This is a genomic window from Serratia sp. TSA_105.2, from assembly GCF_052692115.1.
This window is the reverse complement of record NZ_JBQZFT010000012.1, coordinates 1-55,338: the sequence shown is the minus strand read 5'-3', so window position 1 is coordinate 55,338 and position 55,338 is coordinate 1. Positions and strand designations below refer to the sequence as shown.

The following is a 55,338-nucleotide window of genomic DNA, read 5'->3' as shown; positions in this document are numbered from 1 at the left end:
TTGGCCGATCAGGTGAGCAAAGAGCTGCGTCGCCTGGCGCGTTTCACGCAAAACATCAAAATCCTGACGCTGTGCGGCGGCCAACCGATGGGGCCACAGCTCGATTCGCTGGTGCACGCGCCACATATCGTGGTGGGGACGCCGGGACGCATTCAGGAGCATCTGCGCAAGAAAACGCTGCTGCTGGACGAGCTGAAGGTGCTGGTGCTGGATGAGGCCGATCGCATGCTGGACATGGGCTTCGCCGACGACATCGACGATGTGATCAGCTACACGCCGCCGCAGCGTCAGACGCTGCTGTTTTCCGCCACCTACCCGGCGGGCATCGAACGCATCAGCGATCGCGTTCAGCGCCAGCCGCTGAGCGTCGAAGTGGACGATGACGAAGCGCAGACCGCCATCGAACAACGCTTCTATGAAACCACGCGCGATCAGCGCCCGGCGCTGCTGGTGTCGGCCATTCGTTATCATCAACCCGCGTCCTGCGTGGTGTTCTGCAATACCAAACGCGATTGTCAAACGGTGCTTGAGGCCCTGGAGGCCCGCGGCATCAGCGCACTGGCGCTGCATGGCGATCTGGAGCAGCGCGATCGCGACCAGGTGTTGGTGCGCTTCGCCAACCGCAGTTGCCGGGTGTTGGTGGCGACCGACGTCGCCGCTCGCGGGCTGGACATCAAAGAACTGGAGCTGGTGGTTAACTACGAACTGGCGTTCGATCCCGAAGTGCATGTGCACCGTATCGGTCGTACCGGGCGCGCCGGCATGAGCGGGCTGGCGATCAGCCTGTGCACGCCGCAGGAAATGGCGCGGGCGCATGCGATTGAAGACTACCTGCAGATGGCCGTAGATTGGGCGCCGGTGTCCGAGTTGAGCGGGGCCGCCAACGGCTCGCTGGAGGCGGAGATGGTAACGCTGTGCATCGACGGCGGCCGCAAGGCGAAGATCCGCCCCGGCGATATCCTTGGCGCGCTGACCGGCGATGCCGGGCTGACGGCGGCGGAAGTGGGCAAGATCGACATGTTCCCGGTGCACGCCTACGTCGCGATCCGTAAAGCCAGCGCGCGCAAGGCGCTGCAGCAGCTGCAGCAGGGCAAAATCAAAGGCAAGAGCTGCAAGGTGCGGCTGCTGAAATAAGCCGAAGGCGGGCGGCGGTTTGCCTTCCCGCCATTATCTATTTATACTGTATGTATTTACAGGTATTTGAGTATTTGAGGACGCACGCATGGCGGTTGAAGTTAAATATGTGGTGGTGAGAAACGGTGAGGAAAAAATGACTTTCGCGAGCAAGAAAGAAGCCGACGCCTACGACAAAATGCTGGATTTGGCGGATAACCTCGGAGAGTGGCTGCAACAGGCGCCGCTGAACCTGGACGATGAACAGCGCGAAGGGCTGAGCTTCTTCCTGGCAGAGAATAAGGATGCGCTGGGCCTGATTCTGCGCGGCGCATCGCCGGCGGAAACCGGCAAAAAACCGACGGAAGCGAAAGCGAAAAAAACGGTCTCTAACTCAAAAGAGGGATCTACGTCAGAAAAGCAAGCGGCATAATGACTTATGTTGCGGTGTTGTGATGAAAAAGGATCTAAAATGAGCCGTGAAATAACTTTCTTCAGCCGCTTTGAGCAAGACATTCTGGCCGGGCGCAAAACCATCACCATTCGGGATGCCAGTGAGTCGCACTTCGAACCGGGCGAGGTATTGCGCGTAAGCCGCAATGAAGACGGCGTGTTTTTCTGCTTTATCGAAGTGCTGTCGGTAACGCCGGTGCGCCTGGATGCGCTGACCGAGCGCCACGCACAGCAGGAGAACATGTCGCTGGGCGAGCTGAAGCAGGTGATCAAGGAAATCTATCCGGGCCTGGATGCGCTGTTTGTCATCGAGTTCGTCAAACGGTAACTCTTTGCCGAAACCCTGTTGTGAGCCAGGGATGGGCGCCCGGATAGCGCTAATCACAACGGGAGGACATATGAAAAAAACGGGTTTGGCTATCGCCTTGTTGGCCATGATGGGAGCATCGACTGCGGTGTGGGCGCAGGATCAAGAGCAACGCACCGCCAAGGTGGGGCAGTGTGCCGGTCTGCAGCCGGCGGATATCGCCGCCCAGGTCAAGCGTGATTTCTTGCAGAATCGCATTACGCGCTGGGAGGCGGACAAAAAACTGCTGGGCACCGCTACCCCGATCGCCTGGGTCAGCCCGGATGCCATCACCGGCAAGGAGCAGGTATGGCAGGTGCCGCTGACGGTGCGTGGCACCAAAGTGGATAAAACCTACAATGTGACGCTCAACTGCAACACCGGCGAGATCGCCTACAGCGCGCCGCAGTAATCGTTTTCCGCAATAAAAAGCCCGCCTGGCGGCGGGCTTGATGCATCAAGACGCGGTCAGTCGCTAAACGGTATCACCAACTCACCCGGTTTCACTTCCAATCCCTTCGCCAGTTTTTTCGCCAGCGCTTCGGTTTTGCTGTTGTCAGGATTCAGCACATAAGCCGGCTTTTGGTCGAAATAAGACTTCAGCGACTGGTTCAGATATGGCGTCAGCGCTTTCATCACCGTCTGCATTTTTTCCGGCTGCACGCTGTAATCGGTCAGTTCCATGTCTTTCAGATAAATGGCGCCCTGTGCACGGTCGTACACCGGCTGCGCTTTCAGCGTCAGTTTCAGATCCGCCGCCTGCGGGCCGAGAATCGACGTGATGTTGACCTTGGCGTCGCCGGAAAGGGTGACTTTACCCGGCTCGCTGCGGCCGATCTGGCTTTGCAGCTGCGTCAGCACGATGTTGGCGTCCACCAGGCCGGGCACGCCGATCTGCTTCTGATAGTCGTTGTGTTTTTGCAGGTAATCATTCACTTCCTGCTCGCTCAGAGTGTACTGGGTCAGTTGATTGCAACCGGCCAATACGCCGGCGAACAGCAGGGCGGCTGCGCCCATCAGGATCTTCTTCATTAATGCCTCATTGCGACTGCTGGCGAAAAGTGCTGCAGATAATTGATTAATCATTATAAACGTTCCACCTGCGCGTGAAAACGGCAGAAGGCGATGTGCAGAGGATAGTGCGCGCAAAAGCGGGCGACACCTATCGGATAACGCCGAAAGCGTCAGCGCCGCAATCGCAGCGCCAAGAGCACCACGCCGGCCAGGCAGGCTGCGCCCCCCAACAGCGGGAACAGCGGAATGCCCCACAGCCGCAGCGACGAATGCATCAGATAAGGCGCCAGCCCCAGGGCAAAAGCGGCGGTGACGATGGCGATAGCCAGGGTAACGGCGGCGCGTTCCAGCGCTTTGCTCAACTGGCCAAGATTACTGACGTTGATATCGGCATTGAGCCGCCCGCGTTTTAGGCGGCGAACCAATAGCCGCAGGGTTTGCGGCAGCTCCTCTCCGGCGTCGAGCGCTTCCCCGCCCAGGGCCAACAACCGCTGGCGCACGGCAGCGGGTGCATAGCGTTGCAGCACGGTTTGTTGCAGCATCGGTTTGAGCGTGGCCACGATGTCAAAGGCCGGATCCAATCGGTGCAGCACGCCGTCGGCGGTGATTAACGCCTTGAACAGCAGCACCAGATCGGGCGGCAGCGCCAGCTGGTGTTCACGCGCCATCACCAGCAGATCGGTCAGGGCCTTGCCCAAGGTCAGGGTGGCGGCGGCCTGTTTGTCGAGGAAGTTTTGCGCCGCCAGCTCCAGATCCATCAGATCCAGCGGTTCGCTGTCCGACCAGGCGATCAGCGTGTTGACGATGCCTTCGGACTGACGATCGGCGATGGCCTGCAGCAGCAGGAGCAACTGATTGCGTCGCCGCTCGGACAGCTGGCCCACCATGCCGAAGTCGATAAAGCCGACGCGGTCACCGCTCAGCGCCATGACGTTGCCGGGGTGGGGATCGGCGTGATACAGCCGATGCTCCAGTACCATGCTCATAAAGGCGCGGGCGCCGCGTTGCGCCAGCAGTGGGCCGTCAAAGCCCGCTGCCGCCAGCTGCTGAGGGTTTTCCGGCGCGGTGCCGGGCAAGTATTCCTGCACTAACAGGCGCGGGGAAGACCATTGCCAATAGATTTTCGGCACGACGACGTCAGGTTGACGCGCAAACATCCCGGCGACGCGGTCGCAGTTATGCCCTTCGTGGGTCAAATCCAGTTCATGATTGAGCGCCGTCGCCAGCGCTCTGACCATCTGCCGCGGCCGATAGCGCGCCAGCGCGGGGCTCTGCTGCTCCACGGTTTCCGCCAGCGAGGCCAGCAGCCGCAGATCGGCGTGGATGGTTTTCGCCAGGCCGGGCCGCAGCACTTTGACCACGACCTGTTCGCCGCTGTGCAGGCGTGCGCGGTAGATTTGCGCCATCGACGCCGCCGCCAGCGGCGTACGATCGAATTCTGCGAACAGCCGCTCGGGCTCGCCGCCCAGGTCGGCAACGATCTGCGGCGCCAGCGTTTCCCATGGCAACACCGCTGCCCGGCTGTGCAGACGATCCAGTTCGTCGGTCCAGGCCGGATCCAGCAGGTCGGAACGCGTGGCCAGGATCTGACCGAATTTGACGAAGGTAGGGCCCAGCGCCTCGAGCGCTTCGCGCAGCCGCTCAGGCAGGGTTTGTGCGTCCTGTTGGGCGGATTCAGCGCGGGCGCCGCGCAGCAAAGCCCCCAGGCCCAGCAGACGCAGAACGTCTTGCAGGCCATAACGAATCAGAACGGAGGTAATTTCCTTCAGCCGCGCCCGATCGCGAGCGGTGGCGAGCACCATTTTCAACATCAGTACGCCATATCCTTATTTGTCATTCTTGAACGTTATTGTTCCATATCCAGCAGCAACGGCACCTCGCTGCGCTGCGCCATGCGGTTGCGGTAGGCTTCCACGTTATCCGGCAGCGCAACGCCGGCGACGATCGACAATGAGCGCAGCAGCGGGAACAGGTGGATATCGTCCTCGGACAGTTCGCCGTTCACCGCGTCGGCGGAGGCGATCAGCGGCGACAGCGTTTGCAGGTCGGCTTCCAGTTCGGCGATCAGATCGGCACTGTTGGCGAGATGCTCGGCAAAATCGCCGATAGACGCCTGCTTTTTATCGATAAAGTAACGGCGGGCGCTGTCGGTGGCAAACTCTTCGAAATCGGCATGCGCAATACGCGGCAACAGCAATTTTGCGCTGTAACCGCCGACCCGCTGCAGCCACTCGGCAATGGCCGGGTTGGTGCGGCCGGTCAGCACCGGTTTGTCGTCAAGGTTGTCGACATAGCGCACGATATCCAGGCTTTCCGGCATCGCATCGCCGTTGTCTTTGACCAGGATAGGCACCATTTTTTGGCCGATCAGGTTGAACGGGGTCGTCTCATCGTCGTTGAGCAATGTGACCAGGCGAATCGGCAGACGTTTCAGGCCAAAAATCATGCGGGCTTTAACGCAGAATGGGCAATGATCGTAAATGAACAGTTTCATGCTTGCTCCGGGTTGTCAGGTTTTAACAGCAATAGTTACCACAGCTTATCGAGGCTGTCTTGACGTGCGTGTGTTGGATGGTGCGTTATTGCGATATTGCCCGCGCGCCGGCGCGGGCTAGGAGGCGTTATTTCTTGGCCGGTACTGAGTTGAGCACATCGATCAGGTGATTGCGAGCTTCTTCGAGGTCGATTCTGTCACGTTCGTTGGTGGCGGTGACGACCTGCAGCTGTTTGATAATATCGTTTTTCAGGCCGGCGTCGCTGGCGAGGATATGGGCCAGTGCCTTTTCCACCAAGGTGGAACGCGCATAAATCATGCGCAAGTTCAGTATCATATGTTCGAGTAGTTGCGGTAATTTTGCTTCTTCGCTCATGCCGACGGGCTCCTGTGGGTGTTTTTACTAACAGGATAGCAGCTGTTGCCGATTCGGCCGGATTTCTATGGCGTTAACCGCCGGGAAGCAGCATCGACGCACTGCGCCGCGGGCTGAACTGCCAGTACAGCGCCAGCAACGTAGCGAAGCCCACTGCCCCCAGCAGCAACCAGGGTAGCTCCGGCATGTTCATCGTCCGCCCGGTATCGTACATCCAACCGCCGCCGGTATAACCCAACGCGCCGCCCAGCGCCAGGCCCAGGCGGCTAAAGCCCATATAGCTGCCGCGCGCACGCGGATCGGCCAGCGAAGCGCTCAGCGTTTCGCGCGCCGGTTCGGCGATGATCGATCCCAGATAGAAGCAACAGATCAGCGTGAACACGCCCTGCAAACTGGTGGCGAGACCGATCGGCAGCAGGCTGAGCGTCATCAGCAACAGGCCCGCCATCAGGCGCTGCTCAAGCCGGAAGTGTTTTTCTCCCCAACGCGCCAGCGGATAGAGCAGCGATAGCGACAGCGCTGCTTCAATCGCATACATCCATTTCACCGCCGCCGGTGAACCGGCGATTTCGTTGACCACGATCGGCATCATCAGCATCACCTGTACCGCTAACATGTAATAACCGGTCAGCGTCAGGACATAGGTGAGGAAGCGGCGATCGCGCAGGACCCGCAGCATGCCTTCCTTCATCGGTATGCGCACGGTAGAGATGCGGTAAGCCGGCAGTAGCCAGGCGTTCCAGCCGGCGGCCAGCACGAAGATCGCCGCCCCAACCCAGCAGACAAAGTGGAAATCGTACTGCAGCAGCCAACTGCCGATCAGCGCGCCGACCACCGCTCCGGCGCTATCCTGCATCATCAGCAGCGAGAAAAAACGGCCGCGCTCGTGCGGACGGGTCAGTTTGATCACCAAAGCGGTGCGCGGCGGATCGAATAACGTGCCGCCGAGGGCGGACAGGGCACAAGAGAACCACAGGATCCAGGGTTCATCGGCCATCGCCATGGTGGCGAAACCGGCGGCGCGCAGCAACATGCCGGTGACGATCATCGGCTTGGCGCCGAAGCGATCGGCGATGGCGCCGCCAAAGATGCCGAGCCCTTGTTGCAACAGCTGGCGCAAACCCAGTGCGATGCCGACGATCAGCGCCGCCCATCCTAATTGATCGACAAAGCGGATCGAAATAAGCGGAAAAACGACAAAGAAGCCTAAAACCACCAGCAGATTATCGAGCAACAGAAAATATTTACCCAAGCTGCGCGCTTGCGACACCAGAGACATGCTTCACCATGAGCAATCAAGAAAGAAGGAGAGACAGCCGTTCCATTCTCTACCCAATTCCCGTACGGCGACAGGGGAGGCATAGATAATATTTTTTTATCGTCAAGGTGTTACCTGAGCAGCAAAATTGGCGGAAAAACGCCGTAAAACGCGTATTCGGCGATTTACTGAGCGGCCGGTATTTTACCTCGGGGGCGGGCTACGGTTATATTGAATGCAGGGAAGTGCAGTTCTGCGGTGCTATTGGCAAAATAAAACCATGGCAAAAGATCGGCACAGGATAATGATCCGCTCGGCTTCCTAATAAATACTTCTTATCGAACCGTTTTGACTGCGGGGGAAATGATGTTCGGCTATCGCTCTGCATCGCCAAAAGTACGTCTTACAACCGACCGGATGGTGGTCCGTTTAGTGCATGAACGGGATGCCTATCGCCTGGCGGATTATTATGCCGAGAACCGGACCTTTCTCAAACCCTGGGAGCCGGTGCGCGACGAAAGCCACTGTTATCCTTCCGGCTGGCAGGCGCGCCTGGGCATGATCACCGAAATGCAAAAGCAGGGCAGCGCCTACTATTTTATCCTGCTCGATCCGGAAGAACAGGAAGTGCGCGGCGTGGCGAACTTCAGCAACGTGCTGCGCGGTTCGTTTCATGCCTGTTTCCTCGGCTATTCGCTGGGGGAAAAATGGCAGGGGCAAGGGCTGATGTTCGAAGCCCTGCAGTCCGCCATGCGCTATATGCTGCGCCAACAGCGCATGCACCGCATCATGGCCAACTATATGCCACACAACCAGCGCAGCGGCGCGCTGCTGACGCGTCTGGGATTCGAACGCGAAGGTTACGCCAAGGATTACCTGCTGATCGACGGCCAGTGGCAAGACCACGTTTTGACGGCATACACCAATAAAGAGTGGCTACCCCCACGTTGAGGCCAAACGATGAAATATGAATTGAACGCCAGAGAGGCGCGGGTCATCGGCTGCCTGTTGGAAAAACAGGTCACGACCCCGGACCAATACCCACTTTCGCTTAACGCCATTACCCTGGCATGCAATCAAAAAACCAACCGCGAGCCGGTGATGGATCTGAGCGAAAGCGAGGTGCAGCAACTGCTCGATCTGTTGCTGCGCAAACATTTCCTGCGCACGCTCAGCGGGTTCGGCAACCGGGTGGTGAAGTACGAACAGCGGTTTTGCAACTCCGAGTTCGGCCAACTGAAACTCTCGCCCGCCGAACTGGCGGTGATCGCTACCTTATTGCTGCGCGGCGCGCAAACGCCGGGCGAGCTGCGCACCCGCACCAACCGGATGCACGAGTTCAACGATGTCAGCGAGGTCGAACAGGTGCTGCAGCAGTTGGCCACGCGCGAAGATGGTCCGTTCGTGGTGCGCCTGGCGCGTGAACCGGGCAAGCGTGAAAGCCGGTTCATGCATCTGTTCAGCGGCCAGATTGATGAAGCGCCGCCGGCGGCGTTCGAATCAGAGGACGACGGCGAACTGAGCGCCAGGGTTAGCGCATTGGAAAGCGAAGTGGCGGAGCTGAAACGGCAGTTGCAACACTTGTTGGGGAGGGATGCGAATGACTAAATTGCGTGTGGGCGTGGTGGGATTGGGCAGTATTGCGCAGAAGGCTTACCTGCCAATCCTCGGCCAGGCGGCGGATTGGACGCTGGTGGGCGGTTTTTCGCCCAATCAGCAAAAAGCGCAGCCGCTGTGCGACAGCTACCGCATGGCCTGTTTCTCCCGTCTGGACAGCCTGGCCGAACAGTGCGACGCGGTCTTTGTTCACAGCAGCACCGCCAGTCATTTCTCGGTAATCGGCGAGCTGCTGAACCGCGGCGTGCACGTTTACGTCGATAAACCGCTGGCGGAAACGCTGGAGCAGGGCGAGCAGTTGCTTGAGTTGGCCGAGCGGCGAGGCAAAACGCTGATGGTGGGGTTCAACCGCCGTTTCGCGCCGCTTTACCGGCAGCTCAAACAGCAAATGAATCAGCCGGCCTCCATTCGCATGGATAAACATCGGGCGGACAGCGTCGGCCCGCACGATCTGCGTTTTACCCTGTTGGATGATTACCTGCACGTGGTGGACACTGCGCTGTGGCTGGCGGGCGGAGACGAACAATTGCTGAGCGGCAGCTTGTGCGCCAACGCCGCAGGCGAAATGCTGTACGCCGAGCACCACTTTGCCTGCGGGGGCACGCAGGTGACGACCAGCATGCATCGCCGCGGCGGCAGCCAGCGTGAAAGCGTGCAGGCGGTGACCGACGGCGCACTGTATCAGTTGACCGATATGCGCCACTGGCTGCGTGAAGATGCGCAGGGCGTGTTGGAACAGCCGGTGCCGGGCTGGCAAAGCACGCTGGTGCAACGCGGCTTCGACGGGGCGGTACGACATTTCCTTAATGCCGTCGCCAACCAGAGCGCGCCGGAAACCGGCGGCGAACAGGCGCTGCTTGCCCAGCGGGTGGTCGAGCGTTTGCTGCGGGATAACTCTATGTAACATATGGCGGTAGCTATTCTTTTCCGGATGCGTAAACTGAGCCGATTGTTTCACTGACGCCTGCTGTTGCAGGCGTTGATATTTACGGTACCTATCAGACAACCACATGAACCTACTCAAATCCTTGGCTGCCGTCAGCTCGATGACGATGTTTTCGCGGGTGTTGGGCTTTGCCCGCGATGCGATCGTCGCGCGCGTGTTCGGGGCCGGCATGGCAACGGACGCCTTTTTCGTGGCGTTCAAACTTCCGAATCTGTTACGCCGTATCTTTGCCGAAGGGGCATTTTCGCAGGCCTTCGTGCCGATCCTGGCGGAATATAAGAGCCAGCAGGGTGAAGAGGCGACGCGCACTTTTATCGCCTATGTCTCCGGGCTGCTGACGCTGGTGCTGGCGGTGGTTACGGTGCTGGGGATGCTGGCCGCGCCCTGGGTTATCTATCTCACCGCACCGGGCTTTACCGATACGCCCGACAAGTTTGCCCTGACGTCGGCGCTGCTGCGCATCACATTCCCCTATATTCTGTTGATCTCGCTGGCTTCGCTGGTGGGGGCGATCCTCAATACCTGGAACCGCTTCTCGATCCCGGCCTTTGCGCCCACGTTGCTTAACGTCAGCATGATCGGCTTCGCGCTGTTCGCCGCCCCGTATTTCAATCCGCCGGTGCTGGCGTTGGCCTGGGCGGTGGTGGTGGGCGGCGTGCTGCAGTTGGGGTATCAGCTGCCGCACCTGCGCAAGATAGGCATGCTGGTATTGCCGCGTCTCAAGCTCGGTGATGCCGGGGTCTGGCGCGTGATGCGCCAGATGGGGCCGGCGATCCTCGGGGTGTCGGTCAGCCAAATCTCGCTGATCATCAACACCATTTTCGCTTCGTTCCTGGTGTCCGGCTCGGTGTCCTGGATGTACTACGCCGACCGCCTGATGGAGTTTCCTTCCGGCGTGCTGGGCGTGGCCTTGGGCACCATCCTGCTGCCGTCGCTGGCCAAAAGCTTCTCGAGCGGCAACCACGACGAGTATTCGCGCCTGATGGATTGGGGGCTGCGCCTGTGCTTCCTGCTCGCGTTGCCGAGCGCCATTGCGCTCGGCATTTTGGCCAAGCCGTTGACCGTTTCGCTGTTCCAGTACGGCAAGTTCAGCGCCTTTGACGCGGCGATGACGCAACGCGCGCTGGTAGCTTACTCGGTAGGGCTGATGGGGCTGATCGTGGTTAAAGTGCTGGCGCCGGGCTTCTATTCGCGGCAGGACATCAAAACGCCGGTCAAAATCGCCATCATCACGCTGATCATGACGCAGGTGATGAACCTGGCGTTTATTGGTCCGCTGAAGCATGCCGGCCTGGCGCTGTCGATCGGTTTGGCGGCCTGCCTGAACGCTGCGCTGCTCTATTGGCAGCTGCGCAAGCAGAAGATCTTCCAGCCACAGCCGGGTTGGGCGTTGTTCCTCACCAAGCTGGTGATCGCCGTGCTGGTGATGTCGGCCGTGTTGATTGGCGCGATGTGGCTGTTGCCGGCCTGGGATCAGGGCAACATGCTGGAGCGTTTGCTGCGCTTGGCTGCGGTGGTCGTGGCCGGTGTGGTGGCGTACTTTGGCGTGCTGGCCGGGTTGGGCTTCCGCCCGCGCGATTTTGCGCGCCGCGTCGCCTGAGGCGAAGGCAAGAACAAAAAAAGGTCGCCTGGGCGACCTTTTTACTTTCCGCGCGGTGCGGCTTACATACGTTCGACGGTTTCGATGCCCAGCGTATCCAGACCGGTTTTCAGCGTTTTCGAGGTCAGCAGCGCCAACTTCAGGCGGCTCTGACGCGCTTCTTCGCTGTCGGCGTTCAGGATCTGGCAGTGCTCGTAGAAACCGGAGAACAGGCCGGCCAGATCATACAGGTAGCTGCACATGACGTGAGGCGTGCCTTCACGCGCGACGGTGGTGAGCACTTCTTCGAACTGCAGCAGGCGGGTGGCCAGCGCAATTTCACGCTCTTCGGTCAGCGTCAGCGGCAACGTCAGGCTGCTTTCGTCGATTCCGGCGCGTTTGAATACCGATGCCACACGGGTATAGGCGTATTGCATGTAAGGCGCGGTATTGCCTTCGAAGGCCAACATGTTATCCCAGTCGAAAACATAGTCGGTGGTGCGGCTTTTCGACAGATCGGCGTATTTCACCGCGCCGATGCCGACCACGCGGGCCACGGTCTTCATTTCGTCTTGCGGCATGTCCGGGTTTTTGCCGGCGATCAGCTGTTCGGCGCGTTCGATGGCCTCATCCAGCAGATCGGAGAGCTTCACCGTACCGCCCGAGCGGGTTTTGAACGGCTTACCGTCTTTGCCCAGCATCATGCCGAACATGTGGTGTTCCAGCGAGACGGACTCCGGCACGTAACCGGCTTTGCGCACGATGGTCCAGGCCTGCATCAGGTGCTGATGCTGACGGGAGTCGATGTAATACAGGACGCGATTGGCGCCCAGGGTTTCGTAGCGATACTTGGCGCAGGCGATGTCGGTGGTGGTGTAGAGGTAGCCGCCATCCTTTTTCTGGATGATGACGCCCATCGGGTCGCCGTCCTTGTTCTTGTATTCGTCGAGGAACACTACGGTGGCGCCTTCGCTTTCCACCGCCAGCCCTTTGGCTTTCAGATCGGCGACGATGCCCGGCAGCATCGCGTTATACAGGCTTTCGCCCATCACGTCGTCTTCGGTCAGCGTGACGTTCAGGCGGTTATAGGTCAGCTGGTTTTGCGCCATGGTGATATCGACCAGCTTACGCCACATTTTCAGGCAGTACTGATCGCCGCCCTGCAGCTTCACGACGTACGCGCGCGCGCGCTCGGCGAACTCGGCGTCTTCGTCGTAATGTTTCTTGGCTTCGCGGTAGAACTGCTCGAGATCGGACAGGCCCATATCGCTGGCGTTTTCGTTCTGCATTTTTTCCAGGTAGGCAATCAGCATGCCGAACTGGGTGCCCCAGTCGCCGACGTGGTTGGCGCGGATCACTTTATGGCCCAGAAACGCCTGGGTACGCGCCGCGGCGTCGCCGATGATGGTGGAGCGCAGGTGGCCGACGTGCATCTCTTTTGCCACGTTCGGTGCGGAGTAGTCGATAACGATGGTTTGCGGCTCAACCGGCGCAATGCCCAGCTTCGGTGCGTTCAGCACCTGATCGGCCTGGCTGGCGACCCAGTCGCTGTTCAGGAAAATGTTGATAAAGCCGGGACCGGCGATTTCCACTTTACCGGCGACGTCGCCGAGATCCAGCAGTTGCACCACTTTTTCCGCCAACTGACGGGGCGGCATGCCCAGCTTTTTGGCGACGGACATCACGCCGTTGGCCTGGTAATCACCAAACTGCGCCTTGGCGGAAGGGCGGACCTGCGCTTCGCAATCGGCTGGCGCGCCAGCGGCGATCAGCGCCTGGCTGACTTTATCTGAAAGAAGAACCTGAATATTCACCGGGTTACCTTAATGACGAACGAGGGGCTGAAGCCAGCCCCTGCGGGATTCAACGGTGGCGGGCGCGATGGGCGGCCTCCACAAAACAGCCTGCAATTGTAACCGATCTGACGGAGCCCGTCAGCAGTTGGCGCGGCCGCTGCGATGAAACAGTTGTCGGGGGCGGCGCGTTGATTACCGGAAAGTGAAAGCAGAATGGCCTGAACAGAATGTACGAGGGGGAGAGTTGCGAAACTAGCGCTTTTTATTGCGGCGACCGGCATCCAGCGTGTTGGTGCGGCGTGATTTGAAATGACGGTAGATGGCGTATACGGCGATAATTATCAACACCAAGGATATCGTCAGCAATAACATAATGATCATCTCGAATTTAAATTTCCTCCAAAGTAGCCGAGTTGTCTTGGTGAATCAATTACCTGGAGTTAAATTAAGATAATCCTTAGATTTCCATCAATTAATGGGGTTTATTTTCTTTTTTTTCAATGGATTGTGCTTATGCTTTTATGTGGCTTCGATAAGTGAATCAGGTATGATTAAACCCGGAAATTCAATCGGCTTGACTAATGGGCTGCAGATGATTTTGTGCAAAATAACTTAAATCATAGCGTCATGAAGTAAAGGTATAATGGCATGCGAAAAATCTTATTTTTTATTTTTACGTTGATTTAATAAGCTGTCACCTTAATAAAAATCTGGTTTTCTATTCTCCCTGCCCGCAACCAAAAATCATTCTGAACGGCCGCCGAAAAACCTCGCAACGGTGGCGAGCGCTGCCGCCAGCGTGTAAATTACGGCGTTTAACTTTGCGCTCCGTTGTTTTGAGGTTTCTATGACCACTCCCTTGCAGGCCATTGCCGAGCTTGACGATCTGAAGCTCGACCTGCCGCGTTTTGAGCAGGCGTTGCATCAATTTGCCGCCAAATTGCGGCTTGATCTGGCCGCGTTTAGCGCCGATCACATCTCCCTGCGCTGTCATCAGAATGCCACCGCCGAACGCTGGCGCCAGGGGCTGATGCAGTGCGGGACACTGCTGTCCGAATCGATGATCAACGGGCGACCTATCTGTCTGTTCGATTTGTCTCAGCCGCTGGCCGTAGGGCCGTGGCGGATAGACTGCATCGAACTGCCGTATCCCGGAGAGAAGCGCTATCCGCACGAAGGCTGGGAACACGTTGAATTAGTGCTCAGTGGCGATCCGCAGACGCTGCACGCCCGGGCGTTGAGCCACCTTGCCGATGAAGCGTTGCTGGCACCGGGGATCAAGCTGAAGCAAAGCTCGCCAAAGGGCGAGGGCGAACGGCTGCCGAACCCGACGCTGGCTATCACTGACGGAACGGTGACGATCAAGTTTCATCCTTATTCCATTCGAGACATTGTCGCCAGCGAACAAGGTTAGCCAGGCAGTGCCGCACAGGCTCGCGCCATGCGATCGAGCGCTTCATCGAGCAGGGCCCACCGGCAACCAAAGTTAAGCCGTACAAAGCGCCGATCGCCAAAGTCCAAACCGGCGCTTAGCCCAACGCCCGCGCGTTCGAAGAACTGATGCGGGTTATCTACCGGCAACGTGCTGCAGTCTATCCAGGCCAGGTAGGTGGCCTCGATAGGCAGTAACGTCAATCCCGGCATGGCGTTGATACGCTTTGCCAGCCGATCGCGATTGGCGCGCAGGTAAATCAGCAGCTCATCCAGCCAGGGTTGCCCGTATTGATAAGCCGCCTGCGCCGCCACCAGCGCCAACAGATTGACCTCCGGCACGATACCGCTGCGCGCGCGTTTCAGCCTTTGTCGCAGCGCTTCATTGGGAACGATCGCCATTGAAGCGCCCAGTCCGGCGAGATTAAACGTCTTTGACGGCGACATCAGCGTCACGCTGCGTTGGGCCGCATCGTCATTCAGGGTGGCGAAAGGGATATGCTGCACGCCAGGTTCAAGCAGCAGCTCGCAGTGGATTTCATCGGAACAGACGATTAAATCGTGCTCGCGAGCGAACTGATGGTGCCGCAACAGTTCGTCCCGGCGATAAACGGTGCCACCGGGGTTCTGCGGGTTGCACAGCAACAGGAGTTTCTCGTTGCCGTTGAGCCGATCAGGCATCGAAGAAAAATCCAGCCCCCAACGTTGGTCGGCCACCGTTAGCGGCACCGCAAGGTGTTCACGCCCGGCGAATTTGGCCGCCTTGCGAAACGGCGGATAAATGAGCGAGGGGGCCAGCGTGCTCTGATGTTCTTCGGTGCACGCACGCACGCACAGGTTCAGGCCGCACACCAGCCCAGGCAGGAAAATGATCCATTCAGGCTTGATGTGCCAGCCGTAGCGCTCTACCATGCGGCGGGTAAAAACCTCAATAAGATCAGGGGATGGGTGGCTGTAGCCGAATACGCCGTGTGCTACGCGGTGCTGCAAGGCTTCGATCACCGCCGGCGGTGAGGTGAAATCGCTGTCGGCGACCCAAAGCGGGATGATGTCGCTGCCGCGATATTTATCCCACTTAACGCTGTCACTGTGACTGCGGTCTACCCATTGATCAAAATTGAATGCCATAGTTACAACCCTGAGCCGGTTTATGCCTATGCATGAGCCTACGTGAGAAATGAAGAAATGAACAATTGCCGCCGTAAGTTGGCCGTTATCTGGGGGTGACAATGATAAAACTGGAAGTTTGTTGCTTTAGCGTCGACTGTGCGCTGACGGCCGAACGGGCGGGCGCCGATCGTATCGAGTTGTGCGCCAGCCAGAGCGAAGGGGGATTGACGCCGAGCTACGGCACGCTGCGTCTGGCGCGCGAGCGGGTTGCGATCCCGGTGCATCCGATCGTTCGCCCTCGCGGTGGCGATTTCTGCTACGGCGCGGTGGATTTCGAGGTGATCAAACAGGATCTCCGCCAGATCCGCGAGATGGGGTTCCCCGGCGTAGTGGTCGGCATGCTGGACGAAGAAGGGCACATCGATCTGCCGCGCATGCGCGAAGTGATGAAGCTGTGCGAGGGCATGGCGGTGACGTTCCATCGCGCGTTCGACATGTGCCAGAATCCGCTGGTGGCGTTGGCGCAACTGACCGAGCTGGGCGTGGCGCGCATTCTGACCTCCGGCCAACAGCAGAGCGCCGAACTGGGCCTGCCGTTGCTGCGCGATTTGCGTCAGGCCAGTCAGGGCCCGGTGATCATGGCGGGTGCCGGCGTGCGCCTCAGTAATCTGCACAAGTTTATCGATATCGGCCTGCATGAACTGCACAGCTCTTCCGGCCATCTGGTGCCGTCGACCATGCGTTACCGCAAGGCGGGTGTCACCATGTGCTCCGATAATGAGTTTGACGAATTTAGCCATTATTGCGTGGATGGCGAAATGGTGGAGGCGATGAAAAACGCGCTGGCCTTGGTTGATCCCCTGGCGCAAAGCGCATAAACACGCAGCTAACCGCGTTTGACAACCGGTTTCCGGGCCGTAAGACCCCCTTTGCGTGTCACTGAGCCCTCGGCGATCACGCAAGTACCAGGCCCCGGCGTTTTGCCGGGGCTTTTTTTATGCCCTGCAAAGACGAGATGTCCGTTTCAAGGTTGTTTCTCGGTCGAATTGCCCCTCATCTCTTCTTGCGCTCGTCATGCCCTGCTGATAACTTTGTGAGTTAAAACCCTTTAAATATCATAATATTAAATGGTTTTTTGGTATGTATTGTCACGGTGAATGATTTGCGTTCTGCCGCTCATCACCGCGTCTGTATTTTTACCTGTTCATCGCCGGCCATATGGCCGGAACATCACAGCATCAATTGAGGAGAGCCGTCGACGCAGCCGCGGAGCGGGTTGGTGGCGGACTTAACAAGGAGATAACGATAATGACCCGAACGGCACACTGTTTGACCGCTGCGCTTTTGCTGACATTGGCCCTGAGCGGCTGCCAGACCGCCAAGCGGCCCGTTTCTACATTAAGTAAGCCGCCCAGCGCAGAAGAAATTGCGGAACAAGACAAACGGCAGCGTGAGGCCGAGCGTATGCAGCAGTGCCAGCGCGAGTTGGATGCCATGCGCGGCATGGATAACGAAAAATACCAAAAATTCAAACGCGAGTTCGATACCTTGATGAGCGGCGCCGCGCAGTATGCCGGGGTACGCCAGCGGGTCAACACGGGCACGCAGGAAACCGTCGACGCCCTGTATCGTTATCGTACCAGCCGCCTCTGCGCAGACATCAGTTCTGCCATGATGACCGGCCTGGCTGAGCGCGGAGAACGCGCCCAATGACCCCTCGTGCAAGAAAGGCATTTCTGAGCCTGATGATACCGCTGGCGTTTGCGCCAGCGGTGGCCGCGGCGGATGACGATGTACCGGCATTATTGCAGTTTGCCGAGCGTTATCAGCGGCAGGACGCACCGGCGGCTGATACCGTGGTTACCCCATCTCAGGAAACCCAAAAGCCGGCGTCTCGGCCGGTTCAAACTCGTGAAACGAGCCCGCAAAGAAAGCAACTGGCGCAGTTGCAGAAGACGCTGCGCGAGAAAGAGGCTCGATTGGAGCAGCAGCAAACCGCTATTCAATCACTGCAGCAGGAGCTGACCGCGTTGCGGGTGGCGTCGTCCCTGGCCGCTGCCGATAAACCGGCGCCTGATTTGAGCGCGTTGAGCGACTTCGCCAGCGGCGTACGGCAGGCGCTAAACCTGACCCCGCAGGAGCACAAGGCTCAGGCGCAGATCGCCGAAGCGCAGGCGGCGTTAGCGCGGCAAAAGCAGCAAACCGAGGAGCGCGATCGGCGCATTGCCTTGCTGGAACAGCGGCTGGCGGCGTTGCCTGAACAGGCGGATAACGCCTGGCAGGAGAAACTGGCCGCGGCCCAGAGCGCCAACGATAAAGCGCGCCAGCGTTATGAGCAGGGAAAAAAAGCGGCCGCCGTCGAGCTGGAACAGCAGAAGGCCGAGGCTGCCAGGTTGGCGGGCGAACTGCAGCAGCAGCTGGCGCAGCTGCAAAAAGAGCAGGAGGGCCAACGGCAGCAGGGTGGGCAGCAAGAGAAAAGCCTGAAGACGGCGCTGGCGCAGCAAAAGGCCGAAGCCGCCAAGGCGACGGGCGAACTTCAGCAGCAGCTGACGCAGCTGCAGAAAGAGCGTGATGGTCAACGCCAACAGGCCGAGCAGCAAGAGAAAAGCCTGAAGACGGCGCTGGCGCAGCAAAAGGCCGAAGCCGCCAAGGCGACGGGCGAACTTCAGCAGCAGCTGGCGCAGCGGCAGAAAGAGCAGGATGACCAACGCCAACAGGCCGAGCGGCAAGAGAAAAAGCTGAAGATTGCGCTGGAACAGCAAAAGGCCGAAGCCGCCAAGGCGACGGGCGAGCTTCAACAGCAGCTGGCGCAGCTGCAGAAAGAGCGCGATGGTCAACGTCAACAGGCTGAGCAGCAAGAGAAAAGCCTGAAGACGGCGCTGGCGCAGCAAAAGGCCGAAGCCGCCAAGGCGACGGGCGAACTTCAACAGCAGCTGGCGCAGTTACAGGAAAAAAACAAGACGCAAACCGAGCAGGCGAAGGCATTGGAGCAGCGGCTGGCAACGGCGGTGGCGGAAAGCGATAAATCAACACTGCAACTGGCGAAAACGACGGAGCAGGCGAAAAAAGCTGCATGGGCGTTAGCGGACGCCAATCAAGCGCAGCAGGCCTTGCGTGAGGAGCTGGACGGGCTGAGATCGCGGGCCAAATGGCTGCCGGATACGCAATCGCTCAAGAAAAAGCCGGAGCAGCAGAGCTACGCTGCCGGTGTCGCTTTGGGGCGAGACATTCAAACGATGCTGGCGGAGCGTAAAAATTGGGGCATCAATCCCGATAAAACAGTGCTGCTGGCGGGCGTAATCGATACCTTCAACGGCCATTACCAGTTGAGCGACGCACAGTTGACCAACGCGCTGGCGGAGTCGGAAAAAGCGGTGAACGACGCCAGAAATCAGGCGGCGAAGACGCAGACCAGCAAGGGTGAGGCGTTTGTCGCCGAGTTTAAAAAGAAGAAGGGCACGCAGAAGTCGCCTGCCGGTTTCTGGTATCGCATCGATTATACGGGTGATGAAGCCATTAAGGAAAACGCGCGGGTGGACATCGTGGTGAAAGAGAGCTTAACCGACGGCAGCGTGATTCAGGATATGGATCGCAGTGGGAAGGTAATGTCACAGCCGCTCTCCGCCTATCCGCCGTTGTTCCGTGAGGCGATCGGCCATCTGAAAAACCACGGTTCGCTGACGATGGTGGTGCCGCCGGCGTTGGCGTACGGTGAAACGGGCTATGCGCCGCAGATCCCGCCGAATGCGACCATGGTGTATGAGCTGCGGATTGTCGATGTCAGTAACGGGTAAGGTCGGGCCGGCGCAGGCCGGCCCGAATTAGCGAGCGCTAGGGCTTTTTGGCGGTAAGCACGGCGCGCAGCGGCGCCGGATAGCCTTCGATCGTTTTGCTGCGATCGTTCGGATCAAGGAATTCGGCCAGCGACTCGCTGGTCATCCAGTCGGTGCGGCGCTGCTCGTCGAGGCTGGTGACGCACATGTCGGCGATCTTCACGTCGACGAAGCCGCACTTCTCCAGCCAGCATTTCAGCGCCTCGGCGGAAGGGATGAAATACACGTTGCGCATCTGCGCATAACGATCGCCCGGCACCAGCACCTGGTGGCGATCGCCTTCCACCACCAGCGTTTCCAACACCAGTTCACCTTCAGCCACCAGCTGATTTTTCAGCTGATACAGATGATCGAGCGGCGAGCGGCGGTGATACAGCACCCCCATCGAGAACACGGTGTCGAACGCTGCCAACTCCGGCAACTGCTCGATGCCGAGCGGCAGCAGGTGGGCGCGCTGATCGCCGCCCAACAGTTTGCGCACCGCTTCAAATTGGCACAGGAACAGCTGCATCGGATCGATGCCGACGGCGAAGTGTGCGCCGGCGCCGATCATGCGCCACAGGTGATAACCGCTGCCGCAGCCGACGTCGAGAATGGTGCGGCCGGCCAGCGGAGAAATGTGTGGCAGCACGCGATCCCACTTCCAGTCGGAATGCCATTCGGTATCGATATCGATGCCATACAGCGAGAACGGCCCTTTACGCCACGGCATCAGGGTGCGCAGCATTTTCTCGATGCCTTCAAGCTGGCCCGGCGACAGGTCCGGCTCCATCTCGGCGCGCACGCCGTGCAGCAGATCGAGACGGGTGGGGGTCAGCGTCGGCAAATGCTCGACCGAGTTGAACCACTGTTTGAATTTACCGTGCAGCGATTCGCGTTGCCAGGCGCTCAGCTGCGCGGGCAGGGTGTCCAGCCAATGGCTGAGGGGGCTTTTGGCGATGCGCTGATAGAAATCACCGAACTCGATCATTGCGCATCCCCCGCTTTCAGGGCGATCAGCGAACCGAAGTTGAAGCATTGGAACCACACTTCGGCATGCTCGAACCCGGCTTGATGCAGGCGCGCCTTATGTGCCTCTACCGAGTCGGTCAGCATCACGTTTTCCAGCATGCTGCGTTTTTGGCTGATCTCCAGCTCGCTGTACCCATTGGCGCGTTTGAAATCGTGGTGCATGTTGAACAGCAGCTCGCCGACTTCGGCGTCTTCAAAGCTGAACTTCTCCGACAGCACCAGTGCGCCGCCCGGACGCAGGCCGCGATAGATTTTCTCCAGCAGGCGCAGGCGATCGGCCGGTTCGAGGAACTGCAGCGTAAAGTTCAGTACCACCATCGAGGCGTTCTCGATGTCGATATCGCGAATGTCGGCTTCTATGACGTCAACCGGCGTGTCGGCGCGGAAGGCATCGATATGGCGGCGGCAACGTTCCACCATCGCCGGCGAATTGTCGACGGCGACGATATTGCAGCCGGGCACCTTGATATTCCGCCGCATCGACAGCGTCGCCGCGCCCAGCGAGCAGCCCAGGTCATACACCCGGCTGTCGGGTTGCACAAAGCGTTCGGCCAGCATGCCGATCATCGAGATGATGTTGGAATAGCCGGGAACGGAGCGTTGGATCATGTCGGGAAACACTTCGGCGACGCGTTCGTCGAAGGTCCAGTCGCCCAATTTGGCGATGGGGGCGGAGAAAAGGGTATCGCGGTTTGGCATAGCGGCAAATCAGTTCAGAATTCGAAGCTGCGTAGTCTAACAGAAAAGCGCAAAAAAGCGGAGCGGAAGCAGGCGGCGCGGCCGCCTGATGATAAAACGGGATCAATGCAGGCTAAAAATCAGATCCCAGGGCAGATAGAAGATATTTGCCAGAACCATCAACAGCAAAGAGATATAGGTCGCGGCCATGCCTGAACGGCGCCAGCGAACCTCGCGGTTGCGCAAACCGTAGTAATGCACCAGCCGCCCGGCCATCAGCATCAGGCCGCAGAGGTGAATCATCCAGATTTCCGCGCCGTTCATCTCCATGATCACCAGCAATACGGCAGCGATCGGAATGTATTCAACGGCGTTGCCATGCACGCGGATGGCGGTCTGTAATTCGTAGAAACCGCCGTCGCCGTAGGCTACGCGGTACTGCATCCTTAATCTGACTACGTCATAAGAGAGTTTGATCAACAACAATGCGCCGAGCACCACATAAAGCGCGCTTACCATTTTTAACTCCGTTCCCTAACCAAAACTGGCAGCCAGCATCATAGCCGTCATTGTATTCACTGTCGCGGGGAAATATTTGATGTTATTGGTCAGATTAATAGGTCAAAACAGTGCATCCTGTTCCGGCCAGTCCGGCGGCGCAGGCAAATCGGGGATCGCCAGGCGCAGCTGCTGCCAAATTTTTTGCGCCTGCTGGGGCGAATCGCCGTTGTCCGGCGTATGAATAAACAGATAAGGCTGATGCTGTTGCTGCCACAGCGGCAGTTTTTGCTGCCAGGCGTCGAACCAGCGCAGGTTGTCGGCCAACTGGTCGCCGCCGATAAAGCGCACCAGCGGCTGGTCGGCGGTGACCAGGGCATGCACCGGCAGCTTCGGTTTTTTCTGCTGCGCATCGCGCACGGCGGCGGTATGGGGGGCGGCGTGATGCACCGGGCGGCTGTCAAGGATCACCCGATTGATGCCGCGCTGATGCAACCCCTGATTCAGCGCACGCTCTGCCTCGCCCTTGGCGAAAAACGCCGGATGACGCACTTCAACGCCGTAGGTGAATTCCTTCGGCAGGCTTTCGAAGAATTGCCACATGCGCGGCAGCTCGTCAGGGCCGAAGGCGGCGGGCAGTTGCAGCCACAGTTGGCCGATGCGTTGATGCACCGGGGTCAGGCAGTGGTAAAACGCCTGCAGTTCGGCGGCGCAGTTGCGTAGGGCGGCCTTGTGGCTGATGTCCGACGGGAATTTGAAGCAGAAGCGAAAATCGTCACCGGTCATGTCGCGCCAGCGCTGCACGATTTCCAGCTTCGGCAGCGCGTAGAAGGTGGTGTTACCTTCAACGCAGTTGAAGTAGCGGCTGTAATCCGCCAAGTCACGCAGCCCGATGCGGTTCCAGGCCGCATGTTGCCACTGCGGCAATCCGATGTAGATCACGGCGTCGTCTTCCTTTACTGAGATCATCAGGCTACAACTTAACGTTACCGCTCGAGCGCGGCAAGAATTTCGCCGGTGTCGCGCACCCGCGCCAAACGCGGGAAGATGTGTTCGAACGCGAAACGATGCATTTCCGCGTTCTGTCCGCTGCAGACGTCCTCGGCGATCACCAGCTCATAGCCGTGTTCCCAGGCGGCGCGGGCGGTGGATTCCACGCCGATATTGGTGGAGATACCGCCCAACACCACGGATTTGATGCCGCGGCGGCGCAGCTGTAAATCCAGATCGGTGCCGTAGAAGGCGCCCCATTGGCGCTTGGTCACCCGAATATCGCTGTCATTGACCGCCAGCGGGGCGGGGAACTCCCACCAACTGGCCGGCAAGCCGCCGGCGGGCGCGGGAGCCGGTTTGTCCACCGGCTGTTTCAGCGCTTCGGCGAAGGTGTCGGACCAGCCGACGCGCACCAGCAGCACCGGCGCGCCCAGCAGGCGAAAACGCGCGGCCAGCAGGGCGGCGTTCGCCACCACCTGGTCGGCGCTGTGCGGGCCGCCGGCGTAGGGCAGAATGCCGTTTTGCAAATCGATCAGCACCAGAGCGGTGGTTTGGGCGTCAAGTTTCAGCATGGATTTCATCTCGTTGCGAAGTGGATAAAAACTGTTCGGTGCGCCAGGCGAGCAGCGTACGGCGCAAAACCGGGGGAGAATCAGGCTACGTGAAAAAACTGTCGCAGGTTAATGGGAAATTTGTTAATCGATGTGTTGATTCGAGCAAAAACGCGCCATTTAGTGCAGTAACAATGCTGTGTTCGCACTTATCGGGCGGATGAATTTCCTTTATAATGACTCCCTTTTTTCAACACTCTTTAATCCAACGACCTATGCCGATTTATGAATATGCATGTGGTGCTTGCTACCATCGGTTAGAGAAATTGCAAAAATTTTCCGATGCGCCGCTGGCAGACTGCCCGGCGTGTGGGCAGCCCGCGTTGACCAAGTTGATTTCGGCCTCCGGTTTCCAGCTTAAGGGCACCGGCTGGTATGCGACGGATTTTAAACCGGGTAACAAGTAGAATTTATCAGATAACAGCCGCGCGACAGGGGCACAGTAGCCCGGCGCGGCATCGGCTGTGTAAAAGGATAGCGTATGCGTACTGAATATTGCGGGCAGTTGAATCTGTCCCACGTGGGCCAGGAAGTCACTCTGTGTGGTTGGGTCAATCGTCGTCGCGATCTCGGCGGCCTGATCTTTATTGATATGCGCGACCGCGAAGGCATCGTGCAGGTGTTCTTCGATCCGGACCAGAAAGTGGCGTTCGACAAGGCCTACGACCTGCGCAATGAGTTCTGCATCCAGATCGTCGGCACCGTGCGTGCGCGTCCGGACAGCCAGATCAATAAAGATATGGCCACCGGCGAAGTGGAAGTGTTCGCCCACGCGCTGGAGATCATCAACCGCTCCGAGCCGCTGCCGCTGGACTCCAACCAGGTCAACAGCGAAGAAGCGCGCCTGAAATACCGCTACCTGGATCTGCGTCGCCCGGAAATGGCCGAGCGTCTGAAAACCCGCGCCAAAATCACCAGCTTCGTGCGTCGCTTCATGGACAGCCACGGCTTCCTCGATATTGAAACGCCGATGCTGACCAAGGCGACGCCGGAAGGCGCCCGCGATTACCTGGTGCCGAGCCGTGTGCACAAGGGCAAATTCTACGCGCTGCCGCAGTCCCCGCAGCTGTTCAAACAGCTGCTGATGATGTCCGGCTTCGATCGTTACTACCAGATCGTCAAATGCTTCCGTGACGAAGACCTGCGTGCAGACCGTCAGCCTGAATTCACCCAGATCGACGTCGAAACCTCTTTCATGACCGCCGATCAGGTACGTGAAGTGATGGAGAAGCTGGCGCGCGAGCTGTGGCTGGACGTGAAGGGCGTGGATCTGGGCGATTTCCCGGTCATGACCTTCGCCGAAGCGATGCGTCGCTTTGGTTCTGACAAGCCGGACCTGCGTAACCCGCTGGAGCTGGTGGACGTGGCTGACCTGGTCAAGGACGTCGAGTTTAAAGTGTTCTCCGGCCCGGCCAACGACGCCAAAGGCCGCGTGGCGGCGATCCGCGTACCGGGCGGCGCGCAGCTGACCCGCAAGCAGATCGACGAGTACGGCGCTTTCGTCAACATTTACGGCGCCAAAGGCCTGGCGTGGCTGAAGGTCAACGACCGCGCCGCCGGCATGGAAGGCGTGCAGAGCCCGATCGCCAAATTCCTCAGCGCGGACGTGCTGGAAAGCATCCTGACGCGCACCGATGCGCAGACCGGCGATATCCTGTTCTTCGGCGCCGACAGCTTCAAGATTGTCACCGATGCGATGGGCGCGCTGCGTCTGAAGCTGGGTCGCGATCTGGCGCTGACCCAACTCGACAGCTGGGCACCGCTGTGGGTGGTTGACTTCCCGATGTTCGAAGAAGACGACGAGGGTGGCCTGGCGGCCATGCACCACCCGTTCACCTCGCCGCGCGACATGAGCCCGGAAGAGCTGGCGGCAGCGCCGGTCAACGCCATCGCCAACGCCTATGACATGGTGATCAACGGTTATGAAGTGGGCGGCGGTTCGGTGCGTATTCACCGCAGCGAAATGCAGCAGACGGTATTCAGCATTCTGGGCATTAACGAACACGAACAGCGCGAGAAGTTCGGCTTCCTGCTGGACGCGTTGAAGTACGGTACGCCGCCGCACGCCGGCCTGGCTTTCGGCCTGGATCGTCTGGTGATGCTGCTGACCGGCACCGACAACATCCGCGACGTCATCGCCTTCCCGAAAACCACCGCGGCGGCCTGTCTGATGACCGACGCACCGAGCTTCGCCAACCCGGCGTCGCTGCAGGAGCTGGCGATCAGCGTGGTAAAGAAAGCCGGTGCGGAACAAGAGAGCGAGTGATGAGTTACAAGCGCCCTGAATCTATCCTGGTAGTGATTTACGCGAAATCCAGTGGTCGGGTGCTGATGTTACAGCGGCGCGACGATACCGAGTTTTGGCAGTCGGTCACCGGCAGCCTGGAACAGGATGAGTCGCCGCCGCATGCCGCGCAGCGTGAAGTCATGGAAGAAGTCGGCATCGATATCGAAGCAGAGCACCTGCCGTTGTTCGATTGCCAGCGCTGCGTGGAGTTTGAACTCTTTGTCCATTTGCGACATCGCTATGCGCCGGGAACCACGCGCAATAAAGAGCACTGGTTCTGTCTGGCGTTGCCCGAGGAGCGCGATCCGGTGATTACCGAGCATCACGCTTACCAATGGCTTGAGGCGGCCGAGGCCGTGAAGTTGACCAAGTCATGGAGTAATCAGCAGGCGATTGAAGAGTTCGTGATCAATTCAGTCCAGTAGTTTTTTTCGGAGATTTTTTTATGGCAGGTCATAGTAAGTGGGCCAACACAAAGCACCGTAAAGCGGCGCAGGACGCCAAGCGCGGTAAAATTTTCACCAAGATTATTCGTGAGCTGGTCACGGCCGCCAAGCTGGGCGGCGGCGATCCGGATTCCAACCCGCGTCTGCGCGCGGCGATGGACAAGGCGCTGTCGAACAACATGACGCGCGACACCATGAACCGTGCGATCGCGCGCGGCGTGGGCGGTGATGATGATACCAATATGGAAACCATCATCTATGAAGGTTACGGCCCTGGCGGCACCGCCGTCATGATCGAATGCCTGAGCGACAACCGCAACCGCACCGTGGCGGAAGTGCGCCACGCCTTCACCAAATGCGGCGGCAACCTCGGCACCGACGGTTCCGTGGCTTATCTGTTCACCAAGAAGGGCGTGATCACCTACGCACCGGGCCTGGATGAAGACAGCGTGATGGAAGCGGCGCTGGAAGCCGGTGCGGAAGACATCGTGACCTATGACGATGGCGCCATCGACGTGTTCACCGCCTGGGAAAGCCTGGGCGCGGTGAAAGACGCGCTGACCGCGGCGGGCTTCGAAGCCGAAGCGGCGGAAGTGTCGATGATCCCATCGACCAAGGCCGACATGGACGCGGAAACCGCGCCTAAGCTGTTGCGCCTGATCGATATGCTGGAAGACTGCGACGACGTGCAGGAAGTTTACCATAACGGTGAAATCTCCGACGAAGTGGCGGCGACGCTGTAATCCGGTAAAACGGGCGCCGCCGTTCGGCGGCGCCGTGCATGCAAGGTGGATGTAGATATGGCGATCATACTCGGTATCGATCCCGGCTCACGCGTCACCGGCTATGGCCTTATCCGCCAGCAGGGGCGTCAGTTGAGCTATATCGCCAGCGGCTGCATCCGCACGGTGGTGGACGACATGCCGACGCGGCTGAAGCTGATTTACGCCGGCGTCAGTGAGATCATCACCCAGTTTCAGCCCGACTTCTTCGCCATCGAACAGGTGTTTATGGCCAAGAACCCGGATTCGGCGCTCAAGCTAGGCCAGGCGCGCGGCGTCGCGATCGTGGCGGCGGTGAATCAGAATCTGGAAGTATTCGAGTATGCGGCGCGGCAGGTCAAACAGACCGTGGTCGGTACCGGCGCGGCCGAAAAGGCGCAGGTGCAGCACATGGTGCGTTCGCTGCTCAAACTCTCGGCCAACCCGCAGGCGGACGCCGCCGATGCCCTGGCCATCGCCATCACCCACTGTCACCTCAGCCAGAACGTGCTGCGGATGAGCGAAGGGCGGCTGAACCTGGCGCGCGGGCGTTTGCGCTGACGCAAAGCGATGATTGCTCAGGCTGGATATTCATCCAGCCTTTTTTATGTTATAAGCTTTACCAGCAACGGCATGGCAGGGCGCCATGCCCGGTCATTCTGCAGGAGGGTAAATGATAGGTCGTCTCAGAGGAAATATTCTGGAAAAGCAGCCGCCGCTGGTGTTACTGGAGGCGAACGGCGTGGGCTATGAGGTACACATGCCGATGACCTGCTTTTACGAGCTGCCGGAACTGGGGCAAGAGGCCATCGTGTTTACCCACTTCGTGGTGCGTGAAGACGCGCAGCTGCTGTACGGTTTTAACGACAAACAGGAGCGTGCGCTGTTCCGCGAGCTGATCAAGGTCAACGGCGTCGGGCCAAAACTGGCGCTGGCGATCCTGTCCGGCATGTCCGCGCAGCAGTTCGTCAGCGCGGTGGAGCGTGAAGAGATCACTGCACTGGTCAAGCTGCCGGGCGTAGGCAAGAAAACTGCCGAGCGCCTGGTGGTGGAGATGAAAGACCGCTTCAAAGGGCTTAACGGCGACCTGTTCAACAGCAGCAGCGAGATCAGTCTGCCGTCCGCCGCCGCCAAAGCGCCTGAAGCGGACGCCGAAGCCGAAGCTGTTTCGGCGCTGGTGGCGCTGGGCTATAAGCCGCAGGAAGCCAGCCGCATGATCAGCAAAATTGCCAAACCGGGCGCCGACTGCGAGACGCTGATCCGCGACGCGCTGCGCGCTGCTTTGTAAGGCCGCTAAGAGGTAGATAATGATTGAAGCCGATCGTCTGATCTCCGCCGAACCGATCAACGAGGAAGAAGTCCTCGATCGCGCCATTCGTCCCAAGCTGTTGACCGAATACGTTGGCCAGCCGCACGTGCGCGAGCAGATGGAGATCTTCATCCAGGCGGCCAAGCAGCGCGGCGACGCGCTCGACCACCTGCTGATCTTCGGCCCGCCGGGCCTGGGGAAAACCACCCTGGCCAACATCGTGGCCAACGAAATGGGCGTGAATCTGCGCACCACCTCCGGCCCGGTGCTGGAGAAGGCGGGCGATTTGGCGGCGATGCTGACCAACCTTGAACCGCACGACGTGTTGTTCATTGACGAAATCCACCGTTTGTCACCGGTGGTGGAAGAAGTGCTGTATCCGGCGATGGAAGACTATCAGCTGGATATCATGATCGGCGAAGGGCCGGCGGCGCGTTCGATTAAGCTCGATCTGCCGCCGTTTACCTTGGTGGGCGCTACCACCCGCGCCGGCTCGCTGACCTCGCCGCTGCGCGATCGCTTCGGCATTGTTCAGCGGCTGGAGTTTTATCAGGTGGCGGATCTGCAGCACATCGTCTCGCGCAGTGCCGGCTGTCTGGGGCTGGAGCTGTCCGACGAGGGGGCCCATGAAGTGGCCCGCCGTGCGCGGGGGACGCCGCGTATCGCTAACCGCCTGTTGCGCCGGGTGCGCGACTTTGCCGAGGTGCGCGCCAACGGCGTGATCAGCGGTTCGGTGGCGGCGCAGGCGCTCGATATGCTCAACGTCGATGCCGAAGGTTTCGACTATATGGATCGCAAGCTGCTGTTAGCGATTATCGACAAGTTTACCGGCGGCCCGGTCGGACTGGACAACCTGGCGGCGGCGATCGGCGAAGAGCGTGAGACTATCGAAGACGTGATTGAGCCGTTCCTGATCCAGCAGGGCTTCATCCAGCGCACGCCGCGCGGCCGTCTGGCGACGCAGCACGCCTACCGGCATTTCGGACTCGAGCGCGAAGTATAAGTTTCCCACCCGCCATAACAAAGGGCCGCAACTGCGGCCCTTGTCATATCCCGGCGTTAATTAGGCCTGCTGTTTTTTGAACAGGCTCAGCACGAACAGCACGGCGGCGCAGAGCACCACCGAAGGGCCGGCCGGCGTATCGTAAAACGCCGAGAAGGCCAGGCCGCCTGTGACGGCCACCATGCCGAGCAGCACCGCGACGCCGGCCATCTGTTCTGGCGTGCGCGCGAAGCGGCGAGCGGTGGCCGCCGGAATGATCAGCAGTGAGGTGATGATCAACGCGCCGACGAATTTCATCGCCAGACCGATGGTCAAGGCGGTAACCAGCATCAGCACGGTGCGCGCCCGCGCCAGGTTGACGCCGTCGACGTGCGCCAGCTCCGGGCTAATGGTCATCGACAGCAGATCGCGCCACTGCCACCACAGCACCAGCAGCACCACGGCGACGCCACCGGCGATCATCAGGATATCGCTCAGCGTGACTGACAGCAGATCGCCGAACAGGTAGGCCATCAGGTCGACTCGCACGTTGGACATCAACGCCACCACTACCAGGCCCAGCGACAGGGCGCTGTGGGCCAGAATGCCGAGCAGGGTATCCACTGAAAGCTGCGGGCGGCGTTCCAGCCACACCAGAGCCAGAGCCAGCAGCAGCGTAATGGCGATCACCGCATAGAAGGGATTGATGTCCAGCAGCAGGCCAAAGGCGACGCCGAGCAACGAGGCATGCGCCAGGGTATCGCCAAAGTAGGACATGCGGCGCCAGACCACGAAAGAACCCAGCGGCCCGGCGGCGCCAGCCAACAACACGCCGGCCAGCCAGCCGGGAAGTAACAGTTCAATCATGCTTCGCGGCTCCCGGTTTTCTTCAAGACAATTCTTCCCTGCAGGTCGTGGCGGTGGTTGTGATGGTGGCGATACACCGCCAGTTGCTCTGCGCCGCGGTTGCCGAACATGGCGATGAATTCGGGATGCATCGACACCACCTCCGGCGCCCCGGAGCAGCAGATGTGCTGATTGAGGCACAAGACCTCGTCGGTTTTCGCCATCACCAGATGCAGATCGTGCGACACCATCAGCACGGCGCAGCCCAGCTCTTTACGCAGCTGATCGATGAGATCGTACAGCGCCAGCTGGCCGTTGACGTCCACTCCCTGCGTGGGTTCGTCCAGCACCAGCAGCTGCGGTTTGTTCAGCAGCGCTCGCGCCAGCAGCACCCGCTGGTTTTCACCGCCGGAGAGCTTTTGCATCGGCTGGTCGAGCAGGTGAGCGGCGTGCACGCGCTTGAGCGCCGGCAGAATGTCGGCTTTCTTTACGCCGGGCTTGAGACGCATAAAGCGGCTGACGGTCAGCGGCAGGGTGGCGTCGAGGTGCAGCTTTTGCGGCACGTAGCCAATGCGCAGATCGGGCTCACGCTCCAGCGTGCCGGCGGTCGGTTTGACCAATCCCAGCACCACGCGCACCAGCGTAGACTTGCCCGCGCCGTTCGGGCCCAACAGCGTGAGAATACGGCCGGGCTGCAGGCTGAGGGAAATGTTCGATAGCACCTTGCGGCTGCCGAAGGCGACGGAGATATTTTTTAGCGTTATCAGTGTAGACATCTCGAGATTACAGGTTGCAGAACGAAGCGAATGTTATAATATCACGCCTTGTTGATGAAAACGATGGGATTACTGATGATGGCAAAGAAAAATAAATGGCTGCAGCGCACGCTGTTGGCAAGCGCACTGTTGATGGCCGGCCCGCTGAGCAGCGCTTCCGCTGCGGTGGTGACCTCGATTCGTCCGTTAGGCTTTATCGCATCGGCCATCGCCGACGGCGTGACGCCGACCGAGGTGTTGCTGCCGGACGGCGCTTCGCCGCACGATTTTGCGCTGCGTCCTTCCGATATCCAGCGTTTGCGCTCTGCGGACCTGGTGCTGTGGGTCGGGCCGGACATGGAAGCGTTCCTGAACAAGGCGCTGGTGCCTATCTCGGCAACCCGCAAGCTGGCTATCAGCGAACTGCCGGCGGTGAAGCCGTTGCTGATGAAAGGCGAAGATGACGACGATCATGATCATGCAGGCGAAGCGCATAATCATGCCGATGACGATCATGGGCATCATCACGGCGAGTACAATATGCACGTTTGGCTGTCGCCGGAGATAGCAAAAGTGACCGCGATCGCGATTCACGACAGATTGTTGGAACTTATGCCGCAAAATAAGGACAAATTAGACGCAAACCTGCGCCAGTTCGAGAATCTGCTGACGCAAACTGACAAAAATGTTGGTAACATGCTTACGCCTGTGCAAGGTAAGGGTTATTTTGTTTTTCATGATGCTTACGGCTACTTTGAGAAACACTACGGTTTGAGTCCGCTGGGCCATTTCACCGTCAATCCCGAAATTCAGCCTGGAGCACAGCGCCTACACCAAATTCGAACACAGTTGGTTGAGCAGAAAGCGGTATGCGTTTTTGCTGAGCCACAATTCAGGCCGGCCGTAATCAATGCCGTTGCCAAGGGTACCAAAGTGCGTTCTGGAACGCTGGACCCGCTGGGCATCGGCATCGTGCTGGGGAAGGACAGCTACGGGAAATTCCTGACTCAGCTGTCAAACCAGTACGTGAGCTGCCTGAAGTAAAGCTTATGAGGATAATATCGAGTGCAGCAGATAGTCCGAACTATCGCTCTGGCGTATAACAACCTGCCACGGCCCCACCGCGTCATGCTGGGGTCGCTGACAGTCGTCACATTGGCCGTCGCTGTTTGGCGGCCTTTTGTTTACCACCCAGAACACAATCCCATCGCCAAGAGCGTCGAGTTAGAATCCAGCCAGATGCGGTCATTGCTCCCCGAAGCCAGTGAGCCGATTGATGCCGACCAACCCACCCCCGATGACGAAATCCCGCAGGATGAGCTGGATCAGAAAGATGCCGGCGACGATGGCGTGCATGAATATGTGGTTTCCACCGGCGACACCCTCGGCAGCATTCTGACGCAGTACGGCATCGATATGTCGGATGTCACCTTGCTGGCTTCGCAAAACCGCGATCTGCGTAATCTGAAGATCGGCCAACAGCTGTCGTGGACCGTCAATGATGCGGGCGATCTGCAGCAGTTGACCTGGGAAGTTTCCCGCCGCGAAACCCGCACCTATGACCGCGTCGGCAATAGCTTCAAAGAGTCGAAAGAGGCGCAGCAGGGTGAATGGCGCAACAACGTGATCAGCGGCCGGGTCAACGGCAGCTTCGTCAGCAGCGCCGGCGACGCCGGGCTGAGCCGTAACGAAATCAATGCGGTGATCAAGGCGCTGCAGTGGCAGCTCGATTTCCGCAAGCTGCGCAAAGGCGACCAGTTCTCCGTGCTGATGTCGCGCGAACATTTCGACGGTAAGAAATCGCAAAGCCAGCTGCTGGGCGTGCGTCTGCGCACCGGCGGCAAAGATTACTATGCGATCCGCGCCGAAGACGGCAAATTCTATGATCGTCAGGGCTCTGGCCTGGCGCGCGGCTTCATGCGTTTCCCGACCATGAAACAGTTCCGCATCTCCTCCAACTTCAACCCGCGCCGCGTGAACCCGGTGACCGGCCGCGTGGCGCCGCACAAGGGCGTGGATTTTGCCATGCCGGTCGGCACGCCGGTGCTGGCGGTCGGCGACGGTGAGGTGGTGATCGCCAAGCGCAGCGGCGCGGCGGGCAACTATGTGGCGATCCGTCACGGTCGCCAGTACACCACACGTTATATGCACCTGAAAAAACTGCTGGTGAAACCGGGCCAGAAGGTGAAACGCGGCGATCGCATTGCACTCTCCGGCAACACCGGCCGCTCCACCGGGCCACACCTGCACTTTGAACTGTGGACCGGCCAACAGGCGGTGAACCCGCTGACGGCCAAGCTGCCGCGTTCCGAAGGGCTGGGCGGCAAAGACCGCAGCGATTATCTGGCACAGGTGAAGGAAGTGGTTCCTCAACTGCAGTTGGATTAACGTCCCCCTTTTTCCGGCGCTCCGGTGCCGTTAATTTCATCGGCCTGATTGCGGGCCGATGCTGTTTTATCTGGGTGGTTCGCGGTTGTTAATTGCAAAATCGGTGATGGCAATTATGATTAGCCGAATCGCTAAGCGAAGAGCATGTGCATGCAAAACGAGAAGAAATCGAACGTAGAGTTCATTCCGCAGTTTCAAAAAGCCTTTTTATATCCGCGCTACTGGGGCGTGTGGTTGGGAACCGGCCTGATGGCCGGCATTTCGCTGGTGCCTGCGCGCCTGCGCGATCCGGTGCTGGGTGCGGTCGGCAAACTGGCCGGCAAGCTGGCGAAAGGCGCGCGCCGTCGTGCCCGCATCAATCTGCTGTATTGCTTGCCGGAGCTGCCGGAAAGCGAACGCGAGCACATCATCGACCAGATGTTCGCCTGCGCGCCGCAGTCGATGGTGCTGATGGCGGAACTGGCCTGCACCAAGCCCGAGAAAGTGCTCAAGCGCGTGCGTTGGCACGGTGAAGAGGTGCTGGACAAGATCCGGGCGGAAGGGCGCAACGTGATTTTCCTGGTGCCTCACGGCTGGGCTGTCGATGTGCCGGCGATGTTGATGGCCGCGCGCGGCCAACCGATGGCCGCGATGTTCCACAATCAGCGCAATCAGCTGATCGACTACCTGTGGAACGCCGTGCGTCGTAAATTCGGCGGCCGCATGCACGCGCGCAACGACGGCATCAAACCGTTTATCAGTTCGGTGCGGCAGGGTTATTGGGGCTACTATCTGCCCGATCAGGATCACGGCGCCGAGCACAGCGAGTTCGTCGATTTCTTCGCGACCTATAAGGCGACGCTGCCGGCGGTAGGCCGGTTGATGAAGGTGTGTCGTGCGGCGATCGTGCCTTTGTTCCCGGTGTACGACGGCAAAACCAGCATGCTGGATATTTATATTCGCGAGCCGATGGACGATCTGGCCGAAGCCGACGATCCGCGCATTGCCCGCCGCATGAACGAAGAGGTGGAAAATCTGGTGGGCCCGAACCCGGAACAGTACACCTGGATCCTCAAACTGCTGAAGACGCGTAAAGAGGGGGAGATTGAACCTTACTCGCGCGACGATCTGTATCGTTAATCCTGTCTAACGCCGGCCGGGCCACAACCCGGCCGGTGTCTCTTCAGATGTGCACCATACAGCCGCGAGCCCGCAGGATGTCGACGACTTTAGGCGTGCGGGTGAAATCATTCCAGCGCAGGTCCAGCTTGCGCAGGCGGCTCAGTTCGCCGAGGCTTTCCGGCAGGTCGCTCAGGCGGTTGGCGCGCAGATCCAGACTTCTCAGCGCCGTCAGCTCACCGATATTTTCCGGCAGGCGCGTTAGCTGATTGAAACGCAGGTTCAGCTCGCTCAACCGTGGCAATCGACAGAAGGTCTGCGGCAGCTCGGCGATGGCATTGTTAGCCGCGTCAAGTATCTCCAGCTCACCGAGCTGAGCCATTTCCGCCGGCAGCGAGGTCAGGGCATTTTTCATGATATGCAGTTCGCGTAGCGCGCGCAGTTGCCCGATTTCGACGGGCAGGCTGCCGATGCGGTTGTTGTATAAACGCAGCTCCTGCAATGCCGCAAGCCTCGGTATTGCCGGTGGCAAAGCGGTTAAGTGGTTGTCGGTCGCGTTGAGGTAAACCAACTGCTGTAGCTGCGCCAGCGAGTGCGGCAGCTCGCTAAAGCCGTTATCGCTGAGATAGAGGTATTTCAGCCGATGCAACTGCCCCAGTTCTTCGGGGAGTTCGCTTGCGCCATTGTGGCCAAAGTCGAACATCTCGAGCTGTTGCAACTGGCCAATCTCCGGCGGCAGGTGGTCGAGCTGATTGCAGGAGATATTCAGCACCCGCAGATTTCGGTGCCGGAAGATCGAGGCGGGGAAGGCCGTCAGCTGATTGTCGTACAGGCTAATCTTGCGCAGCGCATGGCCGGCTAACGGCGACTCGTCGAGCTGTATCAGGCCGTGGCCGTCGAGATCGAGCTCATCACCGCTCGTTGCGGGATTGTGTTGGTGGAGCATGGCGTTCTCCGTCGTTTATGGCGGTGTCAGGGCAAAAAAAATGCCGGCCTGCGAGAGCCGGCCGGCATTTCGTCTGCGGCGTGGATTACTCGACGCGCAGGATACGGCTGGTATTGGTGGTGCCGACGGTTTCCATCACGTCGCCCTGGGTGACGATCACCAGATCGCCGGAGACCAGGAAGCCTTTATCGCGCAGGCGATTGACGGCTTCATTGGCGGCGATCACGCCGTCTTTGTGGCTGTCGAAATACACCGGCGTCACGCCGCGATACAGCGCAGTCAGGTTCAGCGTGTGCTCATGGCGCGACATGGCGAAGATCGGCAGGCCGGAGCTGATGCGCGACATCATCAGCGCAGTGCGGCCGGATTCGGTCATGGCGATCAGCGCGGTAACGCCTTTCAGGTGGTTGGCGGCATACATCGAAGACATGGCAATCGCTTCTTCAATGTTGTCGAACTGCACGTCCAGGCGGTGTTTGGAAACGTTGATGCTCGGGATCTTCTCGGCGCCCAGACAAACGCGCGCCATCGCCGCCACGGTTTCCGCCGGGTATTGGCCGGCGGCGGTTTCCGCCGACAGCATGACGGCATCGGTGCCGTCCAGCACGGCGTTGGCCACGTCCATGACTTCGGCGCGGGTCGGCATCGGGTTGGTGATCATCGACTCCATCATCTGGGTTGCGGTGATCACCGCGCGGTTCAGGGTGCGGGCGCGGCGGATCAGTTTCTTCTGAATGCCGACCAGTTCCGGATCGCCGATTTCGACGCCGAGGTCGCCACGGGCAACCATCACCACGTCGGAGGCCAGAATAATATCGTCCATCGCTTCGTCACTGCAGACCGCTTCGGCGCGCTCAACCTTGGACACGATCTTGGCGTTGCAGCCGGCGTCGCGCGCCAGGCGGCGAGCATAGTTCAGGTCTTCACCGGTGCGCGGGAAGGAGACCGCCAGGTAGTCGACGCCAATCTTGGCGGCGGTCACGATGTCCGCCTTGTCTTTTTCTGTCAGCGCTTCGGCCGACAGGCCACCGCCGAGCTTGTTGATGCCCTTGTTGTTGGACAGCGGGCCGCCGACGGTCACTTCGGTAAACACTTTCATGCCCTGAACTTCGAGCACTTTCAGCTGAACGCGGCCGTCGTCGAGCAGCAGGACATCGCCCGGCACCACGTCGGCAGGCAGGCCTTTGTAGTCGATACCGACTTTTTCTTTATCGCCTTCGCCTTTTGACAGGTTGGCGTCCAGCAGGAATTTATCGCCCACGTTGAGGAAGATTTTGCCTTCCTTGAAGGTGGAAACGCGGATTTTCGGCCCTTGCAGATCGCCGAGGATAGCGACGTGACGTCCCAGCTTGGCGGCGATTTCGCGCACTTTGTCAGCGCGAGCCTGGTGATCTTCCGGGCTGCCGTGGGAGAAGTTAAGCCGAACTACGTTGGCGCCGGCGGCAATGATCTTTTCCAGATTATTGTCGCGGTCTGTAGCCGGACCCAGGGTGGTAACGATTTTGGTTCTTCTGAGCCGTCTGGACATGTATTACTCCGTTGACTGGTGAAGCAAATATTGGTGTTGCGATAACGTCGGATAACGAAACCAGGCGTGAAATGTAATTTTACAACACTGATATTTCACCCGGGTTACCCGCATGAGCATATTAACAGGGTACAGCCTCTGATGCCGTCATTCAAATGTCTGTTGAACGGCGATTTTTTTCTTCGTCAGGTCACGAGTCAAAACTGTTGGGAATGACCACCCCTTTATCAAAGCGCGATTCTTTGAGCGCTTCTTTGACCCTCTTCAAGTTATCTCTGAATTTAGCCCCTCGGCGCAAGGTAAATCCGGTGGCTAGCACGTCAATGAGCGTTAATTGCGCGATCCGCGACACCATCGGCATGTAAACGTCGGTGTCTTCGGGCACATCGAGCAGCAAAGCGAGGGTCGCTGCCTGAGCGAGCGGGGTGTCGCGGGAGGTGATAGCCAGTACCGTGGCGTCGTTTTCTCGCGCCAGGTGGGCCATCTCCACCAGATTCTTGGTGCGGCCGGTGTGTGAGATCAACACCACCACGTCGCCTTCGCCGGAGTTCATACAGCTCATGCGCTGCATGACGATGTCATCGAAGTAGACCACCGGGATATTGAAGCGGAAAAATTTGTTCATCGCGTCGTGCGCCACCGCCGCGGAGGCGCCCAGACCGAAGAAAGAGATCTTTTTTGCCTGGGTGAGCAGGTCAACCGCACGATTGATTGCGGCAATATCCAAATTTGCCTTTACTGTATCCAGGCTGGCCATGACCGATTCGAAGATCTTGCTGGTATAGGAATCGACGCTGTCGTCTTCCTCGACGTTACGGTTTACGTAGGGCGTGCCGTTGGCCAGGCTTTGGGCGAGATGCAGTTTGAAGTCGGGAAAGCCTTTGGTATCAAGGCGGCGGCAAAAACGGTTGACGGTGGGTTCGCTGACGTCTGCCATGCGGGCCAGCGTGGCAATGCTGGAGTGAATGGCGGTCTGTGGGGAGGCCAGGATCACCTCGGCGACTTTCCTTTCAGATTTGCTCAGGAGTTCCAGATGGCTCTGGATTTTGTCCAGCGTATTCATATAACGAGAGTCACTCATGGTTTTATCCCTGTGGCTTTCAAGCAACAGCGTCGAATTTCGCCCGTGTTCGCCGTGCAAGCAGACGCCAAACGAGCGGCTGTAACCTGGAATCGATAGGGTATGTCGATTTCAAACAAAGGAGAAATCAATGCCGGTTTAGTGAAAATATACTACGTGCTGGTAACCGTTGGCAGTCTCGACAGGGCGTATGCAGGCTTTTTTCACCAGAATATGACCTGTGTCTAACTTTCATAATGGTAACAGAGCGTCAAAAAAGACGAAAAATTACAGTTTTGCCCGTTGTGAGGGCACTGGCGCGCATTGGCGCTACCACTGGAATCTTGAGGTCTTTTTTCCTGCTTCTGCACCGGGTTTGCTGGCCGTAGTCAAACAGAGTACATTAGTAATGTAAGAAAATTACAAATATCCTGCAACGAGGAGATGAACATGGCGGTAACCTCTACAGCCCAGGCGTGTGACCTGGTTATTTTCGGCGCGAAAGGTGATTTGGCGCGCCGTAAGCTGCTGCCTTCCCTGTACCAGTTAGAGAAAGCCGGACACATCCACCCGGATACGCGGATCATCGGCGTCGGCCGCGCGGAGTGGGATAAAAAAGCGTATACCGAAGTGGTCAAGGAAGCGCTTGGCACCTTCATGAAGGAAAAACTGGATGACGAACTCTGGGCCACGCTGAGCGCACGCCTGGACTTCTGCAACCTGGACGTCAACGACAGCAAGAACTTTACCAAACTGGGTAAAATGCTGGATCAGAAACACCGCACCACCATCAACTACTTCGCCATGCCGCCAAGCACCTTCGGCGCCATCTGCAAAGGGTTGGGCGAAGCCAAGCTGAACCATGAGCCGGCGCGCGTGGTGATGGAAAAACCGCTGGGTACCGATCTGGCGTCTTCCCGCGTGATCAACGATCAGGTGGCGGAGTACTTCAACGAATCCCAGGTTTACCGTATCGACCACTATCTCGGCAAAGAGACGGTGCTGAACCTGTTGGCGCTGCGTTTCGCCAACTCGCTGTTCGCCTCCAACTGGGATAACCGCACCATCGATTCGGTGCAGATCACCGTGGCGGAAGAGGTGGGCATCGAAGGGCGCTGGGGTTACTTCGACCAGGCCGGCCAGATGCGCGACATGATCCAGAACCACCTGCTGCAGATCCTGACCATGATCGCCATGTCGCCGCCGGCGGATCTGACCACCGACCGTATCCGCGACGAGAAGGTGAAGGTACTGCGTTCGCTGCGCCGTATCAATCAGACCAATGTACGAGAAACCACCGTACGCGGTCAGTACACCGCCGGTTTCGTCCAGGGCAAGAAAGTGCCGGGTTATCTGGAAGAGGAAGGGGCGAACAAGAGCAGCAGCACCGAAACCTTCGTCTCCATCCGCGTGGATATCGACAACTGGCAGTGGGCCGGGGTGCCGTTCTACCTGCGTACCGGTAAACGCCTGCCGACCAAATGTTCGGAAGTGGTGGTGTACTTCAAGAACCCACCGCTTAACCTGTTCAGCGATTCTTACCAGCAGCTGCCGCAGAACAAGTTGACCATTCGCCTGCAGCCGGACGAAGGCATCGAAATTCAGGTGCTGAACAAGGTGCCGGGGCTGGATCACAAGCACCGCCTGCAGACCACCAAGCTGGACCTGAGCTTCTCGGAAACCTTCAACCAGGAGCACGTGGCGGACGCCTACGAGCGCCTGCTGCTGGAGACCATGCGCGGCATTCAGGCGCTGTTCGTGCGCCGCGATGAAGTGGAAGAAGCCTGGAAGTGGGTCGACTCCATCATGGACGCATGGAAAGCCGACAACGAGGCGCCGAAGCCTTATCAGGCGGGCACCTGGGGGCCGGTGGCCTCGGTGGCGATGATCACCCGCGACGGCCGTTCCTGGAACGAGTTCGAGTAATGCGCAATGCCGGCAGCCTGTCTGCCGGCTTTTTTTTGCCTGCGATCTGCGTGTGGGCCACATCACTTACGGTACGGCCGGACGTCCGTGTATTTGCACGGAGCCCTGTGGCAGGGGCGTGCCATTGTTAACCGCGAGTAATGGAGTAATAACGATGAAAAACTGGAAAACCAGCGCCGAGCAGATCCTGACGGCGGGTCCGGTGGTGCCTGTTATCGTGATCAACAAGCTGGAGCAGGCGGTGCCGCTGGCGAAAGCGTTGGTTGCCGGCGGCGTGCGGGTATTGGAGGTGACGCTGCGCACCGCCTGCGGGCTGGAGGCTATCCGCGCTATCGCCAAAGAGGTGCCGGAGGCCATCATCGGCGCCGGTACGGTGATCAATCCGCAGCAGTTGCGGGAGGTGACCGAGGCGGGGGCGCAGTTCGCCATCAGCCCGGGGCTGACCGAAGCCTTGCTGCAGGCGGCGACGGCGGGCCCAATCCCGTTGATCCCGGGCATCAGCACCGTTTCGGAGCTGATGCAGGGTATGGATCACGGCCTGCGCGAATTCAAATTCTTCCCGGCGGAAGCCAACGGCGGCGTGAAGGCACTGCAGGCGATCGGCGGCCCGTTCCCGCAGGTGCGCTTTTGCCCGACCGGCGGCATTACGCCGAACAACTACCGCGATTACCTGGCGCTGAAAAGCGTGCTGTGCATCGGCGGTTCCTGGCTGGTGCCGGCGGATGCGCTCGAAAGCGGCGACTATGCGCGCATCACTGAACTGGCGCGCAGCGCCGTCAACGGCGCCGCGTTGTAACCCGCACCGCGCCTGGGGTTGGCGCTTATTTGCGCACCGGCGAATATCGCAAGGCTCAACGCTTCGTTGAGCCTTTTTTAATTTTTATCGTGATTAACTTTCTTATTTTTAACCCGTTTTTTTCTGCTTTTTTATGAAAACGGCAGTTTGCTTTCTTATTTTGGCTGTGGTAAAAATATCTCAGTCGAAAATTTTACTTTTATGAGGATATTGGGCAAATCGCACGGTGTGCGGCTGATAATAGAGAACTATTATGATGACTATTAACGGAACTACCCTCAGAACCTCTACGTGCCAACTCTTCCTGTCTGCGATCCTTGCCAGTGAGCATCACTGGTGCAGCGAGCTATAGCGTCTTTCTCCCTTAACCGGTGCGGGTGGCGGGCTTAGCCCTTCACGCTACCGTTCAGCCGGGCAAACATTCTTTTTGCGTTTGGGTCAGTTTATCCCCAGGGATCTCTGCGTCTTGCGCGCCGCACTGCGGCCGTTCGACGAGATAAATCGGGATAAATATGCCTTGGCGCGCGTTATTCGCCGTTTGGGAGAAAAATTATGATTTATTGGATCTTTTTAGGCTTGGCCATCATGACCGAAATCATCGGCACCTTGTCGATGAAATACGCCAGCGTCAATGGCGGCATGATCGGGCACATCGTGATGTACGTGATGATCACCGCGTCTTATGTGTTGCTGTCGGTGGCGGTAAAACGCGTGGCGCTGGGCGTAGCTTATGCGCTGTGGGAAGGTATCGGCATTCTGTTCATTACCCTGTTCAGCGTGCTGTGGTTCGACGAGCCGATCTCGGCGCTGAAGGTGCTGGGCCTGGCGACGCTGATCGCCGGCATCATGCTGGTGAAATCCGGCACCCGCAAAGAGCGAAAACAGGTCAGCCCACGAGGTGACAACCATGCAACAGTTTGAGTTGTACCACATTGGGTTCCTGGGACTGGCGATCGTGCTGGAAATTATCGCCAACATCTTCCTGAAGATGTCGGACGGCTTCCGTAAAGTTTGGCTGGGGCTGTTGTCGCTGCTGTCGGTGCTCGGCGCGTTCAGCGCCCTGGCACAGGCGGTGAAGGGCATCGATCTGTCGATCGCTTATGCACTGTGGGGCGGTTTCGGTATCGCCGCCACCATCGCCGCAGGCTGGATCATGTTCGGCCAGCGGCTGAACGCCAAAGGCTGGATTGGCCTGGCGCTGCTGCTGACGGGGATGGTGATCCTCAAACTGTCCTGATAGCGGGCAATAAAAAACCGCAGGCGTAGCCGTCTGCGGTTTTATTTCGTCTGCGTTCAGGCTTACAGCGCGGCGATGATTTTGATTTCCACCTTGTACTTCGGATTCATCAACTGCGCCTGCACGGTGCAGCGCACCGGCGCGCTGCCGGCGACCACCCAAGCGTCCCAGGCGGCGTTCATCGCGGCGAAGTCGGCGCTGTTGGCCAGGAAAATGGTGGCATCCAGAATACGGCTTTTGTCCGAACCTACGCGCGCCAGCAGTACGTCGATGGCGGCGAGGGCGTTGGCGGTCTGCGCAGTCGCATCGTCATCCAGGTTCTCCGGCACGCTGGTGTAGTAAACGGTCTCGTTGTGCACTACGGCTTCGGACCAGCGCTGATCGGGATCAATTCTTTCGATATTCATTTGCTTATCTCCATATCATAGTCGCGCTAAGGGTAGCACAGCCGGTGATGAAAAAGCGCGGCGATAAAGTGGGTGGTAGCCGGGCGGCAGGCTTGGCATAATCACCGCTGAATGACACCGGCAGAGAGACAGCGTGACAGACGATTTTGCAACAGACGGCGCCTTGGCGCAGGCTATCAAGGGATTCAAACCGCGTGAGCCGCAGCGGCAGATGGCGCAAGCCGTCACCGAGGCGATCAATTTCAAGCAGGAGCTGGTGGTCGAAGCCGGCACCGGCACCGGCAAAACCTTCGCTTATCTGGCGCCGGCGCTGCGCTCCGATCGCAAAGTGATCATCTCGACCGGTTCGAAAGCGTTGCAGGATCAGCTGTATGCGCGCGATCTGCCCACCGTCGCCAAGGCGTTGAAGTACAAAGGTAAGCTGGCGCTGCTGAAGGGGCGCTCCAACTATTTGTGTCTCGAGCGGCTGGAGCAGCAGTCGATGGCCGGCGGTGAGCTGGCGGGGCAGACGCTGATCGATCTGGTGCAGTTGCGCAAGTGGTCGTCGCAGACCAAAGAGGGCGACATCAGTACCTGCAGCGAAGTGGCGGAGGACAGCTTCGTCTGGCCATTGGTGACCAGCACCAATGACAACTGTCTGGGCAGCGACTGCCCGCTGTATCAGGATTGCTTCGTAGTCAAGGCGCGCCGCCGTGCGATGGATGCGGATGTGGTGGTGGTGAACCATCACCTATTCCTGGCAGATATGGTGGTGAAAGAGGGCGGTTTCGCCGAGCTGATCCCGGAAGCCGAGGTGATGATTTTCGACGAGGCGCACCAAATCCCCGACATCGCCAGCCAGTATTTCGGCCAGCAGCTCACCAGCCGCCAACTGTTGGATCTGGCAAAGGACATCACCATCGCCTACCGCACCGAGGTGCGTGACGCCGCTCAACTGCAAAAAAGCGCCGACCGCCTCAGCCTGAGTACGCAAGATTTTCGCCTGAACCTGGGGGAACCGGGTTTTCGCGGCAATCTGCGTGACGTGCTCGGCGAAGCCAACGTGCAGCGCGCTCTGTTGCTGCTCGATGATGCGCTGGAGCTGTGTTATGACGTGATGAAGCTGTCTCTGGGGCGTTCGGCGCTGTTGGATGCCGCCTTTGAGCGCGCCACGCTGTACCGCGCGCGCCTCAAACGGCTGAAGGCGGTGACGGAGCCAGGCTACAGCTATTGGTATGAATGCAACTCGCGCCATTTCGTGCTGGCGCTGACGCCGCTGACGGTGGCCGACCGGTTCCGCGAAATGCTGGACGAGAAGCCGGGCAGTTGGATCTTTACCTCGGCCACGCTGTCGGTCAACGATCAGTTGGGCCACTTCACCGAACGGTTGGGGCTGACCAAGGCCAAAACGCTGCTGTTGCCGAGCCCGTTCGACTATGCCAAACAGGCATTGCTGTGCGTGCCGCGCTTTTTGCCTTCGCCGAACCAGCGCGGCGGGGCGCGCCAGCTGGCGCGCATGCTGCGGCCATTAATCGAAGCCAACAACGGCCGCTGCTTCTTTTTATGCACCTCGCACCAGATGATGCGCGAGCTGGCGGAAGAGTTCCGCGCCACGATGACGCTGCCGGTCTTATTGCAAGGGGAAACCAGCAAAGGGCAACTGCTGGCGCAGTTCGTCGCCGCCGGTAACGCGCTGCTGGTGGCGACCAGCAGCTTCTGGGAAGGGGTGGACGTGCGCGGCGATGCGCTGTCCTGCGTCATCATCGATAAACTGCCGTTTACGTCACCGGACGATCCGTTGCTGAAGGCGCGCATTGAAGATTGTCGCCTGCGCGGCGGCGATCCGTTCAATGATGTGCAGTTGCCGGATGCGGTCATTACCCTGAAACAGGGCGTCGGCCGCTTGATCCGCGATACCGACGACCGCGGCGTACTGGTGATTTGCGATAACCGTCTGGTGATGCGGCCTTACGGCGAGGTGTTCCTCAATAGCCTGCCACCCACGCCGCGTACCCGCGATCTGAAGCAGGCCATCGCCTTCCTGCAGGCCGCCGATGCGTCGGCCACGTGAAAGATGAAGGGCTTACGGGGCTGTGCTACAATGCGCGCCCTGTATGAAAAACCCAGTTTTATTCCCGCCAGAGGTTGGCATGTCCACGCGAATTTTAGCGATCGATACCGCGACGGAAGCCTGTTCCGTCGCCGTCTGGAATCAAGGCGAAATCCACGCCCTGTTTGAGCTGTGCCCACGCGAGCATACGCAACGAATTTTACCTATGGTGCAGCAGGTGCTGGCGGAATCTGGCCTGGCGCTCAACCAGCTCGATGCGCTGGCCTTCGGCCGCGGCCCCGGCAGTTTTACCGGGGTGCGCATCGGCATCGGCATCGCTCAGGGCCTGGCGTTGGGCGCCGATCTGCCGATGATTGGCGTTTCCACGCTGCAAACCATGGCGCAGGGCGCCTGGCGCGTCAGCGGTGCGGAGCGCGTGCTGGCGGCGATCGATGCGCGCATGGGCGAGGTCTACTGGGGGCAGTTCGAACGCCAGGTGAGCGGCAGCTGGTTGGAAAGCGAAGGCGAGGCGGTGCTGTCGCCGGCGCAGGCGCTGGAGCGTGCGCAGCGCCTGCAGGGCGAATGGGCCCACGTCGGCACCGGCTGGCAAACCTATCCCGACCTGGTCAACGGTTCAACCCTGAGCGTACGCGACGGCCAAATGCTGTTGCCGCAGGCGCAAGATATGCTGCCGCTGGCGCTGCACGCCTGGCAACAGGGGTTGGCAGTAGCGGTGGAAAACGCCGAGCCGACCTATTTGCGCAATGAAGTCACCTGGAAAAAACTGCCGGGCCGCGAGTAAGCGCGGCGTATTGTGCTGTTGTTGATGCCGGGTGATGAAGGCCTGCAACTTGAACGACGAAACGCGGTCAAAGTTACAGGCATTTCAGGAGATTGCGACCATGTTAATCCGCACTGCAAGTAAAAAGCTGTCGCTGCTGGCCATCGCCTGCGGCGCGCTGGTTCTGACCGGGTGCGTCACCGTACCTGATGCGATCAAGGGGTCAAGCCCCTCACCGGTGACTCAGCTTTCCTCGGTACAAAATGCACCCAACCTGTTTACCGGCGCGGAAGCCCGCTTCGGCGGCACCGTGGTGAACGTCGCCAACGAGCGAGGGCGCACGGTGCTGGAAATTGCGGCGGTGCCGCTCGACAGCGGTGCGCGGCCGATACTGGGCGAACCGTCGCGCGGCCGCTTGCTGGCCACGGTGAACGGCTTCCTCGAACCGGTCGATTTTAAAGGCCAGTTGGTGACCGTCGTCGGCCCCATTACCGGCCTGAAAGAAGGGCGGATTGGCATGACGCCGTATCGCTTCGTGACGATGAACGTGACCGGTTTTAAACGCTGGCATCTGGTGCAGCAGGTGGTGATGCCGCCGGCGCCGATGGGCCCTTGGGGCTGGCGCGGTGGCCCGTGGGGACCTGGTTGGGGCGCAGGCTATGGTTGGTACAATCCCGGCCCGGCACAGGTGCAAACCATCGTAACCGAGTAACATACGCTTGATGTGAACAAATTTGACAGGGCGGCTCAGGCCGCCCTTTTGCTTTTTTGGATAAGGAATATCCGACAATTAGTGACGTACATCGCAACCTGAATAATGTTTAAAACCCGAACTGGTCCGCTGAGTTAAAATATTGTTATGGTTAGGCTGCGAGTTTGAGGGCTGCGATGATAATTAGTAATGATTTCAGGAGTAATACCTTGGATAAGGTCTGGTTAAAACGGTATCCGGCAGATGTGCCCGCAGAGATTGATGCCGATCGCTATTCGTCGTTGATCGAAATGTTTGAGCATGCCGTGCAGCGCTATGCCGATCAGCCCGCCTTTATCAACATGGGCGAGGTGATGACCTTCCGCAAACTGGAAGAACGCAGCCGGGCTTTCGCGGCTTACCTGCAAAATGAACTGGGCCTGAAGAAGGGCGACCGCGTCGCGCTGATGATGCCTAACCTGTTGCAATACCCTATCGCCCTGTTCGGCATTCTGCGCGCCGGTATGGTGGTGGTCAACGTCAACCCGCTGTACACCCCACGCGAGCTGGAGCACCAGTTGAATGACAGCGGCGCCAGCGCCATCGTCATCGTCTCCAACTTTGCCCATACGTTGGAAAAAGTCGTGTTCAACACCCAGGTCAAGCACGTGATCCTGACTCGCATGGGCGATCAGCTTTCGGCCGCCAAAGGCACGCTGGTCAACTTCGTGGTCAAGTACGTTAAGCGCCTGGTACCGAAATACAACCTGCCGGACGCCATTTCATTCCGCAGCGCGCTGCAGCGCGGCCGGCGTCTGCAATATGTAAAACCGGACATCATTAATGCCGATTTAGCCTTCCTGCAATACACCGGCGGCACCACCGGCGTGGCGAAGGGCGCGATGCTGACGCACCGCAACATGCAGGCCAACCTCGAGCAGGCCAAGGCCGCCTATTCGCCGCTGTTCCGCGAAGGGCAGGAACTGGTGGTGACGGCGTTGCCGCTTTACCACATTTTCGCGCTGACGGTGAACTGCCTGCTGTTTATCGATCTGGGCGGGCGCAATTTGTTGATCACCAACCCGCGCGATATTCCAGGGCTGGTGAAGGAACTGGGTAAATACCCGTTCACCGCCATGAGCGGGGTGAATACGTTGTTCAACGCATTGCTGAACAACGAAGAGTTCCACAAACTCGATTTCTCTACGCTGCGTTTCTCGGTCGGCGGCGGCATGTCGGTGCAAAAAGCGGTGGCCGAGAAGTGGGAGAGAACCACCGGCAAACACCTGCTGGAAGGCTATGGCCTGACGGAGTGCGCGCCGCTGGTGGCCGGTAACCCTTACGATCTGAAACACTACAGCGGCAGTATCGGTTTGCCGGTGCCGTCGACGGACATTCGGCTGGTGGACGACAACGGTCACGATGTGCCGCCGGGCGAACCGGGCGAACTGTGGGTCAAAGGGCCGCAAGTTATGTTAGGCTATTGGCAGCGCCCGGACGCCACCGACGAAGTGCTGAAAGACGGCTGGCTGGCGACCGGTGATGTGGTGACCGTAGACGAGCAGGGGTTTGTGCGCATCGTCGATCGTAAGAAAGACATGATCCTGGTCTCCGGTTTCAACGTTTACCCGAACGAAATCGAGGACGTGGTCAGCCAGCATCCGAAAGTGCTGGAATGTGCGGCGATCGGCGTGCCCAGCGAGGCCTCCGGCGAAACGGTGAAGATCTGCGTGGTGAAGAAAGACGCCTCGCTGACCAAGGAAGAGCTGTTGACCCATTGCCGTCGCCACCTGACCGGGTATAAAGTGCCTAAAATTGTTGAGTTCCGCGATGAACTGCCGAAGTCGAACGTCGGCAAGATTTTGCGGCGAGAACTGCGCGATGAGCTAAAAACACCGAAGCCGGCCGATGCCGCCTAGGTCTGGCTCTCGCGCCTGACTATCAACAACGCCGGTGAATGCCGGCGTTGTTGTGTTTGAATCCTACAAGAGAATGATGTTTTGAATTATCAGTTGATCACTACCGATGCCGGATTGCAGCAGGTCTGCGAGCAGGCGAGAAAGCATGCCCAGATTGCGCTGGACACCGAGTTTGTCAGAACGCGCACCTACTATCCGCAGTTGGGCCTGATCCAGCTCTACGACGGTGAACAACTCTCCCTCATCGATCCTCTGCCGATCAAGCAATGGCAGCCGTTTGTCGACCTGCTGGCCGACACCGCCGTGGTGAAGTTCCTGCATGCCGGCAGTGAAGATCTCGAAGTGTTTCTCAACGCCTTTAAAACGCTGCCGACGCCGATGGTCGATACTCAAATCCTGGCGGCCTTTACCGGCCGGCCGCTCTCCTGTGGCTTCGCGACGCTGGTGGCGGAGTATATGAAGGTTGAGCTGGACAAGAGCGAGTCGCGCACCGACTGGCTGGCGCGTCCGCTGACCGAAAGGCAGTGCGTGTACGCGGCCGCCGACGTGTTCTATCTGCTGCCGATGGCCAAACAGCTGGTGCAGGAGACCGAAGAGGCCGGTTGGACCGCGGCAGCCAATAACGAGTGCCTGCTGCTGTGCCAGCGCCGTAGCGAGACGCTGGCGCCGGAATTGGCCTACCGCGAAATCAACAACGCCTGGCAGCTGCGCCCGCGTCAGCTCGGTTGTCTGCAGAAGTTGGCGGAATGGCGGCTGCGCCAGGCGCGCGAGCGCGATCTGGCGGTGAACTTCGTGGTGCGTGAGGAAAACCTGTGGCAGGTGGCGCGCTATATGCCGTCTTCGCTGGGAGAACTGGATTCGCTTGGCCTGAGCGGGCCTGAGATCCGTTATCACGGTAAAACGCTGTTGGCGCTGGTGGCGGAAGCCGAAGCGCTGGAAGAATCCGAGTTGCCGGCGCCGTTGGCCAACCTTATCGATCAGCCGGGTTACAAGAAGGTGTTCAAAGACATCAAGGCGGCGATCGCTACCGTCAGCGAGCAAAGTGGGTTGAGCAGCGAGCTGCTGGCATCCCGTCGCCAAATTAACCAATTGCTGAACTGGCATTGGAAACTGAAGGACGGCGAAAATCGCCCTGAATTAATCAGCGGCTGGCGCGGCGATTTATTAATGGCACCGTTGCAGGACATCCTGAAAGATTATTAATCGCTGATTATCACCAGGGCAGGGTAGGGAAACTCTGCTCGGGTGAATATAGGCAGGAAATAATGCGTTGAAGGTAAATCTGGCCAGAATTTACTTTAAACGAGGCGGCGGCAAAGTTAATTGGGAATAGTCCCAAAGGGAAAAATGGTTTTTTTGCTGCCGATAAAGCTTAATAACTGGATGCACATACAGTTACCCCCTGCATAAAATATACAGGGGGTAATTAATGCGTCGCAATCATTTAGCTGCTTCTTCCGATTCCGGTAATGTCACGTTAAGTTCAAGTACCGAAATGTCGTCCCCTTTCTGCTCGAACTGCACGTGCAGCATTTCAGGATCGATCTGAATGTATTTGCAAATAACCGCCAGAATATCGCGTTTCAGATCAGGCAGATACGGGGGCTCACTGTCCCCGCGACGACGCTCTGCGACGATAATCTGCAGCCGTTCCTTGGCTATATTGGCTGTCTGTTTTTTGCGGGACAGAAAGAAGTCTAATAAGGCCATGGTTTATCCCCCAAAAAGGCGTTTCAGGAAACCCTTCTTCTCTTCTTCAATGAAGCGGAATGGGCGTTCTTCCCCCAACAAGCGGCAAACGGTATCGTCGTACGCCTTACCGGCGTCTGACTCGGCATCCAGAATGACAGGCTCACCCTGGTTGGAAGCGCACAGCACGGACTGGTCTTCCGGAATCACACCCACCAGTGGAATGCGCAGGATTTCCAGCACGTCTTCCATGCTCAGCATGTCGCCACGGCTGACGCGGCCCGGGTTGTAACGGGTCAGCAGCAGGTGTTCCTTGATTGGCGATTCGCCTTTCTCGGCGCGGCGTGACTTGGAGGAGAGGATGCCCAGGATACGGTCGGAGTCGCGTACCGAAGACACTTCCGGGTTGGTGGTGATGATAGCTTCGTCGGCGAAATACAGTGCCATCAGCGCACCGGTTTCGATACCGGCCGGTGAATCGCACACCACGAAGTCAAAATCCATCTCGCCGAGATCGTTGAGAATTTTTTCAACGCCTTCGCGGGTCAACGCGTCTTTGTCGCGCGTCTGCGAAGCTGGCAGGATATAGAGGTTTTCAGTGCGTTTGTCTTTGATCAACGCCTGATTCAGCGTGGCATCGCCCTGAATCACGTTCACGAAATCATACACTACCCGACGTTCGCAGCCCATGATCAGGTCAAGATTACGCAGACCGATATCGAAATCGATCACGACGGTTTTCTTGCCTTTCTGGGCCAGGCCGGTAGCGATGGCCGCGCTCGAAGTGGTCTTGCCAACGCCCCCTTTACCCGATGTAACAACAATAATGCGTGCCATGAAATGGATTCCTTGTCAAAAGGGCTTAATTTAAAGGTTGTATGGTTAAAGCGTTATCCAACAGGCTGAGTCGTACGGCCTGCCCGACGTAATCGGACGGGATTTGGTCGCTCAACCAGTACTGCCCTGCGATAGAGACTAGCTCAGCCGCCAGGTGGGTGCAAAAAATCTGACATTGCGTATCGCCTGACGCGCCTGCCAGTGCGCGACCGCGCATCATGCCGTAGACATGAATATTGCCGTCGGCAATCAATTCGGCGCCGGCGCTGACGCTGCTGGTCACGATAAGATCGCAGTTGCGGGCGTAAATCTGTTGGCCGGAACGGACAGGCGTACTGATGATGCGCGTTTTGGCGGGGGCGTTATCCGCCACCACGGGCGCAGGCGCAGGCTCCGGCGTCGCCATTTTCTGGCCTTTGCCTTCGCTCAGCAGCGGCAGCCCGGCACGGGCTATCGCGCGCTTTTGACGCTCATCTCTGCAACCGCTGATACCCACAACGCGCAGACCTGCTGCCGCGACAGCCTGTTGAAGTTCTTTCCAGTTCGCATCGCCTTCCAGCGTTGCGACGTTGATAACAACAGGGGCGTTTTTCAGAAAAGCGGGCGCTTGCTCAACTTTTTCCTGTAACGCCTGACGTATTACCTCGGGCTGCGAATTATGCAAATGAACAACCGATAGGGTAAAACTGCTGCCTTTTAGCTCAATTGGCGATTGTGACATCTATCCTGACTCAGTCTCAGCAACTTTAAATCCCCGGAATACCACTCGGGGTGCGATATTCCGATGTACTATAAGCATGTTATAGTCAGAGTTATATCCAGGCAAGACGCTCCCTCAATTAAATAGAGTTAAAAAAATGCTTTGTGTGATCTATAGAAGCCCGAAACGCGATCAAACTTATCTTTATGTCGAAAAAAAAGACGATTTCTCTCGTGTGCCGGAAGAGCTGATGAAAAGTTTCGGCGTGCCGCAATTCGCCATGATGCTTTCGCTCGATGAGCGCAAGAAATTGGCCTCGGCGGATATCGAAAAGGTGAAGCAGGCGTTGAAAGACGAAGGCTATTACCTGCAGTTCCCGCCGCCGGTCGAAAACCTGCTCAATCAGCATCTGGCCGGCGACAAGGCCTGAGACAGTCGCCACGGCCAGGGGAGGCGCGATGACACGTTCGGCGAGAAGAGCCGTATTGGCCGCCTGGCTGGCGCTGGGCGGTGTGCTGATGCCGGGCTCACCGCAGGCGGCGCAGGAGGCGACGCTGGCGGCGAGCGGCCGGGATCCGGCGCAGTTCCCGGCGTATGTCGAGCAACTCAAGCGCCGGGCGCGGGCGCAGGGTATCAGCCAGAGCACCCTTGACCGCGCTTTTGCGCAAATCCATTTCGTCGATCGGGTGATCAAGGCCGATCGCAATCAGCCGGAGCAAAAGGTCACCCTGGATGACTACCTGCGGCGTGTGATGTCGCCCGCCAAGGTGCGCCAAGGGCGCGAACTGTACCGGCAGCGCCAGGCGCAATGGACGCGCGCCAGCGAGCGCTACCGGGTGCCGGGGCGCTATATCATCGCGCTTTGGGGCATGGAAAGCGCCTACGGCAAGATTCAGGGGCGGGAAGACGTGGTGTCTGCGCTGGCGACGCTGGCGTTTGAAGGGCGCCGCGAGGCCTTTTTCAGCCAAGAGCTGATGGCGGCGTTGCAGATAGTCGAGCAGGGGCACGTCGGCGATACGCCGCTGAAAGGTTCCTGGGCCGGCGCGATGGGGCAATGCCAGTTTATGCCGAGCTCTTTCTTGCGCTACGCGGCGGACGGAGACGGTGATGGGCGCATCGATATCTGGAACAACATTGATGATGTCTTCGCGTCTACGGCCAGTTATTTGTCCAAAGAGGGCTGGCAGCCCGGCATCGGCTGGGGGCGCGAGGTCAAATTGCCCGCCGGTTTCAATCGGGCCGAGCTGGGCTTGAAAGACGCGCAGGCGCGCAGCGTCAACGCCTGGCAACAACGCGGGGTGCGCCGTGCGGATGGCCGTGCGTTGCCGCATGCCGTTCAGCGTGGTTGGATCATTGCGCCGGATGATCTGCAGGGGCGGACGTTCCTGGTCTATGATAATTTTCGCACCCTCATGCACTGGAATCGCTCTTACTATTTCGCCCTCGCCGTGGGTATGATGGCGGACGCGATCGGGCATTGATCCGGCACACCAATAATCGGCTTGGCGCGCCAAGCCTCTACAGTTTGGGAGAAGCGGTATGTATCAACATAGAGACTGGCAGGGTTCGCTGCTCGATTTCCCGGTGAACAAGGTGGTCTGCGTCGGCAGCAACTACGCCGATCACATCAAGGAAATGGGCAGTGCGGTTTCCGTCGAGCCGGTGGTGTTCATCAAACCGGAAACGGCGCTGTGCGATATTCGCCAGCCGGTGGCCATCCCCAAAGAGTTCGGCTCGGTGCACCATGAGGTGGAGCTGGCGGTGCTGATCGGCACGCCGTTGAAACAGGCCAACGAAGACCGCGTTGCACGGGCGATCGCCGGCTACGGCGTGGCGCTCGATCTGACGCTGCGCGATCTGCAGGCGGGCTTTAAAAAAGCCGGTCAGCCGTGGGAAAAGGCCAAGGCTTTCGACGGTTCCTGCCCGATGTCGGGGTTTATCCCGGTGGCGGAATTCGGCGATCCGCAAAACGCCGAGCTGTCGCTGACCGTCAACGATCAACTGCGCCAGCAGGGCAATACGCGCGACATGATCACGCCGATCCTGCCGCTAATCAGCTACATGAGCCGTTTCTTCACGCTGCGCGCCGGCGACATCATCCTGACCGGCACGCCGCAGGGCGTGGGCCCGATGGCCTCCGGCGACATGCTGAAAATCAGTCTGAACGGCAAAACGCTCAGCACCCGCGTGATCTGATCTCTCTTGCCGCCGGCGCCGTCGGCGGCAAAGCTTGCATCTTGTGGCTAAAATGTCTATATAGTCCCCCCTCGAACCTGTGCGCAGGTGACTTATCCATTTACCGAAACCGGACGCTAACATGTCACAACTCGCTTTTTGGCAACAGAAAACGCTGGCGGAAATGTCAGAACAAGAGTGGGAATCGCTGTGCGACGGGTGCGGGCAATGCTGTTTGAATAAGCTGATCGACGAAGATACCGACGAGATTTATTTTACCAACGTAGCCTGCAACCAGCTCAACATCAAATCCTGCCAATGCCGTAACTATGAGCGGCGCTTCGAGCTGGAAGAGGACTGCATCAAACTGACGCGCGAGAATCTCACCACCTTCGATTGGTTGCCGCCGACCTGCGCCTATCGCCTGATCGGTGAAGGTAAACCGCTGTTCCCCTGGCACCCGCTGCTGAGTGGCTCCAAGGCGGCGATGCATGGCGAGCGCATCACGGTGCGGCATATCGCGGTGCGCGAGAGCGAGGTGGTGGACTGGCAGGACCATATCCTCAACAAGCCGGACTGGGCCAGATAAAGGCGGGCGCCTGCAGGGCAAGACGGGTTCTAATGCAAGAGGGCGGCGTGTTCAGACACGCCGCCCTCTGCGTTATTGAGTTAACGATTTTAATCATTAGTGCGCGAATGGCGTTGATGCTTAGTGCCGGATAGAGGGAAATTCCAACAATTTATTTAGGGATGGTAAGGGGTTGCGTGATGGGGGATAGGAGAAAAAAGCCCCTGCAAAGATGAGGGGCAAGACACACAACAACACCAGGGAAATCGGTAGTACTTACTTTGCCGATACTATAAGGATTTTATGGGTAAACTTCACCAAAATATTGTGCTCTGAATGTGACAAAGGTGCCGTCGTTCATGAGTAACGGTAATTTATTGATGCCTGAAGGTTGGGAGGGCAGTGCCGGCGCAGCCTGTTTTTACCCGCCGGCACCGCAGAAGTTTAATGTTATGTAAATTACGCGCTTAACCGAGCCGGGATGCTTCTTTTTAAACGACAAGTTGGGTAATTTGGCCGCTCTCCCGCAAGTTCGAGAGTATAACAATGAAAATGATCCGTCTGTTTGCCGTGGCTGGAGCGCTGATCGTGCTCGTTTACTTCCTTACACATACCTGAGAAGGCTTTATCTCGGAATGTGACAGCAATACCTAAAAAAAACGGCGCCGGAAGGCGTAATGCCGATCAGTTAAGGATCACTTGAACGATCCTGTCGCTGTGTAAGAATCCGTAATCTCTCTGAGATTACGGATTTTTTTATGTTGCTGAGTCAGGCTCTTGATACCGTTCTTAAATTCTCCCCCAAAGAATTCGCTGCGCTTTCCGACTTGCTCTCACCTGAGCTTATCGATGAATGCCTCGCTGATACCGGGATTGTGACGCTCCGAAAGCGCCGTCTTCCCATGGAAATGATGGTCTGGGCCGTGGTCGGTATGTCCCTGTTTCGCTCGCTTTCAATGAACCAGCTTGTTTCTCATCTCGATATCATGTTGCCGGGGAAACGCCCTTTTGTAGCGCCCAGCGCCGTGGTGCAGGCTCGCCAGCGGCTCGGCGAAGAGGTTGTCAGGCTGGTGTTTGAAAAAACACGTCAACTCTGGTTTGAAAAGACCCCGTTATCGCACTGGAATGGCCTGACACTCCTGGCTGTAGATGGCACGTTGTGGAGAACGCCCGATACGCCCGAAAATGACGCAGCCTTCGGCCGCACCGCCAATGAGCACGCGCGTTCCGACTGGCCGCAGCTTCGCATGGTCTGCCAGATGGAGGTCACCAGTCACTTGCTGACAGGCGTGAGCTTCGGCAGCGTCTCGGAAACCAGTGAGGTTGACCTTGCTGCACAGTTGGCTGAACAGACACCGGAGCACTCGTTGACGATACTGGATAAAGGTTTTTATGCGCTGGGACTCCTCCATCACTGGAGCGCCTCGGGAGCGGAGAAACACTGGATGCTCCCACTGCGCAAAGACGCACAGTATCGGGTACGGGAGAGGCTGGGTGCGGGGCAGGAGCTCGTTGAGTTGAAGTTAAGTCCGCAAGCCCGCAAGAAATGGCCGGCTGCCCCGGAAATGCTGGTAGCCAGACTGATAAGCAAAGAGGTTAATGGCAAGAGAGTCCAAATCCTGACCTCGATGTGCGATCCGCTACGCTACCCCAAAGCCGATATCGTCGACTTGTATGGGCATCGTTGGGAGATAGAACATGGCTTCAGGGAGATGAAGCAGTATCTGCTGCAGAACGAACTGACTCTGAGAAGCAAAAAGCCGGAGTTGGTCAGGCAGGAACTGTGGGGCGTGGCGTTGGCTTATAACCTGCTGCGCTTCATGATGGCGCAGATGGCTAACAGCCTGAAGCATGTAGAGCCTTATCAAATCGGTTTTAAACAGGCTGCGTTATATCTGACAGCCCAGCTGAGCCTGCTTCCGGCAGTTGCCCCGGGGAAAGTCCCGAAGATAATGAATGATATCCTGGCAATGGCGGGGAGCTTCGTACTTCCTTCTCGACGGCAAAGGCATTACCCGCG

57 protein-coding genes (1 of these 57 only partly in view) are annotated in these 55,338 nt (G+C 58.6%); 36 read left to right on the top strand and 21 right to left on the bottom strand.

Annotated elements, in window-relative coordinates:
• From dbpA to yebF, 4 genes are all read left to right on the top strand, one after another.
• Positions 1 to 1,134: the 3' portion of an ATP-dependent RNA helicase DbpA gene (gene dbpA / locus ACUTSC_RS22625; protein WP_197767864.1), read on the top strand. The gene continues 249 nt to the left of window position 1, outside the view; the window shows 1,134 of its 1,383 coding nt (coding positions 250-1,383); the start codon falls outside the window, past its left edge; it ends in the stop codon at positions 1,132 to 1,134.
• 88 nt (positions 1,135 to 1,222) lie between these two features.
• On the top strand, positions 1,223 to 1,546 hold the full coding sequence (locus ACUTSC_RS22620; RefSeq protein ID WP_033647671.1) for a YebG family protein: 324 nt from the start codon (positions 1,223 to 1,225) through the stop codon (positions 1,544 to 1,546).
• Positions 1,547 to 1,585: 39 nt separating this feature from the next.
• Positions 1,586 to 1,894: a N(4)-acetylcytidine aminohydrolase gene (yqfB, locus tag ACUTSC_RS22615; RefSeq protein ID WP_004927562.1), complete on the top strand. Its 309-nt coding sequence runs from the start codon at positions 1,586 to 1,588 to the stop codon at positions 1,892 to 1,894.
• Between the two features lie 70 nt (positions 1,895 to 1,964).
• Positions 1,965 to 2,324 carry a protein YebF gene (gene yebF / locus ACUTSC_RS22610; protein WP_043147583.1) on the top strand — a complete coding sequence of 120 codons (360 nt, stop codon included), beginning with the start codon at positions 1,965 to 1,967 and terminating at the stop codon, positions 2,322 to 2,324.
• A gap of 56 nt (positions 2,325 to 2,380) precedes the next feature.
• On the opposite strand, the gene ACUTSC_RS22605 is transcribed toward yebF, so the two are convergent.
• The 5 genes from ACUTSC_RS22605 to mdtH all read right to left on the bottom strand — a co-directional run bounded on the left by ACUTSC_RS22605 (position 2,381) and on the right by mdtH (position 7,075).
• Positions 2,381 to 2,944 (bottom strand): lipoprotein, encoded by a 564-nt coding sequence (locus ACUTSC_RS22605; protein ID WP_004927555.1) that lies wholly within the window; start codon positions 2,942 to 2,944, stop codon positions 2,381 to 2,383.
• 152 nt (positions 2,945 to 3,096) lie between these two features.
• A complete protein-coding gene (locus ACUTSC_RS22600; protein ID WP_197767863.1) occupies positions 3,097 to 4,737 on the bottom strand; it encodes an AarF/UbiB family protein in 1,641 nt (546 codons plus the stop codon).
• A gap of 35 nt (positions 4,738 to 4,772) precedes the next feature.
• Positions 4,773 to 5,420, bottom strand: coding sequence for a glutaredoxin 2 (grxB, locus tag ACUTSC_RS22595; RefSeq protein ID WP_033647667.1), 648 nt, complete (start codon positions 5,418 to 5,420; stop codon positions 4,773 to 4,775).
• A 127-nt stretch (positions 5,421 to 5,547) separates the two neighbouring features.
• Positions 5,548 to 5,796, bottom strand: coding sequence for a hypothetical protein (locus ACUTSC_RS22590; protein ID WP_033647664.1), 249 nt, complete (start codon positions 5,794 to 5,796; stop codon positions 5,548 to 5,550).
• Between the two features lie 73 nt (positions 5,797 to 5,869).
• Positions 5,870 to 7,075: a multidrug efflux MFS transporter MdtH gene (gene mdtH / locus ACUTSC_RS22585; RefSeq protein ID WP_038877106.1), complete on the bottom strand. Its 1,206-nt coding sequence runs from the start codon at positions 7,073 to 7,075 to the stop codon at positions 5,870 to 5,872.
• 345 nt (positions 7,076 to 7,420) lie between these two features.
• Here mdtH and rimJ point away from each other — a divergent pair, with 345 nt between their 5' ends.
• The 4 genes from rimJ (at position 7,421) to murJ (ending at position 11,217) form a co-directional block, all read left to right on the top strand.
• Positions 7,421 to 8,005, top strand: a complete 585-nt coding sequence (gene rimJ / locus ACUTSC_RS22580; RefSeq protein WP_063990360.1) for a ribosomal protein S5-alanine N-acetyltransferase — start codon at positions 7,421 to 7,423, stop codon at positions 8,003 to 8,005.
• Between the two features lie 9 nt (positions 8,006 to 8,014).
• A complete protein-coding gene (locus ACUTSC_RS22575; protein WP_197767862.1) occupies positions 8,015 to 8,662 on the top strand; it encodes a DUF480 domain-containing protein in 648 nt (215 codons plus the stop codon).
• A complete protein-coding gene (locus tag ACUTSC_RS22570) occupies positions 8,655 to 9,575 on the top strand; it encodes a Gfo/Idh/MocA family oxidoreductase (RefSeq protein ID WP_197767861.1) in 921 nt (306 codons plus the stop codon). The genes ACUTSC_RS22575 and ACUTSC_RS22570 overlap by 8 nt, the downstream gene beginning before the upstream one ends.
• A gap of 106 nt (positions 9,576 to 9,681) precedes the next feature.
• A complete protein-coding gene (gene murJ, locus ACUTSC_RS22565) occupies positions 9,682 to 11,217 on the top strand; it encodes a murein biosynthesis integral membrane protein MurJ (protein WP_197767860.1) in 1,536 nt (511 codons plus the stop codon).
• Positions 11,218 to 11,279: 62 nt separating this feature from the next.
• On the opposite strand, the gene argS is transcribed toward murJ, so the two are convergent.
• Entirely contained in the window at positions 11,280 to 13,010 is a 1,731-nt protein-coding gene (gene argS / locus ACUTSC_RS22560) for an arginine--tRNA ligase (protein ID WP_197767859.1), read from the bottom strand.
• Between the two features lie 829 nt (positions 13,011 to 13,839).
• Between argS and ACUTSC_RS22555 the strand changes: the two genes are divergently transcribed.
• Complete coding sequence (locus tag ACUTSC_RS22555) at positions 13,840 to 14,406, top strand: VOC family protein (RefSeq protein ID WP_063990163.1); 567 nt, start codon at positions 13,840 to 13,842, stop codon at positions 14,404 to 14,406.
• Here ACUTSC_RS22555 and ACUTSC_RS22550 read toward each other — a convergent pair.
• Positions 14,403 to 15,551 (bottom strand): PatB family C-S lyase, encoded by a 1,149-nt coding sequence (locus tag ACUTSC_RS22550; protein WP_197767858.1) that lies wholly within the window; start codon positions 15,549 to 15,551, stop codon positions 14,403 to 14,405. The two genes, ACUTSC_RS22555 and ACUTSC_RS22550, sit on opposite strands and share 4 nt — an antisense overlap.
• Positions 15,552 to 15,652: 101 nt before the next feature.
• Between ACUTSC_RS22550 and cutC the strand changes: the two genes are divergently transcribed.
• From cutC to ACUTSC_RS22535, 3 genes are all read left to right on the top strand, one after another.
• Positions 15,653 to 16,411 (top strand): copper homeostasis protein CutC, encoded by a 759-nt coding sequence (cutC, locus tag ACUTSC_RS22545; protein WP_197767857.1) that lies wholly within the window; start codon positions 15,653 to 15,655, stop codon positions 16,409 to 16,411.
• A gap of 430 nt (positions 16,412 to 16,841) precedes the next feature.
• Positions 16,842 to 17,246 carry a hypothetical protein gene (locus tag ACUTSC_RS22540; protein ID WP_197767856.1) on the top strand — a complete coding sequence of 135 codons (405 nt, stop codon included), beginning with the start codon at positions 16,842 to 16,844 and terminating at the stop codon, positions 17,244 to 17,246.
• On the top strand, positions 17,243 to 19,327 hold the full coding sequence (locus ACUTSC_RS22535) for an FKBP-type peptidyl-prolyl cis-trans isomerase N-terminal domain-containing protein (protein ID WP_197767855.1): 2,085 nt from the start codon (positions 17,243 to 17,245) through the stop codon (positions 19,325 to 19,327). Before ACUTSC_RS22540 ends, ACUTSC_RS22535 begins: the two co-directional genes overlap by 4 nt.
• 37 nt (positions 19,328 to 19,364) lie before the next feature.
• Here ACUTSC_RS22535 and cmoB read toward each other — a convergent pair whose 3' ends face one another.
• The 5 genes from cmoB to ACUTSC_RS22510 all read right to left on the bottom strand — a co-directional run bounded on the left by cmoB (position 19,365) and on the right by ACUTSC_RS22510 (position 23,118).
• Positions 19,365 to 20,336 (bottom strand): tRNA 5-methoxyuridine(34)/uridine 5-oxyacetic acid(34) synthase CmoB, encoded by a 972-nt coding sequence (gene cmoB, locus ACUTSC_RS22530; protein WP_197767854.1) that lies wholly within the window; start codon positions 20,334 to 20,336, stop codon positions 19,365 to 19,367.
• The gene (gene cmoA / locus ACUTSC_RS22525) at positions 20,333 to 21,076 is read right to left on the bottom strand and encodes a carboxy-S-adenosyl-L-methionine synthase CmoA (protein ID WP_049202466.1); all 744 of its coding nucleotides are present in this window, start codon (positions 21,074 to 21,076) and stop codon (positions 20,333 to 20,335) included. Before cmoA ends, cmoB begins: the two co-directional genes overlap by 4 nt.
• A 102-nt stretch (positions 21,077 to 21,178) precedes the next feature.
• Positions 21,179 to 21,574 (bottom strand): MAPEG family protein, encoded by a 396-nt coding sequence (locus ACUTSC_RS22520; RefSeq protein WP_004932387.1) that lies wholly within the window; start codon positions 21,572 to 21,574, stop codon positions 21,179 to 21,181.
• A gap of 102 nt (positions 21,575 to 21,676) precedes the next feature.
• Positions 21,677 to 22,492: a DUF72 domain-containing protein gene (locus ACUTSC_RS22515; protein WP_197768046.1), complete on the bottom strand. Its 816-nt coding sequence runs from the start codon at positions 22,490 to 22,492 to the stop codon at positions 21,677 to 21,679.
• Positions 22,493 to 22,539: 47 nt separating this feature from the next.
• Positions 22,540 to 23,118, bottom strand: a complete 579-nt coding sequence (locus ACUTSC_RS22510; RefSeq protein ID WP_197767853.1) for a hydrolase — start codon at positions 23,116 to 23,118, stop codon at positions 22,540 to 22,542.
• Positions 23,119 to 23,333: 215 nt separating this feature from the next.
• Here ACUTSC_RS22510 and ACUTSC_RS22505 point away from each other — a divergent pair, with 215 nt between their 5' ends.
• The 7 genes from ACUTSC_RS22505 to ruvB all read left to right on the top strand — a co-directional run bounded on the left by ACUTSC_RS22505 (position 23,334) and on the right by ruvB (position 28,963).
• A complete protein-coding gene (locus tag ACUTSC_RS22505) occupies positions 23,334 to 23,564 on the top strand; it encodes an FmdB family zinc ribbon protein (protein ID WP_443003394.1) in 231 nt (76 codons plus the stop codon).
• A 74-nt stretch (positions 23,565 to 23,638) separates the two neighbouring features.
• Positions 23,639 to 25,423, top strand: a complete 1,785-nt coding sequence (aspS, locus tag ACUTSC_RS22500) for an aspartate--tRNA ligase (RefSeq protein WP_197767851.1) — start codon at positions 23,639 to 23,641, stop codon at positions 25,421 to 25,423.
• The gene (gene nudB / locus ACUTSC_RS22495) at positions 25,423 to 25,869 is read left to right on the top strand and encodes a dihydroneopterin triphosphate diphosphatase (protein ID WP_019452808.1); all 447 of its coding nucleotides are present in this window, start codon (positions 25,423 to 25,425) and stop codon (positions 25,867 to 25,869) included. The genes aspS and nudB overlap by 1 nt, the downstream gene beginning before the upstream one ends.
• Before the next feature lie 20 nt (positions 25,870 to 25,889).
• Entirely contained in the window at positions 25,890 to 26,633 is a 744-nt protein-coding gene (locus tag ACUTSC_RS22490) for a YebC/PmpR family DNA-binding transcriptional regulator (RefSeq protein ID WP_004932370.1), read from the top strand.
• Positions 26,634 to 26,690: 57 nt separating this feature from the next.
• A complete protein-coding gene (ruvC, locus tag ACUTSC_RS22485; protein ID WP_004932367.1) occupies positions 26,691 to 27,212 on the top strand; it encodes a crossover junction endodeoxyribonuclease RuvC in 522 nt (173 codons plus the stop codon).
• Positions 27,213 to 27,324: 112 nt separating this feature from the next.
• On the top strand, positions 27,325 to 27,939 hold the full coding sequence (gene ruvA, locus ACUTSC_RS22480) for a Holliday junction branch migration protein RuvA (protein WP_063990153.1): 615 nt from the start codon (positions 27,325 to 27,327) through the stop codon (positions 27,937 to 27,939).
• A 19-nt stretch (positions 27,940 to 27,958) separates the two neighbouring features.
• A complete protein-coding gene (gene ruvB / locus ACUTSC_RS22475) occupies positions 27,959 to 28,963 on the top strand; it encodes a Holliday junction branch migration DNA helicase RuvB (RefSeq protein WP_197767850.1) in 1,005 nt (334 codons plus the stop codon).
• A gap of 60 nt (positions 28,964 to 29,023) precedes the next feature.
• On the opposite strand, the gene znuB is transcribed toward ruvB, so the two are convergent.
• The gene (gene znuB / locus ACUTSC_RS22470) at positions 29,024 to 29,809 is read right to left on the bottom strand and encodes a zinc ABC transporter permease subunit ZnuB (RefSeq protein WP_197767849.1); all 786 of its coding nucleotides are present in this window, start codon (positions 29,807 to 29,809) and stop codon (positions 29,024 to 29,026) included.
• Complete coding sequence (gene znuC, locus ACUTSC_RS22465; protein ID WP_004932357.1) at positions 29,806 to 30,564, bottom strand: zinc ABC transporter ATP-binding protein ZnuC; 759 nt, start codon at positions 30,562 to 30,564, stop codon at positions 29,806 to 29,808. Before znuC ends, znuB begins: the two co-directional genes overlap by 4 nt.
• A gap of 78 nt (positions 30,565 to 30,642) precedes the next feature.
• On the opposite strand from znuC, the gene znuA reads away from it, so the two are divergent.
• From znuA to lpxM, 3 genes are all read left to right on the top strand, one after another.
• Complete coding sequence (znuA, locus tag ACUTSC_RS22460; RefSeq protein ID WP_194573127.1) at positions 30,643 to 31,587, top strand: zinc ABC transporter substrate-binding protein ZnuA; 945 nt, start codon at positions 30,643 to 30,645, stop codon at positions 31,585 to 31,587.
• 21 nt (positions 31,588 to 31,608) lie between these two features.
• Positions 31,609 to 32,931, top strand: a complete 1,323-nt coding sequence (mepM, locus tag ACUTSC_RS22455) for a murein DD-endopeptidase MepM (RefSeq protein ID WP_028127477.1) — start codon at positions 31,609 to 31,611, stop codon at positions 32,929 to 32,931.
• A gap of 150 nt (positions 32,932 to 33,081) precedes the next feature.
• Positions 33,082 to 34,050 carry a lauroyl-Kdo(2)-lipid IV(A) myristoyltransferase gene (gene lpxM, locus ACUTSC_RS22450; RefSeq protein WP_015378127.1) on the top strand — a complete coding sequence of 323 codons (969 nt, stop codon included), beginning with the start codon at positions 33,082 to 33,084 and terminating at the stop codon, positions 34,048 to 34,050.
• Between the two features lie 43 nt (positions 34,051 to 34,093).
• Here the strand turns inward: lpxM and ACUTSC_RS22445 are convergent, their stop codons facing one another.
• The 3 genes from ACUTSC_RS22445 to ACUTSC_RS22435 form a co-directional block, all read right to left on the bottom strand.
• Complete coding sequence (locus tag ACUTSC_RS22445; protein ID WP_197767848.1) at positions 34,094 to 34,975, bottom strand: leucine-rich repeat domain-containing protein; 882 nt, start codon at positions 34,973 to 34,975, stop codon at positions 34,094 to 34,096.
• An 85-nt stretch (positions 34,976 to 35,060) separates the two neighbouring features.
• On the bottom strand, positions 35,061 to 36,503 hold the full coding sequence (gene pyk / locus ACUTSC_RS22440; protein WP_019452801.1) for a pyruvate kinase: 1,443 nt from the start codon (positions 36,501 to 36,503) through the stop codon (positions 35,061 to 35,063).
• 190 nt (positions 36,504 to 36,693) lie between these two features.
• On the bottom strand, positions 36,694 to 37,566 hold the full coding sequence (locus ACUTSC_RS22435) for a MurR/RpiR family transcriptional regulator (RefSeq protein ID WP_033643347.1): 873 nt from the start codon (positions 37,564 to 37,566) through the stop codon (positions 36,694 to 36,696).
• A 447-nt stretch (positions 37,567 to 38,013) separates the two neighbouring features.
• On the opposite strand from ACUTSC_RS22435, the gene zwf reads away from it, so the two are divergent.
• The 4 genes from zwf (at position 38,014) to mdtI (ending at position 41,522) form a co-directional block, all read left to right on the top strand.
• Positions 38,014 to 39,489, top strand: coding sequence for a glucose-6-phosphate dehydrogenase (gene zwf / locus ACUTSC_RS22430; protein ID WP_063990147.1), 1,476 nt, complete (start codon positions 38,014 to 38,016; stop codon positions 39,487 to 39,489).
• Between the two features lie 154 nt (positions 39,490 to 39,643).
• The gene (locus ACUTSC_RS22425) at positions 39,644 to 40,285 is read left to right on the top strand and encodes a bifunctional 4-hydroxy-2-oxoglutarate aldolase/2-dehydro-3-deoxy-phosphogluconate aldolase (protein ID WP_197767847.1); all 642 of its coding nucleotides are present in this window, start codon (positions 39,644 to 39,646) and stop codon (positions 40,283 to 40,285) included.
• 552 nt (positions 40,286 to 40,837) lie between these two features.
• On the top strand, positions 40,838 to 41,206 hold the full coding sequence (mdtJ, locus tag ACUTSC_RS22420; RefSeq protein ID WP_004932327.1) for a multidrug/spermidine efflux SMR transporter subunit MdtJ: 369 nt from the start codon (positions 40,838 to 40,840) through the stop codon (positions 41,204 to 41,206).
• Positions 41,193 to 41,522: a multidrug/spermidine efflux SMR transporter subunit MdtI gene (gene mdtI, locus ACUTSC_RS22415; RefSeq protein ID WP_046687242.1), complete on the top strand. Its 330-nt coding sequence runs from the start codon at positions 41,193 to 41,195 to the stop codon at positions 41,520 to 41,522. The genes mdtJ and mdtI overlap by 14 nt, the downstream gene beginning before the upstream one ends.
• Before the next feature lie 62 nt (positions 41,523 to 41,584).
• On the opposite strand, the gene ACUTSC_RS22410 is transcribed toward mdtI, so the two are convergent.
• Positions 41,585 to 41,929: a RidA family protein gene (locus ACUTSC_RS22410; protein ID WP_033634838.1), complete on the bottom strand. Its 345-nt coding sequence runs from the start codon at positions 41,927 to 41,929 to the stop codon at positions 41,585 to 41,587.
• 133 nt (positions 41,930 to 42,062) lie between these two features.
• Between ACUTSC_RS22410 and ACUTSC_RS22405 the strand changes: the two genes are divergently transcribed.
• The 5 genes from ACUTSC_RS22405 to rnd all read left to right on the top strand — a co-directional run bounded on the left by ACUTSC_RS22405 (position 42,063) and on the right by rnd (position 48,552).
• A complete protein-coding gene (locus tag ACUTSC_RS22405; RefSeq protein WP_197767845.1) occupies positions 42,063 to 43,979 on the top strand; it encodes an ATP-dependent DNA helicase in 1,917 nt (638 codons plus the stop codon).
• Positions 43,980 to 44,058: 79 nt separating this feature from the next.
• A complete protein-coding gene (gene tsaB, locus ACUTSC_RS22400; protein WP_197767844.1) occupies positions 44,059 to 44,760 on the top strand; it encodes a tRNA (adenosine(37)-N6)-threonylcarbamoyltransferase complex dimerization subunit type 1 TsaB in 702 nt (233 codons plus the stop codon).
• Positions 44,761 to 44,860: 100 nt separating this feature from the next.
• Positions 44,861 to 45,451 carry a Slp family lipoprotein gene (locus ACUTSC_RS22395; RefSeq protein ID WP_197767843.1) on the top strand — a complete coding sequence of 197 codons (591 nt, stop codon included), beginning with the start codon at positions 44,861 to 44,863 and terminating at the stop codon, positions 45,449 to 45,451.
• A 209-nt stretch (positions 45,452 to 45,660) separates the two neighbouring features.
• Positions 45,661 to 47,349 carry a long-chain-fatty-acid--CoA ligase FadD gene (gene fadD, locus ACUTSC_RS22390; protein WP_197767842.1) on the top strand — a complete coding sequence of 563 codons (1,689 nt, stop codon included), beginning with the start codon at positions 45,661 to 45,663 and terminating at the stop codon, positions 47,347 to 47,349.
• Between the two features lie 81 nt (positions 47,350 to 47,430).
• Positions 47,431 to 48,552, top strand: a complete 1,122-nt coding sequence (gene rnd, locus ACUTSC_RS22385; RefSeq protein WP_197767841.1) for a ribonuclease D — start codon at positions 47,431 to 47,433, stop codon at positions 48,550 to 48,552.
• 237 nt (positions 48,553 to 48,789) lie between these two features.
• Here rnd and minE read toward each other — a convergent pair whose 3' ends face one another.
• Genes minE through minC form a run of 3 tightly spaced genes read right to left on the bottom strand, consistent with a single transcriptional unit; the run spans position 48,790 to position 50,596 of the window.
• Entirely contained in the window at positions 48,790 to 49,059 is a 270-nt protein-coding gene (gene minE, locus ACUTSC_RS22380; RefSeq protein ID WP_004932303.1) for a cell division topological specificity factor MinE, read from the bottom strand.
• A gap of 3 nt (positions 49,060 to 49,062) precedes the next feature.
• On the bottom strand, positions 49,063 to 49,875 hold the full coding sequence (minD, locus tag ACUTSC_RS22375; RefSeq protein ID WP_445653550.1) for a septum site-determining protein MinD: 813 nt from the start codon (positions 49,873 to 49,875) through the stop codon (positions 49,063 to 49,065).
• 25 nt (positions 49,876 to 49,900) lie between these two features.
• The gene (gene minC / locus ACUTSC_RS22370; RefSeq protein ID WP_149559777.1) at positions 49,901 to 50,596 is read right to left on the bottom strand and encodes a septum site-determining protein MinC; all 696 of its coding nucleotides are present in this window, start codon (positions 50,594 to 50,596) and stop codon (positions 49,901 to 49,903) included.
• A gap of 136 nt (positions 50,597 to 50,732) precedes the next feature.
• Between minC and ACUTSC_RS22365 the strand changes: the two genes are divergently transcribed.
• The 5 genes from ACUTSC_RS22365 to ACUTSC_RS22345 all read left to right on the top strand — a co-directional run.
• Entirely contained in the window at positions 50,733 to 51,005 is a 273-nt protein-coding gene (locus ACUTSC_RS22365) for a YcgL domain-containing protein (protein ID WP_004932294.1), read from the top strand.
• Positions 51,006 to 51,033: 28 nt separating this feature from the next.
• Positions 51,034 to 52,056 carry a lytic murein transglycosylase gene (locus ACUTSC_RS22360; RefSeq protein WP_197767840.1) on the top strand — a complete coding sequence of 341 codons (1,023 nt, stop codon included), beginning with the start codon at positions 51,034 to 51,036 and terminating at the stop codon, positions 52,054 to 52,056.
• A 58-nt stretch (positions 52,057 to 52,114) separates the two neighbouring features.
• The gene (locus ACUTSC_RS22355; RefSeq protein ID WP_025159804.1) at positions 52,115 to 52,771 is read left to right on the top strand and encodes a fumarylacetoacetate hydrolase family protein; all 657 of its coding nucleotides are present in this window, start codon (positions 52,115 to 52,117) and stop codon (positions 52,769 to 52,771) included.
• Positions 52,772 to 52,892: 121 nt separating this feature from the next.
• Positions 52,893 to 53,339 (top strand): YcgN family cysteine cluster protein, encoded by a 447-nt coding sequence (locus ACUTSC_RS22350; RefSeq protein WP_025159803.1) that lies wholly within the window; start codon positions 52,893 to 52,895, stop codon positions 53,337 to 53,339.
• A gap of 737 nt (positions 53,340 to 54,076) precedes the next feature.
• Positions 54,077 to 55,338, top strand: a 1,262-nt coding sequence (locus ACUTSC_RS22345) for an IS4 family transposase (protein ID WP_197769013.1), incomplete at its 3' end; no start/stop codon positions are given.

Excerpts from the sequence above, each read along its gene's own strand:
- ruvC (WP_004932367.1), top strand. The coding sequence starts at position 26,691 with ATGGCGATCATACTCGGTATCGATCCCGGCTCACGCGTCACCGGCTAT.
- ACUTSC_RS22435 (WP_033643347.1), bottom strand. The coding sequence starts at position 37,566 with ATGAATACGCTGGACAAAATCCAGAGCCATCTGGAACTCCTGAGCAAA.
- minD (WP_445653550.1), bottom strand. The coding sequence starts at position 49,875 with ATGGCACGCATTATTGTTGTTACATCGGGTAAAGGGGGCGTTGGCAAG.
- ACUTSC_RS22540 (WP_197767856.1), top strand. The coding sequence starts at position 16,842 with ATGACCCGAACGGCACACTGTTTGACCGCTGCGCTTTTGCTGACATTG.
- ACUTSC_RS22520 (WP_004932387.1), bottom strand. The coding sequence starts at position 21,574 with ATGGTAAGCGCGCTTTATGTGGTGCTCGGCGCATTGTTGTTGATCAAA.
- minE (WP_004932303.1), bottom strand. The coding sequence starts at position 49,059 with ATGGCCTTATTAGACTTCTTTCTGTCCCGCAAAAAACAGACAGCCAAT.
- ACUTSC_RS22360 (WP_197767840.1), top strand. The coding sequence starts at position 51,034 with ATGACACGTTCGGCGAGAAGAGCCGTATTGGCCGCCTGGCTGGCGCTG.
- tsaB (WP_197767844.1), top strand. The coding sequence starts at position 44,059 with ATGTCCACGCGAATTTTAGCGATCGATACCGCGACGGAAGCCTGTTCC.
- cutC (WP_197767857.1), top strand. The coding sequence starts at position 15,653 with ATGATAAAACTGGAAGTTTGTTGCTTTAGCGTCGACTGTGCGCTGACG.
- grxB (WP_033647667.1), bottom strand. The coding sequence starts at position 5,420 with ATGAAACTGTTCATTTACGATCATTGCCCATTCTGCGTTAAAGCCCGC.
- znuA (WP_194573127.1), top strand. The coding sequence starts at position 30,643 with ATGGCAAAGAAAAATAAATGGCTGCAGCGCACGCTGTTGGCAAGCGCA.
- yqfB (WP_004927562.1), top strand. The coding sequence starts at position 1,586 with ATGAGCCGTGAAATAACTTTCTTCAGCCGCTTTGAGCAAGACATTCTG.
- nudB (WP_019452808.1), top strand. The coding sequence starts at position 25,423 with ATGAGTTACAAGCGCCCTGAATCTATCCTGGTAGTGATTTACGCGAAA.
- pyk (WP_019452801.1), bottom strand. The coding sequence starts at position 36,503 with ATGTCCAGACGGCTCAGAAGAACCAAAATCGTTACCACCCTGGGTCCG.
- ACUTSC_RS22535 (WP_197767855.1), top strand. The coding sequence starts at position 17,243 with ATGACCCCTCGTGCAAGAAAGGCATTTCTGAGCCTGATGATACCGCTG.
- murJ (WP_197767860.1), top strand. The coding sequence starts at position 9,682 with ATGAACCTACTCAAATCCTTGGCTGCCGTCAGCTCGATGACGATGTTT.
- minC (WP_149559777.1), bottom strand. The coding sequence starts at position 50,596 with ATGTCACAATCGCCAATTGAGCTAAAAGGCAGCAGTTTTACCCTATCG.
- mdtH (WP_038877106.1), bottom strand. The coding sequence starts at position 7,075 with ATGTCTCTGGTGTCGCAAGCGCGCAGCTTGGGTAAATATTTTCTGTTG.
- ACUTSC_RS22510 (WP_197767853.1), bottom strand. The coding sequence starts at position 23,118 with ATGCTGAAACTTGACGCCCAAACCACCGCTCTGGTGCTGATCGATTTG.
- ACUTSC_RS22355 (WP_025159804.1), top strand. The coding sequence starts at position 52,115 with ATGTATCAACATAGAGACTGGCAGGGTTCGCTGCTCGATTTCCCGGTG.
- lpxM (WP_015378127.1), top strand. The coding sequence starts at position 33,082 with ATGCAAAACGAGAAGAAATCGAACGTAGAGTTCATTCCGCAGTTTCAA.
- zwf (WP_063990147.1), top strand. The coding sequence starts at position 38,014 with ATGGCGGTAACCTCTACAGCCCAGGCGTGTGACCTGGTTATTTTCGGC.
- ruvB (WP_197767850.1), top strand. The coding sequence starts at position 27,959 with ATGATTGAAGCCGATCGTCTGATCTCCGCCGAACCGATCAACGAGGAA.
- ACUTSC_RS22395 (WP_197767843.1), top strand. The coding sequence starts at position 44,861 with ATGTTAATCCGCACTGCAAGTAAAAAGCTGTCGCTGCTGGCCATCGCC.
- aspS (WP_197767851.1), top strand. The coding sequence starts at position 23,639 with ATGCGTACTGAATATTGCGGGCAGTTGAATCTGTCCCACGTGGGCCAG.
- ACUTSC_RS22425 (WP_197767847.1), top strand. The coding sequence starts at position 39,644 with ATGAAAAACTGGAAAACCAGCGCCGAGCAGATCCTGACGGCGGGTCCG.
- ACUTSC_RS22575 (WP_197767862.1), top strand. The coding sequence starts at position 8,015 with ATGAAATATGAATTGAACGCCAGAGAGGCGCGGGTCATCGGCTGCCTG.
- cmoB (WP_197767854.1), bottom strand. The coding sequence starts at position 20,336 with ATGATCGAGTTCGGTGATTTCTATCAGCGCATCGCCAAAAGCCCCCTC.
- cmoA (WP_049202466.1), bottom strand. The coding sequence starts at position 21,076 with ATGCCAAACCGCGATACCCTTTTCTCCGCCCCCATCGCCAAATTGGGC.
- ACUTSC_RS22445 (WP_197767848.1), bottom strand. The coding sequence starts at position 34,975 with ATGCTCCACCAACACAATCCCGCAACGAGCGGTGATGAGCTCGATCTC.
- ruvA (WP_063990153.1), top strand. The coding sequence starts at position 27,325 with ATGATAGGTCGTCTCAGAGGAAATATTCTGGAAAAGCAGCCGCCGCTG.
- yebF (WP_043147583.1), top strand. The coding sequence starts at position 1,965 with ATGAAAAAAACGGGTTTGGCTATCGCCTTGTTGGCCATGATGGGAGCA.
- ACUTSC_RS22620 (WP_033647671.1), top strand. The coding sequence starts at position 1,223 with ATGGCGGTTGAAGTTAAATATGTGGTGGTGAGAAACGGTGAGGAAAAA.
- mdtJ (WP_004932327.1), top strand. The coding sequence starts at position 40,838 with ATGATTTATTGGATCTTTTTAGGCTTGGCCATCATGACCGAAATCATC.
- ACUTSC_RS22410 (WP_033634838.1), bottom strand. The coding sequence starts at position 41,929 with ATGAATATCGAAAGAATTGATCCCGATCAGCGCTGGTCCGAAGCCGTA.
- mdtI (WP_046687242.1), top strand. The coding sequence starts at position 41,193 with ATGCAACAGTTTGAGTTGTACCACATTGGGTTCCTGGGACTGGCGATC.
- ACUTSC_RS22605 (WP_004927555.1), bottom strand. The coding sequence starts at position 2,944 with ATGAAGAAGATCCTGATGGGCGCAGCCGCCCTGCTGTTCGCCGGCGTA.
- ACUTSC_RS22490 (WP_004932370.1), top strand. The coding sequence starts at position 25,890 with ATGGCAGGTCATAGTAAGTGGGCCAACACAAAGCACCGTAAAGCGGCG.
- ACUTSC_RS22590 (WP_033647664.1), bottom strand. The coding sequence starts at position 5,796 with ATGAGCGAAGAAGCAAAATTACCGCAACTACTCGAACATATGATACTG.
- znuC (WP_004932357.1), bottom strand. The coding sequence starts at position 30,564 with ATGTCTACACTGATAACGCTAAAAAATATCTCCGTCGCCTTCGGCAGC.
- ACUTSC_RS22365 (WP_004932294.1), top strand. The coding sequence starts at position 50,733 with ATGCTTTGTGTGATCTATAGAAGCCCGAAACGCGATCAAACTTATCTT.
- ACUTSC_RS22555 (WP_063990163.1), top strand. The coding sequence starts at position 13,840 with ATGACCACTCCCTTGCAGGCCATTGCCGAGCTTGACGATCTGAAGCTC.
- ACUTSC_RS22505 (WP_443003394.1), top strand. The coding sequence starts at position 23,334 with ATGACTCCCTTTTTTCAACACTCTTTAATCCAACGACCTATGCCGATT.
- rimJ (WP_063990360.1), top strand. The coding sequence starts at position 7,421 with ATGTTCGGCTATCGCTCTGCATCGCCAAAAGTACGTCTTACAACCGAC.
- ACUTSC_RS22550 (WP_197767858.1), bottom strand. The coding sequence starts at position 15,551 with ATGGCATTCAATTTTGATCAATGGGTAGACCGCAGTCACAGTGACAGC.
- znuB (WP_197767849.1), bottom strand. The coding sequence starts at position 29,809 with ATGATTGAACTGTTACTTCCCGGCTGGCTGGCCGGCGTGTTGTTGGCT.
- ACUTSC_RS22600 (WP_197767863.1), bottom strand. The coding sequence starts at position 4,737 with ATGTTGAAAATGGTGCTCGCCACCGCTCGCGATCGGGCGCGGCTGAAG.
- ACUTSC_RS22570 (WP_197767861.1), top strand. The coding sequence starts at position 8,655 with ATGACTAAATTGCGTGTGGGCGTGGTGGGATTGGGCAGTATTGCGCAG.
- ACUTSC_RS22350 (WP_025159803.1), top strand. The coding sequence starts at position 52,893 with ATGTCACAACTCGCTTTTTGGCAACAGAAAACGCTGGCGGAAATGTCA.